At 42.2% G+C, this 57,671-nt stretch carries 59 protein-coding genes and 1 pseudogene (1 of these 60 running past the window's edge); 22 read left to right on the top strand and 38 right to left on the bottom strand.

What is annotated here, in order from left to right; all coding sequences use genetic code 11:
• A protein-coding gene (locus NT178_01560) for a thiamine pyrophosphate-dependent enzyme (protein MCX5811222.1) crosses the window boundary here: on the top strand, nucleotides 1-583 show its end. It extends 1,244 nt beyond the left edge of the window; only the last 583 of its 1,827 coding nucleotides appear in the window; the start codon falls outside the window, past its left edge; it ends in the stop codon at nucleotides 581-583.
• 15 nt (nucleotides 584-598) lie between these two features.
• Entirely contained in the window at nucleotides 599-1,564 is a 966-nt protein-coding gene (locus NT178_01555; protein MCX5811221.1) for a glycosyltransferase family 2 protein, read from the top strand.
• 142 nt (nucleotides 1,565-1,706) lie between these two features.
• On the opposite strand, the gene NT178_01550 is transcribed toward NT178_01555, so the two are convergent.
• The 21 genes from NT178_01550 to proC all read right to left on the bottom strand — a co-directional run bounded on the left by NT178_01550 (nucleotide 1,707) and on the right by proC (nucleotide 18,608).
• Nucleotides 1,707-1,922 (bottom strand): dodecin family protein, encoded by a 216-nt coding sequence (locus NT178_01550; GenBank protein ID MCX5811220.1) that lies wholly within the window; start codon nucleotides 1,920-1,922, stop codon nucleotides 1,707-1,709.
• Between the two features lie 171 nt (nucleotides 1,923-2,093).
• Nucleotides 2,094-2,639, bottom strand: a complete 546-nt coding sequence (tsaB, locus tag NT178_01545; protein ID MCX5811219.1) for a tRNA (adenosine(37)-N6)-threonylcarbamoyltransferase complex dimerization subunit type 1 TsaB — start codon at nucleotides 2,637-2,639, stop codon at nucleotides 2,094-2,096.
• On the bottom strand, nucleotides 2,612-2,776 hold the full coding sequence (locus NT178_01540; GenBank protein MCX5811218.1) for a hypothetical protein: 165 nt from the start codon (nucleotides 2,774-2,776) through the stop codon (nucleotides 2,612-2,614). The genes tsaB and NT178_01540 overlap by 28 nt, the downstream gene beginning before the upstream one ends.
• Nucleotides 2,766-3,833, bottom strand: coding sequence for an RIP metalloprotease RseP (gene rseP, locus NT178_01535; GenBank protein ID MCX5811217.1), 1,068 nt, complete (start codon nucleotides 3,831-3,833; stop codon nucleotides 2,766-2,768). The genes NT178_01540 and rseP overlap by 11 nt, the downstream gene beginning before the upstream one ends.
• 69 nt (nucleotides 3,834-3,902) lie before the next feature.
• Entirely contained in the window at nucleotides 3,903-5,072 is a 1,170-nt protein-coding gene (dxr, locus tag NT178_01530) for a 1-deoxy-D-xylulose-5-phosphate reductoisomerase (protein MCX5811216.1), read from the bottom strand.
• A gap of 6 nt (nucleotides 5,073-5,078) precedes the next feature.
• The gene (locus tag NT178_01525; GenBank protein MCX5811215.1) at nucleotides 5,079-5,873 is read right to left on the bottom strand and encodes a phosphatidate cytidylyltransferase; all 795 of its coding nucleotides are present in this window, start codon (nucleotides 5,871-5,873) and stop codon (nucleotides 5,079-5,081) included.
• 70 nt (nucleotides 5,874-5,943) lie between these two features.
• On the bottom strand, nucleotides 5,944-6,657 hold the full coding sequence (locus NT178_01520) for an isoprenyl transferase (protein MCX5811214.1): 714 nt from the start codon (nucleotides 6,655-6,657) through the stop codon (nucleotides 5,944-5,946).
• Nucleotides 6,658-6,665: 8 nt separating this feature from the next.
• Nucleotides 6,666-7,223 carry a ribosome recycling factor gene (gene frr, locus NT178_01515; protein ID MCX5811213.1) on the bottom strand — a complete coding sequence of 186 codons (558 nt, stop codon included), beginning with the start codon at nucleotides 7,221-7,223 and terminating at the stop codon, nucleotides 6,666-6,668.
• Entirely contained in the window at nucleotides 7,220-7,933 is a 714-nt protein-coding gene (pyrH, locus tag NT178_01510) for a UMP kinase (protein MCX5811212.1), read from the bottom strand. The genes frr and pyrH overlap by 4 nt, the downstream gene beginning before the upstream one ends.
• 1 nt (nucleotide 7,934) lies before the next feature.
• The gene (gene tsf, locus NT178_01505; GenBank protein MCX5811211.1) at nucleotides 7,935-8,540 is read right to left on the bottom strand and encodes a translation elongation factor Ts; all 606 of its coding nucleotides are present in this window, start codon (nucleotides 8,538-8,540) and stop codon (nucleotides 7,935-7,937) included.
• An 11-nt stretch (nucleotides 8,541-8,551) separates the two neighbouring features.
• Complete coding sequence (rpsB, locus tag NT178_01500) at nucleotides 8,552-9,346, bottom strand: 30S ribosomal protein S2 (GenBank protein MCX5811210.1); 795 nt, start codon at nucleotides 9,344-9,346, stop codon at nucleotides 8,552-8,554.
• Between the two features lie 232 nt (nucleotides 9,347-9,578).
• Nucleotides 9,579-10,463 carry a 1,4-dihydroxy-2-naphthoate octaprenyltransferase gene (gene menA / locus NT178_01495; GenBank protein MCX5811209.1) on the bottom strand — a complete coding sequence of 295 codons (885 nt, stop codon included), beginning with the start codon at nucleotides 10,461-10,463 and terminating at the stop codon, nucleotides 9,579-9,581.
• Nucleotides 10,460-11,224, bottom strand: coding sequence for a bifunctional demethylmenaquinone methyltransferase/2-methoxy-6-polyprenyl-1,4-benzoquinol methylase UbiE (ubiE, locus tag NT178_01490; protein ID MCX5811208.1), 765 nt, complete (start codon nucleotides 11,222-11,224; stop codon nucleotides 10,460-10,462). Before ubiE ends, menA begins: the two co-directional genes overlap by 4 nt.
• Complete coding sequence (locus NT178_01485; protein ID MCX5811207.1) at nucleotides 11,209-11,955, bottom strand: ABC transporter permease; 747 nt, start codon at nucleotides 11,953-11,955, stop codon at nucleotides 11,209-11,211. Before NT178_01485 ends, ubiE begins: the two co-directional genes overlap by 16 nt.
• A complete protein-coding gene (locus NT178_01480; protein MCX5811206.1) occupies nucleotides 11,952-12,710 on the bottom strand; it encodes an ATP-binding cassette domain-containing protein in 759 nt (252 codons plus the stop codon). Before NT178_01480 ends, NT178_01485 begins: the two co-directional genes overlap by 4 nt.
• On the bottom strand, nucleotides 12,694-13,656 hold the full coding sequence (locus tag NT178_01475; GenBank protein ID MCX5811205.1) for a MetQ/NlpA family ABC transporter substrate-binding protein: 963 nt from the start codon (nucleotides 13,654-13,656) through the stop codon (nucleotides 12,694-12,696). The genes NT178_01480 and NT178_01475 overlap by 17 nt, the downstream gene beginning before the upstream one ends.
• Nucleotides 13,657-13,840: 184 nt before the next feature.
• Nucleotides 13,841-14,689, bottom strand: a complete 849-nt coding sequence (locus NT178_01470) for a hypothetical protein (protein ID MCX5811204.1) — start codon at nucleotides 14,687-14,689, stop codon at nucleotides 13,841-13,843.
• Nucleotides 14,690-14,781: 92 nt separating this feature from the next.
• The gene (murJ, locus tag NT178_01465; GenBank protein ID MCX5811203.1) at nucleotides 14,782-16,314 is read right to left on the bottom strand and encodes a murein biosynthesis integral membrane protein MurJ; all 1,533 of its coding nucleotides are present in this window, start codon (nucleotides 16,312-16,314) and stop codon (nucleotides 14,782-14,784) included.
• Complete coding sequence (locus tag NT178_01460) at nucleotides 16,295-17,161, bottom strand: RNA polymerase sigma factor RpoD/SigA (GenBank protein ID MCX5811202.1); 867 nt, start codon at nucleotides 17,159-17,161, stop codon at nucleotides 16,295-16,297. The genes murJ and NT178_01460 overlap by 20 nt, the downstream gene beginning before the upstream one ends.
• Nucleotides 17,158-17,811, bottom strand: a complete 654-nt coding sequence (locus NT178_01455; GenBank protein ID MCX5811201.1) for a protein-L-isoaspartate(D-aspartate) O-methyltransferase — start codon at nucleotides 17,809-17,811, stop codon at nucleotides 17,158-17,160. Before NT178_01455 ends, NT178_01460 begins: the two co-directional genes overlap by 4 nt.
• Nucleotides 17,808-18,608, bottom strand: coding sequence for a pyrroline-5-carboxylate reductase (proC, locus tag NT178_01450; GenBank protein MCX5811200.1), 801 nt, complete (start codon nucleotides 18,606-18,608; stop codon nucleotides 17,808-17,810). Before proC ends, NT178_01455 begins: the two co-directional genes overlap by 4 nt.
• A 453-nt stretch (nucleotides 18,609-19,061) precedes the next feature.
• Here proC and NT178_01445 point away from each other — a divergent pair, with 453 nt between their 5' ends.
• The 4 genes from NT178_01445 (at nucleotide 19,062) to NT178_01430 (ending at nucleotide 22,753) form a co-directional block, all read left to right on the top strand.
• A complete protein-coding gene (locus tag NT178_01445) occupies nucleotides 19,062-19,766 on the top strand; it encodes a methyltransferase domain-containing protein (GenBank protein MCX5811199.1) in 705 nt (234 codons plus the stop codon).
• Nucleotides 19,756-21,627: a PAS domain S-box protein gene (locus NT178_01440; GenBank protein MCX5811198.1), complete on the top strand. Its 1,872-nt coding sequence runs from the start codon at nucleotides 19,756-19,758 to the stop codon at nucleotides 21,625-21,627. The genes NT178_01445 and NT178_01440 overlap by 11 nt, the downstream gene beginning before the upstream one ends.
• Nucleotides 21,624-22,274, top strand: a complete 651-nt coding sequence (locus NT178_01435; protein ID MCX5811197.1) for a response regulator transcription factor — start codon at nucleotides 21,624-21,626, stop codon at nucleotides 22,272-22,274. The genes NT178_01440 and NT178_01435 overlap by 4 nt, the downstream gene beginning before the upstream one ends.
• A gap of 89 nt (nucleotides 22,275-22,363) precedes the next feature.
• Complete coding sequence (locus NT178_01430) at nucleotides 22,364-22,753, top strand: response regulator transcription factor (GenBank protein MCX5811196.1); 390 nt, start codon at nucleotides 22,364-22,366, stop codon at nucleotides 22,751-22,753.
• A 296-nt stretch (nucleotides 22,754-23,049) separates the two neighbouring features.
• Here NT178_01430 and NT178_01425 read toward each other — a convergent pair whose 3' ends face one another.
• Together NT178_01425 and NT178_01420 are read right to left on the bottom strand one after the other, a co-directional pair.
• Nucleotides 23,050-24,369: a hypothetical protein gene (locus tag NT178_01425; GenBank protein ID MCX5811195.1), complete on the bottom strand. Its 1,320-nt coding sequence runs from the start codon at nucleotides 24,367-24,369 to the stop codon at nucleotides 23,050-23,052.
• A complete protein-coding gene (locus tag NT178_01420) occupies nucleotides 24,366-25,160 on the bottom strand; it encodes an IclR family transcriptional regulator (protein MCX5811194.1) in 795 nt (264 codons plus the stop codon). Before NT178_01420 ends, NT178_01425 begins: the two co-directional genes overlap by 4 nt.
• A gap of 368 nt (nucleotides 25,161-25,528) precedes the next feature.
• On the opposite strand from NT178_01420, the gene NT178_01415 reads away from it, so the two are divergent.
• From NT178_01415 to NT178_01395, 5 genes are read left to right on the top strand one after another with little or no spacing between them, the layout of a single operon-like run.
• On the top strand, nucleotides 25,529-26,830 hold the full coding sequence (locus NT178_01415) for an LUD domain-containing protein (protein MCX5811193.1): 1,302 nt from the start codon (nucleotides 25,529-25,531) through the stop codon (nucleotides 26,828-26,830).
• Nucleotides 26,823-27,563 (top strand): heterodisulfide reductase-related iron-sulfur binding cluster, encoded by a 741-nt coding sequence (locus NT178_01410; protein MCX5811192.1) that lies wholly within the window; start codon nucleotides 26,823-26,825, stop codon nucleotides 27,561-27,563. Before NT178_01415 ends, NT178_01410 begins: the two co-directional genes overlap by 8 nt.
• 57 nt (nucleotides 27,564-27,620) lie before the next feature.
• Nucleotides 27,621-27,914: a hypothetical protein gene (locus NT178_01405; protein MCX5811191.1), complete on the top strand. Its 294-nt coding sequence runs from the start codon at nucleotides 27,621-27,623 to the stop codon at nucleotides 27,912-27,914.
• Between the two features lies 1 nt (nucleotide 27,915).
• On the top strand, nucleotides 27,916-29,883 hold the full coding sequence (locus NT178_01400) for an aldehyde ferredoxin oxidoreductase (GenBank protein ID MCX5811190.1): 1,968 nt from the start codon (nucleotides 27,916-27,918) through the stop codon (nucleotides 29,881-29,883).
• 31 nt (nucleotides 29,884-29,914) lie between these two features.
• Nucleotides 29,915-30,415: a 4Fe-4S dicluster domain-containing protein gene (locus NT178_01395; protein MCX5811189.1), complete on the top strand. Its 501-nt coding sequence runs from the start codon at nucleotides 29,915-29,917 to the stop codon at nucleotides 30,413-30,415.
• A gap of 139 nt (nucleotides 30,416-30,554) precedes the next feature.
• Here the strand turns inward: NT178_01395 and NT178_01390 are convergent, their stop codons facing one another.
• Both NT178_01390 and nifU read right to left on the bottom strand, forming a co-directional pair.
• A complete protein-coding gene (locus tag NT178_01390; protein ID MCX5811188.1) occupies nucleotides 30,555-31,718 on the bottom strand; it encodes a cysteine desulfurase family protein in 1,164 nt (387 codons plus the stop codon).
• Nucleotides 31,719-31,749: 31 nt separating this feature from the next.
• Nucleotides 31,750-32,256, bottom strand: a complete 507-nt coding sequence (nifU, locus tag NT178_01385) for a Fe-S cluster assembly scaffold protein NifU (GenBank protein MCX5811187.1) — start codon at nucleotides 32,254-32,256, stop codon at nucleotides 31,750-31,752.
• A 321-nt stretch (nucleotides 32,257-32,577) separates the two neighbouring features.
• Here nifU and NT178_01380 point away from each other — a divergent pair, with 321 nt between their 5' ends.
• The 5 genes from NT178_01380 (at nucleotide 32,578) to NT178_01360 (ending at nucleotide 40,777) form a co-directional block, all read left to right on the top strand.
• The gene (locus NT178_01380; protein ID MCX5811186.1) at nucleotides 32,578-34,110 is read left to right on the top strand and encodes a putative sulfate exporter family transporter; all 1,533 of its coding nucleotides are present in this window, start codon (nucleotides 32,578-32,580) and stop codon (nucleotides 34,108-34,110) included.
• Between the two features lie 212 nt (nucleotides 34,111-34,322).
• Entirely contained in the window at nucleotides 34,323-35,195 is an 873-nt protein-coding gene (locus tag NT178_01375; protein ID MCX5811185.1) for a glycine--tRNA ligase subunit alpha, read from the top strand.
• An 80-nt stretch (nucleotides 35,196-35,275) separates the two neighbouring features.
• Nucleotides 35,276-37,348, top strand: a complete 2,073-nt coding sequence (gene glyS, locus NT178_01370) for a glycine--tRNA ligase subunit beta (GenBank protein ID MCX5811184.1) — start codon at nucleotides 35,276-35,278, stop codon at nucleotides 37,346-37,348.
• Nucleotides 37,349-37,357: 9 nt separating this feature from the next.
• Entirely contained in the window at nucleotides 37,358-40,111 is a 2,754-nt protein-coding gene (ppdK, locus tag NT178_01365) for a pyruvate, phosphate dikinase (GenBank protein ID MCX5811183.1), read from the top strand.
• A gap of 123 nt (nucleotides 40,112-40,234) precedes the next feature.
• Nucleotides 40,235-40,777: an epoxyqueuosine reductase QueH gene (locus NT178_01360; GenBank protein MCX5811182.1), complete on the top strand. Its 543-nt coding sequence runs from the start codon at nucleotides 40,235-40,237 to the stop codon at nucleotides 40,775-40,777.
• A 111-nt stretch (nucleotides 40,778-40,888) separates the two neighbouring features.
• On the opposite strand, the gene NT178_01355 is transcribed toward NT178_01360, so the two are convergent.
• The 3 genes from NT178_01355 to NT178_01345 form a co-directional block, all read right to left on the bottom strand.
• Entirely contained in the window at nucleotides 40,889-42,643 is a 1,755-nt protein-coding gene (locus NT178_01355; protein ID MCX5811181.1) for a DUF362 domain-containing protein, read from the bottom strand.
• 127 nt (nucleotides 42,644-42,770) lie between these two features.
• Nucleotides 42,771-43,187 (bottom strand): secondary thiamine-phosphate synthase enzyme YjbQ, encoded by a 417-nt coding sequence (locus NT178_01350; GenBank protein ID MCX5811180.1) that lies wholly within the window; start codon nucleotides 43,185-43,187, stop codon nucleotides 42,771-42,773.
• A gap of 19 nt (nucleotides 43,188-43,206) precedes the next feature.
• Nucleotides 43,207-44,274: a DUF763 domain-containing protein gene (locus tag NT178_01345; GenBank protein ID MCX5811179.1), complete on the bottom strand. Its 1,068-nt coding sequence runs from the start codon at nucleotides 44,272-44,274 to the stop codon at nucleotides 43,207-43,209.
• Between the two features lie 275 nt (nucleotides 44,275-44,549).
• Between NT178_01345 and NT178_01340 the strand changes: the two genes are divergently transcribed.
• A complete protein-coding gene (locus NT178_01340; protein MCX5811178.1) occupies nucleotides 44,550-44,744 on the top strand; it encodes a hypothetical protein in 195 nt (64 codons plus the stop codon).
• A 30-nt stretch (nucleotides 44,745-44,774) separates the two neighbouring features.
• Nucleotides 44,775-45,740, top strand: a complete 966-nt coding sequence (locus NT178_01335; GenBank protein ID MCX5811177.1) for a DUF2860 family protein — start codon at nucleotides 44,775-44,777, stop codon at nucleotides 45,738-45,740.
• Between the two features lie 100 nt (nucleotides 45,741-45,840).
• On the opposite strand, the gene NT178_01330 is transcribed toward NT178_01335, so the two are convergent.
• The 4 genes from NT178_01330 to NT178_01315 form a co-directional block, all read right to left on the bottom strand.
• A complete protein-coding gene (locus NT178_01330) occupies nucleotides 45,841-46,119 on the bottom strand; it encodes a hypothetical protein (protein MCX5811176.1) in 279 nt (92 codons plus the stop codon).
• 110 nt (nucleotides 46,120-46,229) lie between these two features.
• Nucleotides 46,230-47,237 carry a radical SAM protein gene (locus tag NT178_01325; GenBank protein ID MCX5811175.1) on the bottom strand — a complete coding sequence of 336 codons (1,008 nt, stop codon included), beginning with the start codon at nucleotides 47,235-47,237 and terminating at the stop codon, nucleotides 46,230-46,232.
• Nucleotides 47,238-47,333: 96 nt separating this feature from the next.
• Complete coding sequence (gene rnc / locus NT178_01320; protein ID MCX5811174.1) at nucleotides 47,334-48,008, bottom strand: ribonuclease III; 675 nt, start codon at nucleotides 48,006-48,008, stop codon at nucleotides 47,334-47,336.
• 66 nt (nucleotides 48,009-48,074) lie between these two features.
• Nucleotides 48,075-49,655, bottom strand: coding sequence for an AMP-binding protein (locus NT178_01315; GenBank protein MCX5811173.1), 1,581 nt, complete (start codon nucleotides 49,653-49,655; stop codon nucleotides 48,075-48,077).
• A 117-nt stretch (nucleotides 49,656-49,772) separates the two neighbouring features.
• Here NT178_01315 and NT178_01310 point away from each other — a divergent pair, with 117 nt between their 5' ends.
• Together NT178_01310 and NT178_01305 are read left to right on the top strand one after the other, a co-directional pair.
• The gene (locus tag NT178_01310) at nucleotides 49,773-51,371 is read left to right on the top strand and encodes a class I adenylate-forming enzyme family protein (GenBank protein MCX5811172.1); all 1,599 of its coding nucleotides are present in this window, start codon (nucleotides 49,773-49,775) and stop codon (nucleotides 51,369-51,371) included.
• A gap of 119 nt (nucleotides 51,372-51,490) precedes the next feature.
• Nucleotides 51,491-51,769, top strand: coding sequence for a hypothetical protein (locus tag NT178_01305; protein ID MCX5811171.1), 279 nt, complete (start codon nucleotides 51,491-51,493; stop codon nucleotides 51,767-51,769).
• Between the two features lie 68 nt (nucleotides 51,770-51,837).
• Here the strand turns inward: NT178_01305 and NT178_01300 are convergent, their stop codons facing one another.
• Complete coding sequence (locus NT178_01300; GenBank protein MCX5811170.1) at nucleotides 51,838-52,515, bottom strand: energy transducer TonB; 678 nt, start codon at nucleotides 52,513-52,515, stop codon at nucleotides 51,838-51,840.
• Between the two features lie 320 nt (nucleotides 52,516-52,835).
• Nucleotides 52,836-53,039: a hypothetical protein gene (locus NT178_01295; protein MCX5811169.1), complete on the bottom strand. Its 204-nt coding sequence runs from the start codon at nucleotides 53,037-53,039 to the stop codon at nucleotides 52,836-52,838.
• A 654-nt stretch (nucleotides 53,040-53,693) separates the two neighbouring features.
• Between NT178_01295 and NT178_01290 the strand changes: the two genes are divergently transcribed.
• Complete coding sequence (locus tag NT178_01290; protein MCX5811168.1) at nucleotides 53,694-54,107, top strand: pentapeptide repeat-containing protein; 414 nt, start codon at nucleotides 53,694-53,696, stop codon at nucleotides 54,105-54,107.
• Nucleotides 54,108-54,256: 149 nt separating this feature from the next.
• Nucleotides 54,257-54,829 (top strand): hypothetical protein, encoded by a 573-nt coding sequence (locus NT178_01285; protein MCX5811167.1) that lies wholly within the window; start codon nucleotides 54,257-54,259, stop codon nucleotides 54,827-54,829.
• 318 nt (nucleotides 54,830-55,147) lie between these two features.
• Here NT178_01285 and NT178_01280 read toward each other — a convergent pair whose 3' ends face one another.
• The 4 genes and pseudogenes from NT178_01280 to NT178_01265 all read right to left on the bottom strand — a co-directional run.
• A complete protein-coding gene (locus NT178_01280; protein ID MCX5811166.1) occupies nucleotides 55,148-55,303 on the bottom strand; it encodes a hypothetical protein in 156 nt (51 codons plus the stop codon).
• Nucleotides 55,300-55,630: pseudogene (locus NT178_01275) on the bottom strand (type II toxin-antitoxin system PemK/MazF family toxin). Before NT178_01275 ends, NT178_01280 begins: the two are co-directional and overlap by 4 nt.
• 267 nt (nucleotides 55,631-55,897) lie before the next feature.
• Nucleotides 55,898-56,779 (bottom strand): GNAT family N-acetyltransferase, encoded by an 882-nt coding sequence (locus NT178_01270; GenBank protein MCX5811165.1) that lies wholly within the window; start codon nucleotides 56,777-56,779, stop codon nucleotides 55,898-55,900.
• A 219-nt stretch (nucleotides 56,780-56,998) separates the two neighbouring features.
• Nucleotides 56,999-57,671 (bottom strand): hypothetical protein (locus tag NT178_01265; GenBank protein MCX5811164.1); only part of this gene is annotated, 673 nt, incomplete at its 5' end.

Genomic DNA, 57,671 nt, shown 5'->3' with positions numbered 1-57,671 from the left:
CATTAATCAGGATGGAGAAATTATACCCATCCTTGCCTCTGTCGGGGATTCGACATTTTTTCACGCCTGTCTGTCCCCCCTCTACGATGCGGTAAAAAAACAAAAGCGGTTTATACTTGTTATCATGGACAATGGCACCACAGCAATGACAGGCATGCAGCCGACTCCACAAACAGGCATTATGGCAGACGGTACTCAGGGACGCCGGGTGCTGATAGAAAATATCATAGAAGGTTTTGGTGTTGAGTTTTTGAAAATTCTCGATCCCTATGACATACCCCATATGATAAACACAATAAAGGAGGCAAAGACCTATCTCAGTAAAAATGGTAATGGCCCTGCGGTGATCATTGCGAGAAGGGAATGCCTGCTTCATACAAAAGTGAAATATACAGGCACATTTGACAGGATAGCCCTGGAAGAGGATTGTATCGGATGTAAGCGCTGTATTAAACTTCTTGATTGTCCCGCCATGTTGTTCAACGATGAAAAACATAAGGTTGTTATTGATGAAGGCCTGTGTGCTGAATGCGGGATGTGTCTTGTCGCCTGCAGCATAATAAGGCCGAAAAAAAAGGAATAAGTTAAGGCAAACCCGGTGCTTTCCATTATTATAACAACCAGGGATACAGAAGCACTTCTCAAAAATCTTTTATCCTCAATCAAAAAAGATAAAATGCTGGAGCCGCTCTTAAAAGAGGTAATTGTCGTGGACAATGCGTCTGCCGACAGAACCGGCGACATGGTAAAGAAGGATTTCCCCGGTTATTTATATATCAAAAACGAGAGGAATGAAGGGTTTGCTGCTGCTGTCAACAAGGGTTTTTTTCATTCTGTTGGAGAATATATACTTTTTTTGAATTCCGATACACTTCTCATCGAGGGTGAAATATTAAAGATACTTGACTTAATGAAGGAGAACCCGGATATCGGGATATGTGGCCCCCAGCTTGTTTATCCTGATATGAGTCCTCAGCGCTCGTTTGCATTTGCCCCCTCTTTGGTTTCTGAGATATTTCCACGAGCGCTTATTGAATTTCTATCTCCTGAAACAATTTCTGCCAGACCTTCTGCGTTACGCGCCCCGTCCTCTGCGCTTGACGTTCCTTCCCTCATCGGCGCTGCTGTTTTGATAAGAAGAAACGTGCTGGAATCTCTTGGGGCTTTTGATGACAGGTTCTTCTTCTTCCTTGAAGAAACAGATCTTTGTTTAAGGACAAGGAAGATAAAGTTTGGAACAGAGGGCAAAACGTTCAGGGTTGTTTTTTATCCTCATGCAAAGGTTATTCACTTGCAGGGGAAAACAGTCGCAAAAAACTGGGTCAAGGGCAGAATAGAATACAATATATCTCTTTATAAATTTATCAGAAAGCACCACACTTGCTTATATTACATGACTTTTAAAGCTGTCAGGTTCACAAAGTGTTGCATATTCCTCATAATATTCTCAACTCTGCCCTTTTTCCCGGTTAAAGATAAATTAAAGAGGTCATATACTTACTATACAAAGCTATTCCTCTGGCATATAAAAGGCTGCCCGGATAACGGCGGCCTGCGCGGTTAATATATATGCCGCGTGATACCAATTTGCCTTCAATCATATAACTTCGTTGCCTCCTCCTCGCACTCCTCGACGTACTGGTAGTACGCCTGCGTCGGCTCGTCGTCGTTGCCTCGTTCTATGCATGAAACCGAATTGGTATGAGTTAGCTTTCCAATATAAAGAGCACTTCAAGAGTAACCCTGTATTCAATAATTTTCCCGTCTTCCACCTTGCAGCGTTGGTCTTTTACTTTTAAGCCGGTTATACCTCTCAGCGTCTTAGAAGCCCTTTTGAAACCGACCATAATTGCATCGTCGAAGCTTTTAGGTGAACTGGAAACCACCTCTGTTATTCTTGCTACTTTGCCGTCAGACCTCATATTCAGTACCCTCCTGGTTTTTTATAAAATAAATAAAACTAATTTAAAAGGCTAACAAGAAGAGCAAGTTGTGTCAACACTAAAACGTCTTATTTAAAGGCTTATTGCAAAGCCGCAGAACTTTCCCATTCGGGAACCAATAGTTTCTCGTATGGAGTTTCCGGATGGAAACTATTTAACCGTTACATTAAACTTTATTTCTGCTTCAGATTTTCTGCAGTAGATGGGGTCAAGGGAGCCTTTGCCTGATATTTCCTCTCTTTTTAACCCTTCTTTGACAAGCGCTTCGCCCGAAATCTGTAAAAAGCCTTCTCTGATTGTCAGAACATCATGCATGCCGGAAAGAAAGGGCTCACAGAGGGCTGTACCGGTACCGAAGCATATACAGGGTGTTTTAATGATGTCCGCCAAGTGTTCGGGCTTAATTGAACAATAATCGGTAAGCCTTTGCACGCACCCGCCGGACATATGATACAGGGAAGCAAAAACCTCGCCCTTTTTTGCATCTATAAGCGGACAAATATAGTACCCCTCCATAAACGAAAAAGGCGATGCAAGCACATCAAGGGTCGGCACGCCGACTATGGGGATGTTACCGCCTGCATTGAGCCCTTTGCAGAAAGCCAGGCCGACCCGTATACCGGTGAATGAACCGGGCCCCAGTGTTACAGCCACAAGATGTACATCATTTATCGTATAGCCATTATTGGAAAGTATATGGGATATTTCAACAGGCAGTATCTCTGACGGCGTTTTTTTGTTTGTCTTTCTTCGATGAGCCTCTCTTCAATAGACAGGGCAATGCTCAGAAAATCCATGGAATTATCTATCCCGAGGACAATCCTATTTTCCAAAAAACATCCTCGTAATATCGTTAAAGAAGGCAAGTGACATAATAGCAATTAGAATTCCCATACCGACCTTCTGAGAAATTTCAATAAACTTTTGTGACACCCTTCTTCTTATAACAAGCTCTATGACGTGGAACAGGATATGACCCCCGTCAAGAATGGGAATAGGGAGGAGATTAATAACCGCAAGGTTGATACTGATTATTGCAATAAAGTATATGAGATTTTTTTTACCTTCCTTTGCCTGTTTGCCGGCCACCTCAAGAATAAGCAGGGGCCCGCCGACTTGCTTCGGAGAGATACTTCCCTCTATCAATTTGACAATTCCCACTATAGTTATCTTTGTAAGGTTGTACGTCTGATAAACAGCCTTTACTGCTGCGCCTGAAACCGTCTCCTTTTTTACAAAAAATTCATTCGATGCTGCGACGCCTATGACCTTTCTCTTGATCGTGTCTCCGAAGATGTTTTTACTTTCCATCTCCTTCGGGGTCAGTGATATATCAAATAAATTTCCGTCTCTTTTCACAGTCACCTTTATAGGTTGCGAACCGGTTTGCGCCATGGCATCCATGAGGTCCGACCATTCGGCAATGCTTTTACCGTCGATGGCCAAAAGGGTGTCCCCTTCCCTGATGCCTGCTGCATAAGCAGGATAATTCTTGTCTACGCTTCCTACCTTTGTTGAAAGGACGGAGTATCCGCTCAGGAATACAAAGTAGAAAAGGACAAGGGCAAAGAGTATGTTGAAAAAGGGACCCATAAAGGCTATGAGCATCTTCACAAGAGGCGGCTTGTTCGAATATGACCGGGATATTTCTTCTTCCGGCACCTCTTCTCCCGGCGCTTCACCGAGCATCTTTACATATCCGCCAAGAGGGATGGCAGATAAGGCATATTCTGTCTCGCCCTTTTTAAAACTCAGGAGTTTTTTCCCGAAACCCAGCGAAAACGACAGAACCTTTACATTTGCCCATCTTGCAACAAGAAAATGACCGAGCTCATGTACAAGTATCAGGAGGCTCAGTGCGATAAAACCATAAATTATGTTAATAACCATATTATTGACCTCTCATATTTAGATAATCGGGCATCAAGTATTTGTAATCCGGTATTGAAGGCAGAAAAATTATGCCGACCCCTGACCCCTGACCCCTGACCCCTTTATTATTTCTTCCGTATATTTCTTTGCCCAATTATGTATCTCCCATATGGTTTCAATATCTTCAATCACCGGTAATGCCGGATGACGTTCAAGAGCCTGTTCTATAAAAACAGGGATATCAGTAAACCGGATTCTGTTGTTTATGAATGCTTCGGAGGCGACCTCGTTTGAAGCATTCAGTGTAACAAGGGCACTATCTCCTGCGCGAAGCGCATCAAAGGCAAGCCTGAGTGATGGAAATCTATCCATATCAGGCGGATAAAATGTCAATTTGTGCAAATCTTCAAGGTTTAACCGGACAGAAGGAAGGCTGCGAATCTTCCCCTCATTGATGGCAAAAGAAATCGGGATTTTCATGTCAGGATGCGCCATATATGCAATCATGGCGCCGTCAGTACACTCAATCATCCCATGGATGATGCTTTCAGGATGGACGAGAACCCTGATAAATTCAGGCTTAATATTAAACAACCAGCGTGCCTCTATCACCTCAAGGCCTTTATTCATCAATGTTGCCGAATCGAGTGTCACCTTTTTCCCCATTTTCCAGGTAGGATGATTAAGCGCTTCTTCCGGCTTCACATCTGCCAGAGCGGTTTTTCCGTGCTCCCTGAAAGGGCCTCCTGAAGCCGTGATGATTATGGTTTTCAACTCATGTCTTCTTATCTTTTTCATGACTTGAAAAAGAGCAGAGTGCTCACTGTCAACGGGGATGAGTTTTGATCCATGCGTTTTGAGCAGGTTTGAAACAATTCTGCCTGCCATAACAAGGCTCTCCTTATTTGCCAGAGCAAGGATCTTCTTTGCCTTTAAAGCGCTGATTGTAGGTTCAAGACCGATACTGCCGGGCATGGCATTTACTACTATATCTTCCTCCATGTTGATTATCTCATTTATCCCGTTAATACCGGTAAAAAGCCTCTTCCGATCAAAACGCACCTTTCCTTTTAAAGATTCTTCGTAGATACATACATATTTCGGTTTAAATCTTTCTATCTGTTTATTAAATAACTCTGTATTCCCCTTGCAGACAAGGCTGAATACCTCGAAGGTATCTCTCTGGTTATCTATGACCTCAAGTGTTGCCCGCCCGATAGAGCCTGTTGAACCGAGTATTGCGATCTTCTTTTTCATATCTCCTTAGATACCTGTCAGATATATATTGTAAAGAAACGGTGCGGTAAAAATAAAGCTGTCCATTCTGTCAAGTATGCCTCCGTGCCCGGGGATCAGGGATGATGAGTCTTTTACGCCAGACACTCTCTTGCCGATGGACTCAAATATATCACCGAGCTGACCAAGCAGACCAATTAAAGCTCCGATAATAAGCGACTTTGTTAAACTTAAACCCGACAAACAACTTGTCAAAACAATGATGAGCATGCTGCCGAATATGGCGCCCAGCAGCCCCTCGAATGTTTTTTTCGGACTGATTTGAGGTACAAGGGGGATCTTCCCGAATGTTTTTCCTGCAAAGTAGGCGCATGTATCGCTTGACCACAACGTAAAAAGGAGGATTAAGGGTAAATAGTTGTTCAACTCTTTTAACAGGTAGATATAAAAAAGGGGAAGGATGATAAATATTTCGCTAAACAGAACAACTGTGACTGTCTGTATGATTTCCTTGTTTATGTCTTCTTTTTCCCCTCTTCCGGCTGCAAGTCCGGCAAAAAGATAAATCATAGGTGACACAATAAGCCACATGAAATATACCTGATAGCATTTATAATAGAGAGGGACAAGACTGACGATAATAATGAATAACGGCAGAAGTTTACCCGGTATTTTCACCATTGTGATACATTCAAAAGCTGCAAGAACAGCAATTATGGCTAAAAACGCAAAAAACCATTTAAGTGGTAAAATATAAAATAAAAATGCAGTAATGGGAGCAAGAAGAATGCCTGCAATTACCCTTTTTTTTAATTCTCCCACTTTCTAATTTTCCTTTAAGCTGCAATTATTTAATTTCAAAGACATGCGAGGCTCCAAAACAACCTGGGGATTATTTTGTACTCCCGAATCTTCGCTCTCTCCGGGTATACGCTTTCAATGCCTCAATATATGCTTCTTTTCCAAAATCAGGCCATAACGTGTCCGTCACATAAAGCTCTGTATATGCAATCTGCCAGAGCAGAAAATTGCTTATCCTCATCTCTCCGCTTGTCCTTATAAGAAGATCAGGGTCGGGCATATTCCTGGTATATAGATATCTGGAAAAGACATTTTCATTGATTCTTTTAACAGCGCCTTTTTTTGCATCTTCCAGAATCAATTTAACGGCATTTACTATCTCTTCCCTTCCACTGTAGCTTAAGGCGATGCTGAGGGTAAGCGATGTATTACCGGCTGTTTTATCCATTACATCTTTTATATGATGCTGTAACCTCTTCGGAAAATCTTTTAAGTTTCCGACTACATTAAACCTTATGTTTTTATCCATCATAAGAGGCAATTCATTTTGAAGATAAACGCCCAGAATCTCAAGCAGCCTCTTTACTTCATCTTCGGATCTTGTCCAATTCTCTTTGGAAAAGGCATAAAGCGTCAGATATGGGATCTTGAGGTTCCTCGTTGTAGTTACCACATCCCTGACAGATTCCATACCCTGAAGATGTCCTTCCACCCTTGGAAGGTTGCGGAGCTTTGCCCATCTACCGTTTCCATCCATTATAATGGCTACGTGGGTTGGAAGTTTATTGATCTCGATATTTTGCATTGGAGATATTAGATTTCCAGGATTTCTTTTTCTTTATCAGTATAGATTTTCTCTGCCATCTGGATATATTTATCTGTAATTTTTTGTATATCATCCTGATGTTTGTGGAGATCGTCCTGTGACAGGAGTTTGTCTTTTTCCATCTTCTTCAACTTTTCATTCATGTCTCTTCTGACATTCCTTATGGCAACCTTTGTGCTTTCAAGCATCTTCCCGCCAAATTTTACCAACTCGCGCCTGCGCTCTTCTGTCAACTTGGGAAACGAAAGACGTATCATCTTTCCATCAGACATAGGATTGACTCCGATATCCGATTTTTGGATTGCCTTTTCTATTTCACCTATGATAGACACCTCCCAGGGCTGTATTGTTATAGTTCTGCTGTCAGGTACGCCTATTGCTGCCACTTGATTTAAAGGAGTAGGCTGGTTATAGTAACTAACCCGGATATCTTCGAGAAGAGATACAGATGCCACACCTGTTCTGAGTTTAGACAGGTCCTTGTTAAACGTGGCAAGTGATTTATCCAGTTTATCTTCAAGCTCGCTCATAATCTCACTCTTCATAATACCCCCTTGACAATTGTTCCGATATTTTCTCCCAGAACCACCTTCTTTAAATTATCCTTTTTCTTTATGTTGAACACAATAATAGGCAGGTTATTCTCCCTGCAAATGGTTATGGCTGTTGCATCCATTACCTTTAGACCTTTGTTCAACACATCGGAATAGGTAATTTCCTTAAAAAACAATGCATCTTCATATACTTCAGGGTCTTTATCGTATACGCCGTCAACCCTTGTTGCTTTAAAAATCACCTGAGCTTCAACCTCCAGTGCCCGTAAGGCAGCGGCAGTATCTGTAGTAAAAAAAGGGTTCCCCGTACCGCAGGCAAAAATCACAACCCTGTCCTTTTCAAGATGCTCTAATGCCTTTCTTTGTGCATAGGGCTCTACAATCCCTCTCATCTCCAGGGCACTCTGGACCCGTGTGGGGACATGCATTTTTTCAAGCGCTTCCTGTAGCGCAAGGGCATTTATCAGAGTTGCAATCATGCCCATGTAATCGCCGGTTACCCTGTCAACACCCTGTTTTTCAGCCTTGCCTCCCCGATATATATTCCCGCCGCCTACTACAATAGCAATCTCAATCCCGAGGTCTGCAATATCTCTAATCTGGGAACTTATCTCTCTGACTATATCAGCGTCTATACCGAAGCCCTCTCCACCCATAAGGACTTCTCCGCTTAATTTTAAAAGAATTCTGCTATAGGTCATGTTATTCTTCGACGGTCTCGCCGAGCTGGAATCTCACAAATCTCCTGATAACAATATTCTCTCCCAGCTTTATAACAAGTTCTTCAAGAAGCCCTTTTACCGTTATATCGGGATTTTTAATAAAGGACTGATCAAGGAGGCATACCTCCTGATAATATTTTTCCATCTTCCCTTCGGCGATCTTATCAACAATCTTCTCCGGCTTGCCCGAGTCAAGGGCCTGTCTGCGGTAAAGTGCCTTCTCTTTTTCCTTTACTTCCTCCGGAACATCCTCCCTTTTTATATAAATCGGGGTAGCGGCCGTAATCTGCATTGCAATATCTCTTGCAAAGTCCTGAAATTCATCTGTTTTTGCAACAAAGTCCGTTTCAGAGTTCACCTCTGCCATAACACCGACTTTTGCACCGGTATGTATATAAGAGGCTATTACGCCTTCTGATGCAGCCCTTCCTGAACGTTTCTGTAGCTTTGCAAGACCCTTTTCTCTTAAATATTCAATGGACTTTTCCATATCGCCATCTGAGTGTTTTAATGCCTCTTTACAATCCATCAGGCCTACGCCCGTTTTCTCTCTCAACTTTTTAACATGTTCTGCTGTTATCTCCATCAGCTTCCTCCTTACTGGTTTTCCTCGAGGTCATCATCGTCATATTTTTCTATAAGTATGCTTTCGTCTATAAAAGGTTTCGGTTCTTCTCCTGTCTCATCTTTACCCTGGAACTCTTCCACATACAGCGCCTTTCCCTCGAGAACTGCATCTGCAATTTTCATGGTGATGAGTTTGATAGCCCTGATTGCATCGTCATTTCCGGGTATAATATAATCTATATCATCGGGATCGCAGTTTGTATCAACGATGCCAATCGTTGGAATGCCAAGTTTCCTTGCCTCTTTTACTGCAATGTACTCTTTTTTCGGGTCTACGACGTAAACAGCGCCAGGCAGCCGATCCATACCTTTTATGCCGCCGATATTCCTTTCAAGTTTCGCAATTTCTCTGTCTATGCCTATCGCCTCTTTTTTGGAAAGGGCCTTTATGATGTCACTCCCTTTTATTTCTTCATACTTTCTTAGTCTTTCGAGGCTTTTTTTCATGGTTTGAAAGTTTGTCATTGTTCCGCCAAGCCACCTGGAGTTGACATAAAATGTGTCGCATCTTTTTGCTTCTTCCTTGATTCCTTCCTGTGCTTGTTTCTTGGTGCCCACGAAAAGGATATACTCATTCCGGGAAGCTACTTCCCTTGCAAAATTGTATGCTTCTTTGAACATTTTTAATGTCCGCTGAAGATCAATAATGTATATGCCATTTCTCGCACCGAAAATATAAGGTTTCATCTTCGGATTCCACCTTTTTGTCTGATGTCCGAAATGGACGCCTGCTTCGAGTAACTGTTTGATGGTTAAATTAGACATGTATCCTCCTAGTTTATACTTCCGCTTTTCGCACTTTGGAAATAGACAGATTTACCCGCACCCTATTCCCAATTGAAAGGCGTGCTAATTTGAAATCATGTATTAAATATCATATGATTTCAAATATTTCAACATAAATGTTCACAAGAAATGCCCGTCAAAAGCAGTGAAAAATATCTGTGCAAACCGGAATTCGTGCCCTAAAGTAGAAATGAAGAAGATATTGGAACAATTATTTAAACAGCCCTGAAATTATGGCAATGCTATTGAGGCCGTAGAGTATCCTTACATACCTGCCATACTGGTCGAGAAGTACCCAATCTTCTGTATTCTTGACCGTCCGGATCATTTTTACGCATACAGGGATGCTTGCAAGGCATATCAGGGCATACCATGAGAGTGCATTTGTAAGTATCAGGGCTATAACAGCCAGATAAATCAAAACCCAGAAAACAATAAGGCCGACAAATGCACCTCTTTTACCGAGTCTTACAGCCAGGGTATATTTACCCGCAGCAAGGTCGGTTTTCATATCAGGGAGGCTTTGATAATACAGGATCGAGGCGACCATCAGCCCGACAGGCAAGGACAGATAAAAGGGCGCCCAGTCAAACCGGCCTGCAATAACCCAATAAGTTCCTACCACAATGATCGGCCCCATGTTTATCCCGACAAAAAGTTCACCCAGTCCGTAGTATCCATACCGGATCGGTGGCGCTACATAAAAGAAACTGCTAAAAGCGGCAAAAAGAACCAAAGGAAGGATCGCAAAGAGGTTAAAGCTGAACATGATGGTAAAGGCAATCAGGAAGGCAATGCAGTATAAAATGATGATCGCCTTCAATAATACATCAGGCAAGATTTTGCCCTCCTGTATGACACGGGAGCCGCCTATTGATTCACCTGAATCAGCGCCTTTTATATAATCGAAATAGTCATTTGCAAGATTGGTAACAAGATGGACAATAAACGATCCAAAAATAACCAGGAAAAACTTGTCAAGATGCAGGCCATAAGCCTTTGCAGACATCCACCCGATCAAAAGCGGGGCGAGGGTGGCGATGAAAAAAGGCGGACGGCTCGCCTGGATCCAGGCCTTCAGTGTTTCATTGCTCACGACTTGCCGTTCCCCGGTTTGATCCCAGTATAAAGATAGGTGATACCGAATGTAAGTTTATATTTTTTTACCTCTGTCAGCCCTGCCTCTCCCATTAAGCCTGCAAACCGTTCCGGTGAAGGGAAATTCATGATCGAGTCGGCAAGATACAGGTAGGCAGCAGGATTAAAAGACAGCAAACCTGCAATACCAGGCAATATAAAATTTAGATACAGGTGGTAGAGTCTTTTAAATAAACGGTTCCGGATATATGTCATTTCAAGAACCATTACCTGTCCATCCGGCACTATTACACGTATCATCTCTCCCAAAGCCGCCGTTCTATCGGGGATATTCCTTATGCCGAAGGCGATGGCTGCAACATCAAAGGTATTGTCTTTAAAAGGAAGGCTGAGGGCATCTGCATTGGCTAAGTTGATATCCTGCCCAAGTCCTTTACGGTAAATTTTTTTCCGGCCGGCAACGAGCATGGCCTGGACAAAATCTACACCTGTTGATTGTACATCATGAAATCTCTTTGCAGTCATAATGGCAAGATCGGATGTGCCGCAGGCCACATCCAGAAAACGGCCAGTGAGAAAAAATCTCATTTTTTTTACGGTAAAACGCCGCCAGGCAACATCACGCCTCATGCTGAGAAAATGGTTCAAAAAATCGTATCGCTTTGTTATGGTGGAAAAGATTTCTTTAACCATGCCGGCGTGTTCCGTCCCGGTAACCATAGATACTGAAGGATATTGTTTATTCAGACGTTTTTCCATCTGCACACTTTTCTCTCAAGGAGGTCAAATATCTCATAGATTACAATGCCGATAGAAGATAATGCAATAATACCGACAAACATAGTTGTATAATCCGCTCTTCCCCAGGCATCTATTATATAAAATCCAAGCCCCATATTTGTCCCGATAGATTCGACAAAAAAGAGCACTGCAATGGACGTGCCTGTAACTATACGCAGTGAAGTAAAGATACCTGGAAGGCTGATCGGCCATACCACATGGCGGTAAAAATCCCATTGCCGGCTGCCGAGCGACCGGAGCGAGTAGATTACCTCCTTATCTATTGTACGTGCAGCATCGCGGGTTGTTATTAGAAGCTGGAAGAAGATAATCATGGTGATAAGAACAATTTTGGCTGCATCTCCAAGCCCGAAAACAACGAAGATAATAGGCATAAGGACAATCTTCGGCACCGGGTATCCAAGATATATTAACGGCGAAAACAGGCGGTCGAGCTTATCGTTACTCCCAAGGAGAAGCCCCAGGGGGGTTGCTGTGAAAAAGGCAATAAGAAGCCCGGTAATAATGCGAAAAGCGCTTGCCAGCACATGTTCCCAGAAGCTGTGTTCCCCGATCTCCCGAAAACCTTGAATAAATACCGATATCGGGTCAGGGAGTATTGTACTGCCGAGTATTAAAGAAAGAACGTACCAGAATGCATAAACAAGGACTACCGTTATGCCATATGTAATGATCTGCCTTTTTTTCATGCAAATTTCTCAAGTATTTTACGTAATTCAAGACATCGTTCAAAAAATGAAGGTTTGTTCCGGTATTCAAGGCTTCCCATTTCTGGGTTCTCAATAACGGTCTTTATGCCGGCCCCCTGATTATCAAGCACCATAATTTTGCGCCCGAGAAAAACCGCCTCTTCAATATTGTGAGTTACTATGATGAAGCTGAACTTCCTTTGGGTAAATATTGTAAGAAGTCTATTTTGCAAGCGTTCACGGGTAATCGTATCGATTGCGGCAAAGGGCTCGTCAAGAAGCAAAAGTGACGGGTGAAGAATAATTGCCCTTGCAAGGGCAACGCGTTGGCGCTGCCCTCCGCTTAACTGTCCGGGGTAAAGGTGGTCAATATCTTCAATGCCCAGCTTTTGTTTTATAGTAATCAACTCCTCCTCAGCAATTTTAATCTTTTGCAGGTGAGCCCCCAGCATAATATTGGCTGCTACAGTTTTCCAGGGGAATAGTCCGTAATGCTGCAGTACAAGCGCGATCTTTCTGTTTGGTGCATTTACCGGACTGTCATCCATCCATACGCTGCCTTCTGTTGGAGGGAGAAGTCCTGCCGTAATCAGCAGAAGTGTTGTCTTGCCGCACCCTGAGGGGCCGACAATAGAAAAGGAATCACTCTTTGAAAGCCTGAGATTGATTCCCTCCAATACGGTTTTTGACTCATCAGCATTAAGAAATGTTTTTTTTATATTATCGAGTCTTAAAAGGTCATGGGAGGTAGCCATTACCCACCATTTGCTTGAATGTCATTTCTGTTTTTATAATCTTTTTCCCTCTCAACCACTGATATACGTCCATAACTTGATTATAATCAGGTGTAGTGAGTTTCCGGAATTCGGGGATGGGAAATGTTTTTTGAAGAGGATCCGGAACCCTGCATTCACGGTTCATGATCGAGCGGACTTCATCTTGATGCCTGTTTATATATTGTGAAGCTTTTTCTACCGCTGTTAGGAACCTTCTTGCAACATCAGGATAATCTGCAAGAAACTTTTCGTTAAATACAAGTACGGTAGCGGACGCATCAGCTCCTGCATCGTCAATCAAGACCTTGCAGCCTTTCTGCTCGGCAAGGGTTACAAGGGGCTCGGGAAGCATTGCTGCCGGTATCTGGCCTGAGAGCAGCATTTGCAGGCGGATTGGTATGCTTTTTATCTCTATCTGTTTTACGCTTTCTGTTTGATTAGATTTTGATTTTAAAAGCTTTGTCATAAGGTAATCTAAAATGGTGTTAGAGCTTACTGCAATCCCCTCCCTGGATATCTCGGAAATTGATTTATTTGAGTGCTTTGGCGAGGCAATAATTGCAAACATGCGTTGTGTTTTTGATGTGTTAAATATTGTGGCAATCATTTTTGCAGGTGTCTTATTGGCATTCAATACCATAGGAGTCATCATATCGCCGAAATACCCGGAGATCTGTCCTGCAGAGAGTGCCACATCTTTTTCCATAGCAGAATTAAATCTGACAAGGTTTACGGATAACCCCTGTTCTTTAAAAAAATCCTTTTCCACTGCAACGAAAAGCGGCAGTGCCTGCAAAACGGGAAGTGTCCCGAAATTTACGACAGGCAAAGGCTTACTGTCTTTATTTTCTCCGGCATTAAGCGAGAGGCTTGTCAACGCATAAATTGACACAAAAGCTACGATGAATATAGCAATCTTTTTCATTTGTATGTCCTTTCGTTCATTTTAACCGGGAATATCCAGTTATTTCTTATAACATAGTATAGAAAAGAATGGACTGGATGTCAAACTTCCGCGCACCAACGGACAGTTGTTGTTTACCCTGATTGTGGTTTTAAACATCCTTGCTGAATTGAGTATTACAATGTAATGATACGGTATATTTGAATTATGGAAATAAGGCTTGTATCTTTCTGATATTTTCCTCGATTGCTTCTATATATGGGTTGTTTAAAGTTCCAAAATGGTAAGTCAGGTATTTATACATGGAACCCATTTTTAAAAAACGGTTCATTGCAACTTTTTTGTAAAAATATTGAGTATTTTTTACCAATTCATCGGCATTATTAAATAATTTTATACCTATGCCAAGCAGCTTTTCCGTGTTTTCAAAACGATATGCCTCCTCAAACTCCTTAAATAGCAAAGGGAGTTTCCGGGGATAATCGGGCGACGCCATCTGTCCCAGTAAATCTGCCGTTCCGAGCGTATACCCTATTACCTGTTCTTCCTCTGAGCTGAAACGGATATCTACAGGAGAATAATTTACACCGGTACACGCGATTGCATGCTTGATGTGTAAAATACTATATTCATCAAAACCTGCCTGGTGCAGATATTGATCTGTAAAATCAATGCTTCTCTGTATATGGGTAAACGTATATTTTGCACCTGTACCGGCATTGTCGTCCTCTGTCTTTATATAACCCGTATCATGCAGTAAAACGGCAACAATCCCCAGATCAAAGTATTCCTTTGAAATTCTCAAGGGATTTCCGCTCTTGTTCCATCCGTCTATGATCTCCACAAAAGGGGGAATTGTCTGTAAAGTATGGTAAATATTATGATATTTAACGTCACATTTTTGGAACCCTTTTCTTTTGCCTTTAAAGAGGTCTACAACGTCCTTCAATACCATATTAACAGTCTTTGTATCATCGTTTTCGTAGTTGTCATGATAGACCGTCTTGATTCCGGCTATGATATTTCTACTTTTTAAGTCTCTGTCGGCGAGCATTACACTATTTTCCCCTAATAATAAAATATGATTATACAAAATAAAAATATAGATAATTATATCATTTTACTATCTAAATAAATATTAATTTATTATATCTTTCTGCGAATAAGCATCAGGTAGTAATCTCTAAAAAAAACGTAATAGGTGACAATCGTCAGGACAACACTCAAGGATAATGTCAGATATGCCCTGTCCTGCCATATGCATTTCACCGCAAAAATCGATAATAGCAGTATAATTCCGGACAGCAAGGATTTAGTTATCTGCCGGAAGGTGTTTCTCGTCATTCTGTATTTAATTTTTTTCTTTAAAAAAATATAGAGAACTGAAAAATTGTAAAGCGAAACAATGGACGTGGCAAGAGCGATGCCAAGATTTTTAAATTGTTTCATCAACAGGGCAGCAAGTATTGCATTAATAACAATTGAGGTGATGCCTATAACTGCGGGCGTTTTCATATCATGTAAGGCATTGAATACTCTTACAAGGGAGAGTGAAAGTGCATAAAAGAGTATCCCTATTCCATAACCGAAAAGAGCCCTGCTGGTCATTAACGTTTCTTTTGAGGTAAAAGCACCGCGTTCGTAAAGTATCTTTATGATTGAATCCCCTGTGGAGCACAACAGTATTGTAGAGGGAATCAGGGTTATACACAAGAGGATGAAGGAGCTGTCAATGTGCGAATAGATGCCCCCCATGTCTTTTTCATGGTACAGTTTTGAAATCTTTGAAAACATTACCGTATAAACAGGGACAGCGAAAAGGCTGAAAGGGAGGATGAAGATTCTAAAAGCATAAGACAGGGAAGCTACCTCTCCATGAGGAAGATAAGAAGCTATGATTCTACCAACAAAGCTATTAATAGGTACGATTGATGTGGCAATAAGGGCGCCTGTAAAAAGTCTCCTTGCCTCTGTAATAGACGGGTGGTTCAGGGAAAGTGCAATCCTGTATCTGATATTGAATTTTCTTAAATATGGAAATTGTACAATAATCTGGGAGACAGAGCCGAGAGTAACCCCTACGGCGAGGCTGTATATACCAAACTTTTTACTGAAAATAATTGCAGCAAGTATAAAGATGATGTTCCACATGATCCCCGACATCTCCGGTGCTGCAAAATGCTCCTTTGCGTTAAGAAACGCCTTTATAACCGACAGAATTGCGTGAAGAGCGATAACGGGTATCATAATGATGAATAAGATTCTTGTAATCCTTTTTGATTCAGCATCAAATCCCGGCGCTATTAATTGGATGATCTCGCTACTGAAAATAAAGAATATTGTTGATAAAAAAAGTGTAATAATTATAGTAAGATTTATAAATGTTGCATATATATTGGAGTATTCTTCATCATTTTTCATGTATTTTGTGCATACAGGTATAAGGAAGGCACTTGTTGCACCAGAAAAGAAAAGGGTTTGAATTAATTCAGGAAAGTTAAAAGCCACAACAAATGCGTCAACCAACAGCGTAGCGCCGAAGAGATACGCCTGGATTGCCTCTCTTACATAACCGAGAGGCCTGCTTATTAATGTAATTATGGTAATTATTGAACCTTTTCTTATTATATCGGTTGTAGAATTATTTAAAGCGTCCTGATCAGATATTATCTCTTTCAATATTCTTTCTCTTAGCGGTTTTGCGTAGTTTGATTAATGCCTTTTGCTCTATCTGTCTGATTCTTTCCCTTGTAACCCCAGAGATCTTACCAATGGATTCGAGGGTCTTGGGTTCCTCTCCGTCAAGGCCATACCTTAATATAATTACCTTTTTTTCATCATTATTTAATGCGTCAACCCATGAAGCAACCTCTTCGACCCTTTTTGCCTGTTCAAGGGCTGCTAAAGGTTCTTCGTACAGGGTATCCGGTAAAATATCTTCGAGCCTGAGCTTGCCGTCCTCATCAATAATAGTTTCAAGTGAGCATGTTTTTATTATCATGGAGAACAAATTATTTACAAAATCAATGGGGAATCCCGTTTCACGTGATATGTCTTCAGGTGTGGGCTCTCTCCCCTCCTTGTCCATATAATCGTTCACTATCCTTGAAATTTTATAAATCCTTGAGGAAATATGTATAGGCAGACGGATGGTTCTTGAGAAATTTGCTATCGCCCTCTCTATTGATTGTTTTATCCACCATGTTGCATATGTGGAAAACCTGCATTTTCTTAACAGATCAAACTTTTCTACAGCCTTTATCAAACCGATGTTTCCCTCCTCGATAAGGTCAAGGTTCGATAAGCCCTGGTTTACATACCTCCTTGATATCTTTACAACAAGTCTCAAATTGGCCTCTACAAGTCTTTTCTTTGCTTCAAGGTCTCCATTCGTCATTTGTTCTGCATATGTTATTTCCTCTGCTGCCGACATAACAGGAAGTTTCCTCAGCTCTTTCATATAGAGCTTTTCAACCTGAAATTCTTCGTATTCCGAGGACTTTGCCTGTGGTTTTTCTTCTATCAACTTTCCCAACCCTGATTACCGATAAGTTTCACAAACCTGCATCCCCCATAGCTTTCCTTGCTGTACTCGTCATTATCTTCTTTAGTGTAGACTATTAAATCCTGTATATATTCTTCGCCTATAGGGATAACAAGTTTACAACCTGTTTTTAATTGCCCGAGAAGAGTCTTTGGCATGTAAGGTGCTGCCGCAGTGACAATAATTCCATCATAAGGACTGTGTTCTCTCCATCCGAGTGTGCCGTCGTCTATTGTTATTACTATGTTTGTATATTTTAGCTCATCAAGTAGTTTTCTTGACCTTTTTGCTAATGTCGGGATTCTTTCGATTGAATATATCTGATCAACAAGTTCGGCAAGCACGGCTGTTTGATATCCCGATCCCGTACCTATTTCGAGGATCTTTTCATTGCCTTTTAATTGGAGTAATTCTGTCATCAAGGCTACAATATAGGGCTGGGAGATTGTCTGCTTTTCTCCAATAGGGGATGGATAATCTTCATATGCCTGAGACCGCAGTGCTTCATCAAGGAAGAGGTGTCGAGGGACCTTTTTCATGGCATTTATAATCCTGATATCCTTTATCCCTCTCGGCACTATCTGTGAATCCACCATCTGTTGTCTTTTACTGGCATATTCATTCAATATCATAATGAAAGTTCTTTTGCCCTTTTCGTGGATATTTCAACTGCTTTCATGATGTTTCCCTTAAAAGCGCTTTCCTCCAAAATTGCAAGGCCGGATATGGTAGTTCCGGCAGGAGATGTGATCATCTCTTTCATCAGGGTAGGGTGAATCCCTTCCTCTTCCAGCATCTTTAAGGTGCCCTTAACTACCTGGGTACATATGGTCTTTGATTTATCCCTTGCAATACCCATTTTTACACCTGCATCAATCATGGCTTCAAGGAAAAGCAGGAAAAAAGCAGGCCCGCTTCCCCCAAGGGCGGTAATGGCATCCATCAGTTCTTCCCCTACTTCTACTGTTTTCCCCATAGGCAAAATGATGGTTTTAACTGCTTCCAGTTCGTCCTTCTTGATATCAGGTCCTGGCGCAATGCCGATTGCGCCTTCCCCTACTTTCACACAAATATTAGGCATCATTCTGATTGCTTTTATCGGTTTACCTATGGCCGACAACAAATTCGAAAGGGTAATGCCGGCCATAATGGATATGATGATTTTTTTATCATCAATAAGAGGGGCGATGTCATTTAACAGCTTTTTAGAATCCTGTGGTTTTATTGATAGAATGATATACTTTACTTTTTTTATCAGCTCTTCGACGCTGCCAATAAATTTTACTTTATATCTGTCTTCTATAAACATTGCCCTTTCCGGCTTTATCTCAAAACATAGTACCGATTCTTTTTTAGCACCGCTTTTTAAAAGAGTTTTTACAATAGCTTCTCCCATGTTGCCAAGTCCTATGATTCCAATTTTATCCATAATTATCCTCCCTCTCCGTATCTAAATGTTTATATCTAAATGTTTATATCAAATGAGTAAGATATTTTAAAGCTAAATTTGTCCACACCCCAGAGTTTACGATTTTAGCAGATAGCGTTTATAAACTCTATGAATGTCCGTGGGCACAAGCCCGTGGCATTTAAAATGAGCACAGCATCCCTGGTACCCGCGCTGGCGTTCCAATCAAACTGTTTGGAGGAAAGGCTATCTGTCTTCTGACAGGCAGGCGTAAGTCATGTCAATGGCCATGGATATAACAAAAATGTAATTTTATTTACAAGTTACATGGTTTATTATAGATTAACAATAAAAACGGTTGCCTTGTAAAGGTTTATGCGTGTAACCGGAAAATGGGTGAGCATGAAGACAATAGCTGAAAACGACTTAATTTTGATTATATATAAAGATAAAAGATATTTGAAAAAGTTGCAAATGGATAAATCTTTTCATGGAAAAGGCGGCATGATAAATTTTGCAGATCTGGCAGGTATGCCATTTGGAATACGATACGGTCAATATGAGATTTACGAGCCTACGATGGAAGATATCGTAATGTACGGTATAAAAAGGGAGACTCAAATAGTTTTTCCTAAGGATGCGGCATTTATCTGCTTGAGGTTAGGACTGATGCATGGCTCCAGGATGTTAGAGATTGGCACCGGCAGTGGCGCTCTTACATTTATATTTTCGTGTGTTGTTGGACCCGGGGGCTCGGTTGTTTCATTTGAGAAAGAAGAGAGGCATTATAAGAATGCGAAAAAAAACATTGAACGTTTTGCCAAATGGGATAATACAAGGCTTTACTGCGGCGATGTTGTGGAGTATGAGGATGGCGGTTTTGATGCTGCATTCATTGATGTGAGAGAACCCTGGATGTACTTCGATAAAGCAAGTGAGCTTTTAAAAGGCAGCGGGTTGCTCGGGATGATAGTGCCAACTGCAAATCAGATAACAGACATCTTAAAAGAACTGAACAAACGTTTTGGGGATATTGAAGTGCTGGAAATTATGCTGCGGAGATACAAGACTGTTGCCGAGAGGGTCAGACCTGTTGACAGGATGGTTGCCCATACCGGTTACCTTGTATTTGCAAGAAAAATTGAAGATATTGCAGACAGTGCCTGTTATGGAGAATAAAGACCGTCTCAAAAAACAAGATAAAAAATACAAAAATGCCGATTCTTTTTACAATGGTGAAAAAAGGTTTAGACTTCTCGTTGAGCAGATCCCTCTGGGGTATCAGTCGTTGAATGCAGACGGTTATATCGTTGACGTTAATCAGGAGTGGCTCAATATAATGGAATATTCACGAGGCGAAATCCTGGGGCGCTGGCTTGGCGATTTTCTTACCCCGGAATATGTGGAAAGCTTTATGAAGGGTTTTAGCCTCTACAAAAAATCAGGTGAGATCCACGGTATAGAATTAGAAATGGTAAAGAAAGACGGTTCGATAATAATCGTATCGTTTGATGGAAAAATAGAATACGACAACGAAGGTAGCTTCAGCCAAACTCATTGCATTATGAGCAATATTACCGAGCGTAAGAAGATGGAAAGGTTGTTGACAGAGTCGGAAGAAAAATATCGCGCACTGGTAGAAGGCGCAAGCGATGCCATGGTGCTTGTTGATATTCACGGCAATGTGCTTGAAGTAAATAGACAGGCAGAGAAACTTACCGGCTATTCAAAGAATGAACTCTTAGGTCTGCATATCGGCCGTATACACCCGAAGGAAGAAATCGAAAGGACACTTAAGTGTTTCGAGGAAATAGTCCGGCAAGGGTCGGGGCTGTTCTGTAATGGTATAATATTGAGAAAAAACGGGGATACGGTCCCGGTAGATATAACAGGGAGTGTAATCAGATTCTCGGATAAAATTATAGTTCAGGGAATCTTCAGAGACGTTACCGAACAGAATAAGCACGAGAAGGCACTAAAAGAGGCAGAAGAAAAATACCGGAATATCTACGAAAATGCTATGGTCGGTATCTTCCAAAGCACGCCTGAAGGACGTTTATTGAATGTCAATCCGTCCCTGGCGAGGATACATGCCTATGAAAGTCCGGAAGATATGATACAAGACATCGCCGATATCAGCTTGAAGATTTATCCGAACCCTGATGACCGGAAAAGATGGAGGAAACAGGTTGAAGGGCAGGGTGTTGCGCAGGGATTTGAAATGCAGCTCTATAGAAAGGATAAGAAAAAAATCTGGGTTTCTATGAATGTTTGCGCTGTTCGGGATACAGATGGTAAAGTGCTTTATTATGAAGGTATCGTGGAAGATATTACGGTGCGAAAGCAAGCAGAAAAGCGGTTAAAAAAATCACAGGAAAAGCTTAAGTCCCTTGCTGCAAAGCTGGCAGAAACCGAAGAGGACAAAAGACAGAGACTTGCACAGGAGCTGCATGATAAACTCGGACAGAACCTGACCGCCATAGGCATAAACCTTAATATAATAAAATCTAAACTTCCCGATGAAGTAAAAGAATCGATCAAGTCTCATATAGATGATTCGATAGCGCTCGTTGGTCAAACGGCTGAGTGTGTCCGTGACTTGATGGCAGAGCTCAGGACGCCTGTACTTGATGATTATGGTCTCGTTGTGGCGCTGAAGTGGTACGGAGAACAATATGCTGGAAGAACCGGCATTCAGGTAATAGTTCAGGGGCTGGAGCCGGAGCCCAGACTCGAAAGACGTATTGAACAGGCAATGTTTCATATTTTTCAGGAAGCATTGACCAACACGGCAAAACATGCTAAGGCAACAAAAATAGCGGTCAGGATAGAAGAAAGAAACAGGACGGTAAAGCTAATAATAAAAGACAACGGTATTGGATTTGACTATCATCGCCTCATAGTATCTGGCAGGAGAAACGCCTACCGCGGTTGGGGATTAATGATTATGACCGAGCGCGCTGAAACGATAGGCGGACACCTGCACATCGAATCCGCCCCCGGCAAGGGGACAATGGTAGTAATTGAGATAATAAGGTGAATATTACAGTCTTTCTTGTTGATGATCATTCTGTTGTTCGTGACGGTCTTAAACTGCTCCTCGAAACGCAGCCTGATATAAAAGTGGTTGGTGATGCTGCAAACGGACGTGATGCAGTGCGTAAAATCGCAAAACTCAGTCCTGATGTGGTAATTATGGACATTTTCATGCCTGAGTTGAATGGAATTGAAGCAACGAGAAAAATTCTTGAACTGTGTCCATCTACAAAGATAGTTATTCTTTCAATGTATTCCACTCCAGAGCATATATTTCAAGGCCTCCATGCAGGCGCATCCGGTTATATACTGAAAGAATCGGCAGGCTCGGAGGTGATTAATGCAGCGCGTTCCGTCTATATGGGCAAGCGGTATCTAAGTGAAAAGATCTCAGGTATAGTAATAGATGAGTACGTAAAACATCGCCAGGTAGACGAATTAAAAAGCCCTCTTGCACGTCTGAGCCAACGTGAGAGGGAAATACTCCAGTTGCTTGCCGATGGAAAAACAAATGCGGAAATTGCCGGCATCCTTTTCGTTTCTCCAAAGACAATTGAAACCTATCGGAGTCGTTTAATGCATAAACTTGGCATTAATGATCTCCCAAGTCTTGTAAAATTTGCCATTCTGCACGGCCTAACCTTGCTTTAAAGTTTATCAAACTTTCCTGACAACAAATATCAAACTTTCCTGACAGACAATCTGAGGAAATACTGCGATAGATATATCAACAGATAGTTATGTCAGATAAAATATTGATTGTTGAAGATCATATAGCTGTTCGTAAGTCTTTAAGAAACTGGCTGGAATCTGAGTTCCCGCATATTCTGGTTAGAGAAGCAGGGAGTGGCGAAGAAGCGGTTTCTATTGTAAAAAAAGATTTACATGATATAATTATTATGGATATTGGACTGCCGAATATGAACGGAATTGAAGCAGTACGACAGATAAAATCGTATAATGATGATGCAAGGATTGTAATGCTGACTATACACGAAGATGAGGTGCACCGGAGAGATGCTGAAGCGTCGGGTGCGGATGCATACGTGCCAAAAAGAATGTTGCAAACAGAGCTTCTTCCTGTATTGGAAATATTATTTCCAAGGAATGGAAGGAAATATGATATATAAACATAATACCCCTCCCCATTATCCTACCACGCCCTCTACCTACTCCCCCCCGTAAAAAAGTAGAGGGCAACATTTGGGGAGGGGATCTTTTCAATCTAAAAAATCCCCGGGGCTTACTATACGGCAAAAATCATAAAAGGTTTTATTGTAAAAAAGATGCTTGACATTTTGCGGTTCTGCTACGACGGCTTCGCCGGTGGAGGGGACGACCGGGTACCCGTTTACGGGTGTTCCTGAAATAGAGGAGTGCGACGACGAGTTAACGAAGTCATATGATTGAAGGCAAATTGGTATAATTAAGCATTAGATACCGGTGAACTCCACCACTCAATCCATGAACCATCTCTTTTAAATGCTACATTTAACTCGGATTCAATCTGTCTTATCCAATCGCCAAGGTAAGAAGAGTGGTGAATTATCAGCGGGACGCTATGGGTCGGTAATATATCGTCAAAAAGGCGATACATTAAAATGTTCATATTGTTTTCAGATATTGTTTCGCTGTCGTCCCATGGGGTTGGATGAATAAAACCATGATTTGCGCCTTCATCACTTCTGTAAAGTAAGGAATCACCGAATCTGTCTTTTAATTGCCGCAGAATCCCGACGCACTTTACAATATCATCGACCGTTATCCCCTTATTAAGAAATCGGAGAATCTTGTCATTAAAGGACTCAAAGCCTATAGACGAAAACATGATTGTTAGCTGCCTTTCTTTTGCAGTTTTTAAAATATCAGCAAGAAGTTCTTTGTGTGCGTTTATATCATCAATTCTACATACAAGGTCAATTCGGGAAAGTTCAATGTCTGCCCCGGCAGCATCATCAATTATCTGCTTCAAAGAGTTAATCGGATACTCGTCTATAATCTCAAAAGGGATTTTTCTCCCGTTTTCTTCGGGTAATGCCTTTATTTGGGCCAATACCATGTCCCTGTCAATGCGCCCGTGAAAGCCTTTATCCCTTGCTACGTCGCAAAATATACAGCCGTAAGACTCAACATCAATGAATAATGATCTTTCTTTGATAGTATCCGGTAGCGGTAAACTCACCGTGTTTTTCTTCTTTGCATATGGGCAACCGATTGAATTCAACACCTGTGCTGTTTTTACTTCGAGTCTTTTCAGTGCATCCGTAAAGGTATACATGTTTGCCCAGTCAACATTAAGGGCAATATTCTTTCCCCATGGGAAGCTGAGACAACCGGTTTTTGAATGGAAATCCTCCTGCTTAAGGTAGTCAACAGGACCTTGAATTGCAAGGTCTATTTCCTTATGCAGCCCCTTGAATCTCGTTGTGTAGTTTACTGAATCTATCTCCCCGTAATAATCCTTTTCAGCCTGCGGGCCCCCGAGTATAGTGAAAAAGCTCCTTTCTTTCACAGCACCGATTAATTCCACAAGGTCTTTTCTCCCGCAAAGATGTGAGAATCCAATGATTTTTTCCTTACCTTCATAATAATCGTCAAGAAATTTCAACAGGAGTTCTTTTGAAAATTGTCTCTCAATGCCCACTACAATTGAAGGCATATTCAAATTCGTTGTCATATATGTACATGCAGTTTGAGCACCCAGGATGCCGTGGGGTTCGCCGGTATGATGTGTAATCAGAATCATGATTCCTTTGCCTTCCTGCCTTCATCCATATGTGTACTGAATGAAATCCTTTTGTTTATCCGTTCCGCAGTGATTTTTAATTGTTTGATGATAAATTGAAGTTTTTCATCAATTATCGAATTTGAAAAACCTACAACCCAGATAGCGCCCAAGGGATGATTGTCCTGATAAATAAGGCTTGCCACAGCCCTGACGCCTTTCAGATATTCCTCAAGATCAACCCCGTATCCCAATTCCCTTGTCTTCTCGATTTCCCTGATAAAGTCATCCAAGTCTGTGATAGTGTTCTCAGTGTATTTCGGCAGGCCTTTTTCATTTAAAATCGAAATTATCTCATCATTTTTCAAAGCAGAAAAAAATACCTTTCCGGCAGCTCCGGCAGTTAAGGGCATCTTTGTCCCTACCGGAGCAGACAACTTAAGACTTTTTTTAGCTTCGACAACACTGAGTATTTTTAATGCATCATTTTCATTTACCCCGAAGAAAACTGTTTCATCTATCAATTCAGCAAGGTTTTCTAAAAATGGTCTTATGATAAAAAGAATATCCTGATTTTTATAAATAATCTTTGAAAGTCTCAGCAATTTTTTTCCGATTGAGTATTTCTTTGTTTCGGAATCCTTATATAGAAAACCCACTTCGCTAAGTGCCTTTAAAACTCCATATGTTGTGCTTTTACTATAGATGAGAGTCTTGGAAATTTCCGAAACGCCGAGCGGCCGGTTCTCTTTTCCGATTAACACAATAATATCGATTGCCTTTTTTATAATTGGCGCGCTGTAGTCGTTCATTATCCTGAGAAAATATAATGTAATAATAAATTCTTTGTAAATACGTTCATTATATTGAACGATATTAACCCGTGAAAAACAATATTGTCAAGATTTATTTAAGGCTGATAGCTTAAAAAGCTATTTATTATTAATAATTATAAATATTCCTTGACATAAAATACGATATATTATAAAAAATATTAGTTTATGATATTGAACGATGCAATGAAAATAAAGATTGCATACAGAATTTCAAATGCAAAAACCATGAGAACACAAATCTGTTCACTTTTATTAATGCGTATGTTTGTGAAATATTTATCAAAATCATATCCTCGGTATATGGTAGCGCTATAAGTCCTTATCGAAAGGGAGGGTAAAAAATAATGGCTAATATTCCAGGTTTAATAGTTGTTGAACCCTCACCCGAACAGAGCAAACATCGAGCAGCAGGCATATTTGTCAGAAAAGAGAAGAGGATTGAAGGCGAATCTGTAAAGGAACATCTCAGGAAAATACGTGAAGATGCGAGAAGTAATAATGCATCGTTGATTGAACAACTTCAAAAAACCCTCGGTAAATATGATGGCGTGAAAATTACTTCTGCCAAGGATGCAAAAGAAGCGGTATCGTATATTAAACAAATTGCCGATAATACGACCCTTGCATCAATAAATAAATCAAATATAGTTGTAAATGAATTAAGACCTGGGCTTCAAGCTGCCGGTTTTAAGACATATTTACGATACTATGGAGAGTTTAATAATTTTGAGGAAGGGAAATTTCAAAAAAAGGTAGAAGATTACTGGTCTCTTCCCGGTATGCATGGAAGGAATCTTGTAGAATCCTTTGATAAACGGCACAGCATAACAAGGTTATCTTCATCCGGAATAAAAGATTATGTTGCAATTATGGGAGTTAATGCCATATCCGCAGAGGATGGCACCGTATATTTTTTACAACATATGTCTAATATAACCAAAGATTTGCAGCAGGCAAAGAAGATTATCCTGGTAGTAGGTATTGAAAAAATATTAAAGAACAAAGAGGATGCCCTTTTTCATACAAAATCAATGGGAATTTACGGTCTTGAAAGCATTCTTCTCGACCTTATACCTCATGATATTGAAAAATATGACTTCGAAAGCCTTCCCGAACTTTCCGGCGAAAATGGCCAGGAACTCCATGTTATCTTTTATGATAATGGAAGGAGTGAACTTTTAAAAAACGGATATAGCGATCTCTTTTTATGCATCGACTGCAGAGCATGCGCACGTCAGTGCCCTGTGGGACAGCACATCTTTCTTGACAAGGGTATGGTGTATAGTCCGAAAAATTATCTTCTCGGTTCCCTCCAGGGGTGGCTCCCTCCAGTTGAGGTCTGTCTCCACTGTGGACGCTGTCAGGTGGAATGTCCTGTTGATATCGATATACCGACATTAATCTGGAAGGCGCAGTTTGAACATTATGCAGAAGATGGCCGGAGCCTGAAAAAGAAGATGCTTGACGACCCTGAACTACTTGCAAAACTTGGCGGGATGACGGCTCCCCTGTCTAACTGGATGGTAAAACTGTGGATCGTAAAAATGATGACACAGTTTTTTACGGGTGTCCATAAAGATTCCACCTTGCCTGAATTTCATCGCCAGACTTTCAGAGACTGGTTCAAGGGAGGCTCTCATGAGTAATAAGGTAGTGTATTATCACGGTTGTTTTGCAAACTACTACAACCCTGATTCAGGAAAAGCCCTTGTATCAATCTTGAAAAGGAATGACATTGAAATAATTGTACCTGAGCAGAAATGCTGCGGAATGCCTATGATGGCAAACGGGAACCCGGCCGGGGCCAAAAAGAATTTTGATTTTAATGCCCGTATGCTTGCTGAAGCTGCAGCTCCCGGATATGATATTATAACAAGCTGTCCAAGTTGCAACATGATGCTGAAGAGAGAGGGATTGCCCTTTTTTGACAGTAAGGATGCACGGTTTATATCTGAACGCATTTATGATGCAAGCGAATATATTTACAAGCTGTACCTTGAGGGGAAACTCAATACGAACTTTGGTGAGATACCACTTAAGGTATTCTACCATAACCCTTGCCATTTAAGGGTGCAGAACATTACAGACGTGCCGGTTGCACTTCTCAGACTTATTCCCGGCCTGGAAGTTGTAAAGGTCAATACGAACTGCTGCGGCATGGGCGGTTCTTACGGCATGAAAAAGATAAATCACGAACGTTCTGTGGAGATTGCACAGAAATTATGGAATGAGATAAAGGCGGCTAATGTGGATGCTGCCGTAACGGAATGCGGCGGTTGTGGATTGCAGATGGCCGCAGGGACAGGAATACGTGTAATCCATCCCCTCGTTCTGTTAAATGACGCATATGTAAAAGGTGATGCCCGCAAAGCAGCTTAATAAATAGGATATTGAGCTGTTTGTTTCAATAAAACATTTTTGGAAAGGAGGATTAAGATGGCAGATGACAAATTATCAACTGCAGAAAGTCTGAGAAGCACAAGAAGCTATGGCCAGGTAAGGTGCATGAACCCGAGTTGCGCAGGCAGAATTACCCCTGCACCGGGACAGACACAGGCAAAATGTCCGAAGTGTGGTTCCGAATGGCGTATTTTCTGGATCAACGCCGGTCTCCCCCGTGTAAAAGGTCCGGTATGGGAGACAAGCCAGAGACTGGCCAATGAGAGATTAGACCAGATAGCAGCAGAAGCAGGCAAGAATGAAGAACTAGCAAAGAAGGAGGTAAAATAATATGTCTCTAGATAGAAAAGTTGCAATAGTCGATCTTACAACAGGTAAGATCGACATAAAAGCTATTCCTTTAGCAGTCAGGAAACAGTTTCTTGGCGGCAGAGGGCTTGCAGCATATTTGCTTTACAATTACTCAAAACCGGGTTGTGATCCTTTGGGGCCTGATAACGCAGTTATTTTCAGCGCCGGTATTCTCGGTGGTATGCTTGCATCAGCATCCGCCAGAACAGATGTTATGACGAAAAATCCCCTTACAGGCCTTCTGGGAAGCGGCAACTTTGGCGGTTTCTTTGCCCCCGAACTCAGGTATGCAGGTTTTGATCACATTGTCGTAATAGGCAAAGCTGCAAAACCAGTATATATATTTGTTCATGACGGCGAAGTGGAAATAAAGGATGCAAAGAACCTCTGGGGAAAAACAGTTACAGAAGCTCAGTGGGCAGTAAGGGAAGAGCTTGGAGACCCTGATGTAAAGTGCGCAGTTTGCGGCCCTGCTGCTGAGAAGTTGGTAAGATATGCCAACGTTATGACAGGCATAAAGAATGCCAACGGAAGAGGCGGCGGCGGATGTACAATGGGCTCCAAGAACCTGAAAATGGTTGCAGCACGCGGAACCATGGATATCAAGATTGCCCATCCACATGAGGCACTTGAATTCGACAAGAGGTTTATTGAACAGATCACCAGCGCAAAAGTCAACCAGACCATGGGTGTGCTGGGAACACCTTTTATCTGGGGTGCAACTAACTCCTGGGGGGGCATAAGAACAAACAACTTCCAGTTTAATCAGCTTCTCAATGCCGATCCGATAGAGCCTGAAGAAATCGATGAATGGTCAAAAGAAAGTATGGGCAGTGAATACAACATGTCGGCATGTTTCGGCTGCCAGGTACACTGCCGCGCCAAATACAAAATTCCTGATACACCCCTTGCACGGAAATACGGCCTTGTCGGCAAATACGATGAAGGTCCGGAATATACATCTCAGGGCGCTTTCAACGGCGAACCGGGATGTACAGGACTTGATACGCTGCTCATGGGCAACCACCTCGTTGATCAGTACGGTGTTGACAACCTTGAAATCGGAAGCACTATCTCCTGGGCAATGGAACTCTATGAGAAGGGAATATTAACAACCAAAGAGACTGATGGTCTTGATTTGAGATTCGGAAATGATGATGCTGTTATTGCAATGATTCACCATATATGCAAGAGAGACACCTGGCTTGGTGACGTTCTTGCCGAGGGAGGCATCAGGGCATCTGAGAAGATCGGTAAAGATTCATTTAAATTACTCATTCACATGAAGGGTATGCAGAACCTTCACTCTGACGAAAGGGCAACCCCGGCTCTTGCACTAAATCTCGCACTTGCCTCAAGAGGTTCCGACCACTTGAGAAGCAGGCCGGCTATCGACCTGTACCATCTGCCGGTTGATGTTATGAGAAGGATATACAGCAGCCCTGTTGCATATGATGGGCCCTTGAGCTCCGACCATACGGAATATATCGGAAAACCATGGCAGGTTGCATGGCATGAAAACTGCTACATGGCCGTTGACTGCCTCGGCATATGCAAGTATCATACAACATTCCTTGGGGCAACATTGCCGAACTTTGAAGACTGGGCAAAGGTCCTTTATTATAATGTAGGACTTGAGATGACTCCGAAGGATATATGGGATGTTGCAGAAAGATCTAATATGGTTGAGAGACTGTTCAACATAAGAGAAGGTATGAAGAAAGACGATCCCTTCAAAGGCGAAATTCTGGCAGAACGTTACTTTACTGAACCTTGTAAGCGTGGAGCACCGGATGTTATCGGCAAAAAAATTGACAAACCAAAGTTTCTGGAAATGAGGGCTCTGTTCTATAAATATAAAGGTCTTGATGAGAATGGCGTACCCACACCGGAATCACTGAAGAAGTACGGACTTGAAAATCTCGATAAAGAACCATTACGTATATAGTTGGGATATAGAACATAAAGGAGGAAACTAAATGGAAGCAAAAGTGCTCATGATAAATCATGAAAAATGCACGGGTTGCAGAAGATGCGAACTCGTATGCTCAGTATTTCACGAAAATGTAGCAAATCCGAGCAAGGCAAGGATAAAAGTAGAAAAATGGGAATGGGAAGGGCTTTATATCCCTATGTCATGCAAACAGTGTGTGGATGCACCTTGCATGAACGTATGTCCTGTAAAGGCAATTACAAGGGATGATGCCCAGGGCCTGGTATCTGTTGACAACGATATGTGCATCGGCTGCCGTTCCTGTGTGGCTGTATGCCCCTTTGGCGCAATGAACTTTAACCCCATGATGAAAAAGGTTTTTAAATGCGACCTCTGTGACGGCGATCCACAGTGCGTAAGATTTTGCGACATGAAGGCAGTTGACTTTGTTGATGTCAGAAAAGAAAGTCTTTCCAAGAAGAGAGATGCTGCATTCAAGATTTCAGAAGCAAAGAAACTTGGCGCAACAATTCAGTACGAAGGTTGAACAATAGCTGTTGATTAATAAAAACCCCTCCAGTCCAAAAGGGCTGGAGGGGTTTTTATTCCATTAAGCTAATAAAAAACTTATTTTTCTTTGTCGAGACCTTTGCGAAAGTCCCCTGATCGCTATTTTCTGTCATTCATTATTTCTTTTTATAGAGGGGCGACATACTTCTCAGAAAGGCGATACTTTTTTTGAGAACTTCTACTGCCTTGCCCACCTGTTCAAGCGTATTATCAATACCAAAAGAAAAACAAAGCGTACCCTGGGCCGTAGTATAGTCCCTTCCTGTTGCGATTAGGACATGGGACGCCCGAAGCGACCCGGACGCACAGGCAGAACGAGTGGAAACACAAATGCCTTCTTCGTCAAGCATGATTGTCATGGATTCGCCTTCAACATAATCAACTGAAAAAGAAACAAGGCCGGGGAGGCTTATATCAGGATGGCCGTTTATATAAATTTCATCAATTGTTTTTAAATGCTCGATAAGGAACTTTTTTAATGTTAACAGGTGTGCGTTGCGCTCTTCCATTTCTATAACAGCAAGCTCTGCAGCCTTTCCCATGCCGACTATGCCGAGCATATTCTGGGTTCCTGCACGTCTGCCGTCTTCCTGTGTCCCTCCGTCTATAATCGGTACAATCTCTGTATTCTGGCGGATATAAAGAACGCCTACGCCTGATGGTCCATAAAACTGGTTGGCAGCGATGCTCAAAAGATCAACACCCATGTTATCCACATCAACAGGAATATTGCCACAGGATATGACTGCATCGGAATGGAAAACCACATTCCTTTCCCTGGTAATTTTACCGATCTCGGCAATGGGCTCGATAGTTCCTATCTCATTGTTTGCGTGCATAATTGTGACAAGGATGGTATCGTTCCTGATTGCTTTTTCCACGTCTTTCGGATCAACAAGGCCATACTTGTCCACTGGAATTGCCGTTACCTGATATCCCATCCTCATGAGTACCCGTAAAGTTCTTGCAACGGATTGGTGTTCGATGCTGGTAGTTACAATATGCTTCCCCTTTTTTGCTTTTGCAAAGGCTATCCCTTTTATGGCATTGTTATTCGATTCTGTCCCGCCTGAAGTAAACACTATTTCATGAGTTCCGGCATGAATGAGCTGTGCCACTTTGCCCCTGGCATCTTCAAGCATCTCGATCGCCGAATCACCTATATGGTGCTGACTTAAAGGGTTTCCAAATCCGTCATGTTGTAAATATGCGATTATCGCCTCTTTTACCAGAGGGTGAATCGGGGTTGCAGAAATATGGTCAAAATATATGGTATTCATCGTATGCGCTCCCATAAAATAACATAATGAATTAGTGATTCAAAGCAGGTTTTCCGCACTTGTTACAATAAGGAGTGGTTTTGGGAATCTCGGTATCACAATATGGACAGTAACATTTTCCCTTACGTTCTCCAATATATTCAACTTTTTTATCTTTAACTCCTTTACCCTTTTTTCGGGAATAGTAGTCCATAATTGCCTTGTGAAGTGCATCTGCCCCCAAATGTGAGCAGTGAAGTTCATTTTTCGGCAATCCGCCAAGGTTTTTTGCCACAGACTCATTAGTGATTTTCATTGCTTCTTTGAGGGTCTTACCCTTAGCCATTTCAGTTACCATGCTTGATACGGCAATTGCAGCGCCACAGCCGAAGGTGCTGAACTTTATATCTTCAATACGATTGGCCTTGACTCTTATGACGATGGTCATCATATCTCCGCATATCGGATTACCTACTTCTCCGACCCCATCAGGATTCTCAATCTTGCCAATGTTTCGTGGATTTTTAAAGTGATCCATTACTACTTCGGAATATTGCATGTTTTCCTCCTTGGCAGATTCCCACGTGGGCTTACCAGTGGGAACCAATATTTTCTTAATATAACGCATCTAACCGATTTTGCAAGAAGAATAATTACTGGACTATACTGCTGCAAGTAACGGGATATCCACACGGTCTGAAACAGAAAAGACCTCGCAGCAATGCTTGTATTATTAGACTCTGCAAGAATAAATCAGATAACTATTTATACTCTCAAAGCAAGGGTTGACAATTTAGAAAATCTACGCTAATAAGGTATTTAAGGTTTTCCATACAACTATGTCGGTACAGCATATCTTCTAAGGAAGGAGGCACAAATCATGGCAGAAAAAAAAGCTATTGACTGGACAACGCTCTGGAAAAAAGACGATTGGATGTCTGTATGGATCGGATTTATTATTCTGATATTTTTTATGGCAGGTGCTACATTCAAACTTCCGGGATGGAAATGGATGAGCGATGGTGCATTTATAGAAAATATTGCAGGTTGGTCAATCAAGGCCGAATCTCTCGCGAAGGATGCCGGGCAAAAGGGTGATACCGATATTCAGAAACAGGCTATGGTTCTTAAAAACTCCCTTGATGCAAAAGACAGAAAGTCTATTGGAAATGAGGCCTCAAAACTCGAGAAGGTGGGGAAGGACGCAAAAGACAAGGGTGTCGGAAAGAATGCTGACAAACTTGCTAAAGCTATAAAAGGCGATGCCGGTGCTACAATCGGGAAGGCACTCTCCGGCGATAACATTTTAAGGGCTCTCTATCTGTTGATCGGTTTATGGATACTCGGTGCAGTCGGGATGGCGTGTATGGGGATGTCTGTCGGTAAATTTACCCTTGGTTTTCCCATAATTTACATACTTTCTGCCCTTTCATTTCTGGTAGCAGGCAACACTACCATTTCTTTTTACGGCCTCGAGGTGGTTTTCTGGTCCCTTATATTCGGACTCCTTATAAGCAATACCGTTGGCGTGCCTGAATGGCTTAAAACAGCAGTCAAAACTGAATTTTTTATTAAAATAGGTTTAGTTCTATTAGGGGCAGAGGTACTCTTTACCACTATCGCAAAGGTTGGGATCTATGGAATGATTCAGGCTGTCATTGTCATTTTTGCTGTTTTCTATGTCTGTTTATGGGTTGGGCGGAAGTTCGGTCTTGATGATGAATTTTGCTCCATACTTGGCTCAGCGGTTTCGATCTGCGGTGTCTCCGCAGCAATCGCTGCAGGGGGCGCAATAAATGGTGACCAGAAAAAAGTAAGTCATACCATATCGCTTGTTTTACTCTGTGCTATACCAATGCTGATATTTGAGCCCCTCATTGCAAAAGCGGTAGGAATGGCGCCGGCAATTGCAGGCGCCTGGATTGGAGGCACTATTGACACGACAGGCGCAGTTGTCGCTGCCGGAGCCATTGCCGGAGAGGAGGCAATGGCTGTTGCTGTTGTGGTAAAGATGGCGCAAAATGTACTTATCGGTGTTGCCGCATTTCTGCTTGCCATATGGTTTACCTTTAAAGGTCGGGGAGCAGGCGAAAAACCGAGTGCAATGGAGATTTGGTTCAGATTCCCGAAATTTGTGGTGGGCTTTATTGTTGCCTCGATAATCTTTTCTTTCTTCCTGTCTGATGCTTCAGCCAAAGCCGTAACCGGTATTACTGCCGGCTTAAGGGGTTGGTGGTTTACACTCGCCTTCCTGTGTATCGGCCTTGATACAAAGTTCAAGGAACTTGTAGCAATGGGCGGTGGAAAACCTGCGGCAGTATTCCTCATTGCCCAGGCATTCAATGTCGTCTGGACACTTATTTTTGCATATCTCATTTTTGGCGGGGTATTATTCCCTGTGCCGAAGTTCTAAAAACATATTAACCACAGAAGCCGGGCAATCGCTCCTGACTGCCCGGCTTCGTTAACAATTACATATCGGTTTTATCTATGACACGCCGTCCGCTTGCGGCGGTGTAATTTATACGCCAAACCCATAATCTTATGTTCAGTTTTCAAGCCTGAAGGTCTAAATTTGATAGCAATGAATGTATATTTATGTTATAAAAAAAACGGAAATTAAGCGTGTATTTTCAAGAACTCATATTTGCCTTGCAGAAATTCTGGGCTGACAAGGGATGCATAATCCAGCAACCGTATGATATGGAGGTTGGCGCCGGCACATTCCACCCCTCCACTTTCTTGAGATCGCTTGGTCCTGAGCCATGGAATACTGCATACGTTCAACCTTCACGGAGACCGACGGACGGCAGGTATGGTGAGAATCCAAACAGGCTTCAACACTATTACCAGTTCCAGGTTATTATGAAACCCTCCCCTAAGGATATACAGAATATATATATAGACAGCCTGAAGAGCTTCGGTATAGATACGTCCTACCATGATATACGTTTTGTCGAGGATGATTGGGAATCTCCCACTCTTGGAGCGTGGGGACTTGGATGGGAAGTTTGGCTTGACGGGATGGAAATTACCCAGTTTACCTATTTCCAGCAGGTCGGCGGCATAAACCTTTCACCAATTTCCGTGGAGATTACTTACGGTACAGAAAGAATAGCCATGTATCTTCAGGATATAGACAACGTATTTGACATTAAATGGAATAAGGACATTCTGTATGGCGATGTATTTCTTGAACCGGAAAGAGAGTTTTCGATTTTTAATTTTGAGGAATCTGATCCGGCTATGCTCAAAGGATTTTTCGATAGTTGTGAACGCGAAGGGGAAAGGCTTGTAAAAGGCAGGGGGCTCATTTTCCCAGCCTATGATTTTTGTCTTAAATGCTCGCATATATTCAACCTGCTCGACGCACGGGGCGCTATAAGCGTCACCGAGCGGGCAAACTATATAGGAAGGGTAAGAAGCCTCGCAAAGATGTGTGCAGAACTTTATGTAAAGAAGAGAGAAGAAATGGGGTTTCCGCTTTTAAAAAAATAGTTTTATGTTTCAGGTTAGGATTAAGGTTTATAACTCGTGAGCTATGATACTATAATAATAAAAAAAAGGGGTTTGTTAAGTTGAAAACGTTACTGCTTGAAATCGGTACCGAAGAAATTCCTGCACGGTTTATTGAATTGGCAAAAGAAGGTTTTTTTAATCTTTTAAAAGAAGGTCTTAATGTTTCCAGAATTTCCTTTAGCAATATAAAGATCCAGACAACCCCCAGAAGGATGGTTGCTTTTATCTATGATGTGTATGAAAAGCAGAGCGATAGCATTATTGTAAAATATGGTCCACCCGTAAACAGGGCCTTTGATGAATCCGGCGCTCCTACGAAGGCTGCACAGGGCTTTGCAAAGTCTCAGGGTGTTGCTGTTGAAGAATTAATAAGGGCAGTGAAAGATGGTGTGGAATTTATCGCAGTTGAAAAGATGGAAAAAGGGATATCGTCAAAAGATGTGCTTTCCGGCCTCTTTAGAGATATAATCCCCCGCATTCCCTTTCAGAAGAAGATGCGGTGGGGCAATGAAAGTTTTGAATTTGCGCGACCTCTTCAATGGATACTTGCACTATTCGATGAAGAACCGATAGACTTTACCATTGCAGATGTGAAGAGTGGAAATTTTACATATGGCCACAGGTTCCTGTCGTCAGGCAGGATTGAGATTGCCCGACCTTCAGAGTATGCTGAAAAGATGAGGGCAAACTATATAGTCTTAAGCGAAGAAGAGAGGATGGGGACAATCCTGCAAGGGATAAGTCGAATTGAGGGAGAGGTCCACGGTCATGCCATAGGAGATAATGATCTGATAAAAGAAATCACGAATATTACAGAATATCCATACCCGCTTCGGGGGGAATTTGATGCAAAGTTCCTTGGTATTCCTAAAGAAGTGCTTATTAATGTGATGAAAAGTCACCAGCGGTATATTCCAATAATGGATGAGCGGGGCGAGCTAATGCCCTATTTTATCTTTTTTGCAAATACGGTGCCTGTTGAAGACAAAAATGTTATCAGGGGCAACGAAAAGGTTTTGCGTGCGAGACTTGCAGATGCGGAGTTCTTTTTTGAAGAGGATGGAAAAATCCCGCTATCTGGCCTTTATGAGCGCCTTTCCTCGATTGTATTCCATGTGAAGCTCGGGACGTTGAAACAGAAAACCGACAGGGTAATAAAGATAGCGCACTCCCTTTCCTCGATTCTCGGATTTGCAGATATAGAAAAGGTGGATCGGTCAGTCAGTATGATGAAGGCAGATCTGCTGACCCACATGGTAGGCGAGTTTCCCGAACTTCAGGGGGTTATGGGCAGGATATATGCAGGCCATCAGGGTGAAGCCGGCGATGTTGCCCGTGCTATAGAAGAACACTATCTGCCCTCCGGAGGCAACAGCAGCTTACCGGAGACAACTCTCGGTACGATTATCAGTATTGCCGATAAGATTGATTCGTTAACGTCTTTCTTTTCCGTGGGTATAACGCCTACCGGTAATCTTGATCCCTTTGCCTTACGGAGACAGGCGCTTGGCATCATAAAGATTGCAGTCGATAAAAAATTACATATACCAATTGAAGGACTCATAGAGACTGCTTATGTGAGCGGGGATGCCATTAATGGAAGAGTTCCGCCTGAGGAGACAAGAGCCTCGCTTATTGATTTTATCGTGACGCGGTTTAAATTTTCCATGATTGAAGAGGGCAGGAATCAGGAATTTGTTGAGAGTGTTATGCCTTTTGTTGCAAAGGATATATACGATGGGTACGTAAGACTCATAACTCTTGAAACACAGAAATCCATAGAGGATTTTAAAAAACTCATGGTAGGCTTTAAACGGGCTTTTAATATTACAAAGATGATAACTGAAGATCGTGAGATTAAAACTTCTCTGTTTACTGAAACAGAAGAACAGATGCTCTTTGAACTCTATGAATCGAGTAAGGGGAAATTTTTTGATTTTATGCGTGAAAGAAAGTATGATTATGCCTTGTCTATTCTTGTCGGCTTCAAAGAAACGATAGACAGTTATTTTGACAAGGTCTTTGTGATGGACAAAGATCAAGCCATAAAAAACAACAGGCTTGCCCTGTTAAAGAAGATAAAAGATATGTTTTTAACGTTTGGTGATTTTTCAAAAATTCATATTGAATAAGGGGTTATTATGAAAAAATTTGTGTATTTCTTTGGTGGAAATAAGGCGGAAGGCGGGGATGACTTTAAGAATCTGCTGGGCGGAAAAGGCGCAGGGCTTGCAGGGATGGTTAATCTTGGGATACCTGTCCCTCCTGGTTTTACTATAACCACCGAGGCATGTGTTTACTTTTACAAGCACGATGAGACATTCCCCGAAGGTTTAAAAGAGCAGGTGCTTAAAAACCTGAAGAAGGTTGAGGATTTAATGGGTAAGAAATTCGGCGATCCCAAGAATCCACTCCTTTTCTCTGTCCGGTCAGGGGCACGGGTAAGTATGCCGGGTATGATGGACACTATCCTGAACCTCGGCCTGAATGAGAAAACCATGGCAGGGCTTGCAAAACTGACGGGAAATGAGTGGTTTGCCTATGACTGTTACAGAAGATTTGTCCAGATGTATGGTGATGTTGTGCTGGGACTTAAACCCCAGACTAAAGAAGAGAACGATCCCTTCGAAGAGATTATTGAAGCTAAGAAAAGGGAAAAGAAGATAAAGCTGGATGTGGAACTAACCGTTGATGACCTGAAAGATCTAGTGGCCAGCTTTAAGACTATTATCAAAAAGAAGGTGGGCATTTCCTTCCCGGAGGATCCCTTTGAGCAATTATGGGGAGCAATAGGTGCAGTATTCAAGTCCTGGAATAACGAAAGAGCCATTGCTTACCGGGAGATGAATAATATTCCGGATGATTGGGGTACGGCAGTTAATGTTCAGTGCATGGTCTTCGGCAATATGGGTACAGATAGCGGAACAGGTGTTGCCTTTACAAGAGGCCCATCAACAGGCGCAAATGCCTTCTATGGAGAATACCTCCTTAATGCCCAGGGTGAAGATGTAGTTGCCGGCACCAGAACACCGATTCCTATAAACAGAAACCAGAAGATAGCTGATAAATCTGTGCAGCCTTTGGAAGAGGTAATGCCTGAAATATATACGCAATTGATAAAGATCGGGGATATCCTTGAGAAACATTACCGGGATATGCAGGACGTGGAATTTACAATTCAGAATAAAAAACTCTGGATGCTTCAGACAAGGAACGGGAAAAGGACTGCCTTTTCAGCATTTAAAATCGCTGTGGACATGGTGAAAGAGAAGCTGATAACAAAAGAAGAGGCCTTGATGAGGGTGGAGCCGGAACAATTAAGCCAGATATTGAGACCCCTTTTTGACCCGAAAGAGAAGGAAAAATCCCTTAAATCCGGGAACATGGTTGTAATAGGCTTAAATGCCGGGCCAGGAGCTGCTACTGGAAAAGTCGTGTTTAATGCAGAAGATGCGGAAGCCTGGGCCGCCCGCGGGGAACATGTAATACTTGTGAGGATAGAGACCTCCCCGGAGGATATACGCGGGATGAATGCCGCACAGGGTATTCTTACAGCAAGAGGCGGCATGACAAGCCATGCTGCGCTTGTTGCACGACAGATGGGCAAGGTCTGTGTTGCAGGTTGCGGTGAACTCGATATTGATTACAAAAAGAAGACTATTACAGTACAAAACAAGACCATAAAAGAGGGCGACTATATCTCTATAGACGGAACAACGGGAGAAGTTTTCATCGGAGCGATGAAGACAATACCTTCTGAGGTATTAAGGGTTATCATAGATAAGACGTTGAAACCTAAGGACTCGGAAATATATAAAGATTTTGCGCTTTTAATGACATGGGCAGACGAGACGAGAACCCTTGGGGTAAGGACAAATGCAGATGAACCCGGGCAGGCAAGTATTGCCGTTGCTTTCGGGGCAGAGGGTATAGGGCTTTGCAGGACCGAACATATGTTCTTCGAAGGCGACAGAATTGATGCAGTACGGGAAATGATTGTGGCCGATGATACGGCTGGCAGGGTGAAGGCATTGAAAAAAATTCTTCCGATGCAAAAGAAGGATTTTACAGATATTTTTAAGGTTATGAACGGATTGCCTGTAACAATAAGGACACTGGATCCGCCGCTTCACGAGTTTCTGCCACATGATAAAAAAGACATTAAAGCGCTTGCAGAAAAGCTGAATATTCCTGTTAAGTTATTAACCGGGAAGATTCAGAGCCTTCATGAGGCAAACCCCATGCTCGGGCACCGTGGATGTAGACTCGGCATAGTTTATCCTGAAATCACCAGGATGCAGGCAAGGGCTATTTTTGAGGCTGCCTGTGAGGTGAAAAAGAAAGGAATTGATGTAAAGCCCGAGGTGATGATCCCCCTTGTGGGAAATGTAAATGAACTATCCATCCAGAAAGAGATCGTGGAGAATACGGCAAAAGATGTCATGAAGGAATATGGCGTTAAGATAGATTATAAGATCGGGACAATGATAGAAATACCGAGGGCAGCCATAACTGCTGATGAGATAGCGAAAGTAGCCGAGTTCTTCTCTTTCGGCACAAATGACCTGACCCAGACAACGCTTGGTATGAGCAGGGACGATGCAGGGAAGTTCCTGCGGTTTTATGTAGATCACGACATATATCCCTATGACCCGTTCCAGAGAATAGACGAAGGCGGTGTGGGCAAGCTTATGGAGATAGGCATCGAACTTGGCAGGAAGACGAGAAAAGATCTGAAAATCGGTATCTGCGGAGAGCATGGAGGAGAACCCAATTCCGTTGAATTCTGCCACAGGATCGGACTTAATTATGTGAGTTGCTCACCTTACAGGGTAACCCTTGCAAAACTTGCAGCCGCAAGGGCAGCCGTAAAGGAAAAAAGGCTTAAAAAATAATAAGTTCAGAAAATATGAATGCAGAATGATTAAGAGACCCCGGAGAAAACTTTCCGGGGTCTTTAGTTTTTGTTTATTTACAGGTAGTGTAGAAAAAAGCCCTTATAGATGGTAAAATCGGGAATGACAACAATAAAAAAAGTGCTTCTTCACATATGTTGCGCCCCATGCAGCATTTATCCTTTAAAGCAATTGAAAAGCGAGAATGCAGAGGTATATGGATTTTTTTATAATCCCAACATTCACCCCTATACGGAATTCTTAAAAAGATTAAAGACGCTTGAAAATTATGCAAAAATATCTCTGCTGCCGTTAGAAACAGATGGTTCCTATGAGATTGAAGACTTTTTGAAGGGCGCCCTTGAATATGGGAAAGACAGATGTCTTTTCTGTTACAGGATAAGGCTGGAAAAAGCATTTCAAAAAGGCAGGGAAACAGGTGCGGAGGCCGTGACAACAACGCTCCTCTATAGCAAATACCAGAGGCATGATGATATAAAGACAATAGGCGGGGAATTGTCCGACCAATATGGAATAGATTTTCTTTATAGGGATTTCAGGATTGGGTGGAAAGAAGGGGTGGAGGAGTCAAAGAAACTGAATATGTACAGACAAAGCTATTGTGGGTGCATATTCAGCGAAAGAGAGAGATTCAAGGGGAAATAATCCCATATTTTCCATTAGGCTAAGTATCGGTGTCGGGGACAGGCGCAAGCCACAGAAATAGCGGAGCCGATGACGAAGCCAACGATGATAGCACTTTGATTTGAAGAGGGATTAAATATTTGCCAGAACCTCATTGAGCATCTCTTCCAGCCTTTCCTCCTCTGTTTTATCCGCGTATTTGGGTCTTTCCACATCCGGGAACAGACTGAATATCCCCTTCATGATGACCTCTGCATGGGGAGGACAGCCCGGCAGATGGGTACCTGTTTCAGCGTAATGCTGCTGGCAGATGCCCATAAATATATTTGTTTCTTCAGGATTGATTTTGGTTTCAGTGACAGGGCCAAGAAAGATGTTCACTTTTTTGTCGAAGGGACGGTCTATTAGAAGTCTTCCCGGGTCCTTAGGATCGGGTTTTCTTAGTTTGCTTACCACAAAGTGGAGATATCCCCTGCAGCCCGGACAGGCTTGGCCTGCATGGATTATAAAGTCCTTACCGCTGTTTATATTGATTTCAGGGAGTTTGAATGGGCTCTTCACTTCATCGATGGAAGAACCGATAATATTTATTTTCTCCGATTCAATAGGCCCAAGTCCCTGCATATAAGCAAGGTATACAGGTGGGGATAGCGCAGGTTCAAGGCCCATGATTCTCATGGTAGCAGCATCTGTAGCCACCGGGTTGGTCCCTCCGATAAGGAGGTTCATTGTCTTCGGAATACCGGATACGGGCCCGAAATCCTCCTGCCCGACAATTCCGTCAATGATAATGAGATCCGGTTTTACAAGATGGTGGATATTAACAAGATTCTGCCAGAGCCCGAAAAAATGGGTCATGTATTTTTCAAGTGGCGGGATAGCTCCTTGCAGGCTTTTTACACTCAGGGAAACATAGGCGGCAAAGTGTATCTTCATTACCGGGATGTTGATGATCACATCTGCCTTTTCCAGGGTAAGGGGTATCTTCCGGGAAAGCATCCTTTTACCTCGCGGTACCTGCTTTTCCACCAGTTCGTCGGTATTTAAGTCTACGAGACTTACCTTAGAGGGATCGAGATCAATAAGTTTGTCATACCCGTAATGGGAAAACTGCTTTGCTGTCTGGCTTCTGTTGATGGACGAACCTTCGGCAATGATTATCTTTCCTGCTATCGGGAGAAGCAGTTCTATCAAAGCTTTGATGACCCGTATGTCCGTGACAATGCCCCCTATGTAGACGCCATCCTTATTAATTCCGTGATCTGCAACAAGGTTAGGTTTTATCACCACTGTTTGGCCCGGGTTGACATATCTCTTCAGTCCTCCGAGTTTGTCGATAAGCGCCTTCATGGCAGACTTAACGCCATCATACGTAGCAGCATCGGAAACCTTTTGAATGGCCACTGTTTCGGTTTTCCGGTAAATTCTGGCAGGCTTGTGGCCTGCAAGTTTTTTAAAAAGCACCGCAATGCTAAGGTCCATCCTGAGAAATGATAATCCATCCACAGCAAAAGATCGGGTGGGGCGGAAACCGTATTCTATCATCCATTTGTACTTCTCCTGGTCTGTCTTCAGGATTTCCGCTGTAACAAGATTTTCCCTGAGAACAAGTGCATCAATCATGCCTGTCACAATATGCTCACCTTCCCCCTTTTTGCTTACCAGTATCTCAACAATGGTGCTCTTTTCCGGATCATATATTATCCAGCCCACTTTTATGGCATCCATTTCTGCCAGGTATTTAATAATGCCCGGGCTGTCCTTCCACTGCTGCCACTTCTTGCTTGTATAATTATTGTCAGCGCCTACGGATTTGTAATAGTCATTAAAGCTGTTCCACAGGGCCTTCGACAGCTTTCCTTTTCTTAGTATTATATCTGATGCCATTATGTAACCTCCTGCTGTGCCGTTTTATAAAGGCCGTTATGCAATAAAAGATAGTAAAAAAAATACTCACAGATATGTCAATAAATATTTCACCGGAATTATAAGCAGGGCGTTGATGTACGTGCGATTATTCCCCGATTGCCTGAACAATGACAGTTCTGTTTCTTCCCCTGTTATCAAAATCTATAAAGACTATTTGCTGCCATGTGCCGAGAGCAAGTTCTCCGTTTACCAGAGGGATCGAAAGGGAGGGCTTCATCAAAGCAGCCCGGACATGGGAAAATCCGTTCCCGTCACCCCAGCGCAGGTTATGTTCGTAATCCGTGTTTGAAGGAGCAATCTTTTCCAGCGCCTTTTGCAGATCCCCTATAACACCTGACTCATATTCTATTGTGGTAATTGTGCCTGTGGAACCGGGGCAAAAAACAGTCACAAGACCGTTCTTAACCTTTGAATTGCCGGTTATCGTTATGGTTTTACCGGTAATATCTATCGTATCCCCGAACCCCTTTGTTTTTAATTGAAATTGTTCGGTATGTACCATAATCTATCCTCCTTTTTAATTAACCTGATAATGCGGAAAGCTTTCTGAATGCATCGATCTTGTCCCTATCCCCTACCTTTGCCTTTTCAATACAAATTTTCAGGAATTCTATGGAATTTTCATAGGTATTTTTGTCAACAGGAAATGGGTAACCGTCTTTGCCACCGTGGGCAAAACTGAACCGTGCAGGATCTTTAAAGCTCGGAGGCTTTTCATACACAAGCTCGGATATTAAAGAAAGAGCCGATACGGTTCTCGGGCCGACGCCATGAATCCCTATAAGGTCTTTGAATGTTTCAGGGTGTGATTCATGAATTGTTCTGAACATCTTGAAAAGGCGTGTTTGATTTATGTCAGCAGGTGATATGTAATGTCTTTTTGGCATAGCCAAAGCAATCTCTTTCCATGTCTTGATCATTTCATCAGGATTTTCTTTGACAAAATCAACTGTTGATTTTCGTGTCCCTTCACTCTCACCAGCTACAAGGTTCAATACGTTCCCCCTCTCGTTGCAGGTAATACCGGTGTGAGGTTCATTTGTTATATCAAGACTTTCCCTTGAGAGCCATTGATAACGTCTTGCGTTTTTGAGATTTTCGGTCATGCCCTGCTGAATGATTGCCCAATCACCATCTTTTGTGAATATAAAAGTATGATGGTAAAGATTATAACCATCCTGGACGGCAGTATTGTCAACTTTTGCGCATAGGCGGCTCATGGCAATATGATCCGTAACGTCAACACCCCACTTTTCTCCATAGGCTTCAATATCTCCGGGGGTTTGGATTGCCCTTTTTGCCTTGCCGCCGCATATTGCTATCGGTATCTCATCACCTATAGATGCAAGACCTTCTTTTAATGCCCCGCAGACTGTTGTAGTAACACCGCTGCTGTGCCAGTCAAAGCCAACGGCACATCCCAGGGCCTGAAACCATACAGGATCGGCAAGACGGACAAGGAGCTCTTTTGTCCCGAACTCCAGAACTATGACTTCGATAAGCGCGGCAGAGAGCCTTTTCATCTTCTGAAAAAGCCATGCAGGCGCCTTTCCATAATGTAATGGCAGAGTAGTAACTGTCCTTTTCATAATGCGTTGCCTTAAATGTTTTCTCGATAGTCTATCATGTTTTGATGTCCGCAGGAAGGAAGATATGGCTTGATAAAAATCATATAAATGCTTATGCTATATCGATAAGTTTATTGCTCAAGAAGCAATAGCAAATTCAAGAAAAGGAGCAAGTTATGTTTGAGGTATCGGATAAGGCTGGAGAAATAATAAAGCAGTTTCTTGAAGGGAATAAAGGCCCGACTTCAGTGCGGATTATGAAGATGGAAGGCGGGTGATCAGGGCCCTCATTGGGTATGGCTCTGGATGAGTCACAGGAAAATGATGAGGTCTTCAAGGAAAAAGGTATAACATTTATTATCGAAAAGGAATTGTTTAAAGAAGTACAACCCATAAATGTTGAATTCATTGAATCTGCTACCGGTGCAGGTTTTATGATCAAATCTGAACTCTCGAAAAACTCAAGCTGTGGGAGTTCATGTAGTTGTTAATAAACGATATCACAACAATCAGGTCATGATATGACGAAAGAGCATATATTTGGAGAGTTAAGCACCATCTTCTTTTGTATGCTCTTTCTTTTTCTCTCTGTCATCCCCGATGCCCGGGCCGGCAAATATGAGATAACTGTCGGAGGCTGGGCAATGGCAGTGGAAAGGGCGGATAACCTCTGGGGAAAGGGCAACAGGAGAATTGACAGTCTTGGTTCGAAAGCCGCCGCAAGCACGTCCTCTTTGGCGCTCCCGTACTTTGATGCAAAGTATATCCCGGATTATCAGGAAGGACAAAAAGGCATTACCACCTTATATTTCAACACCATTGCCGAGCCGGGGAGTATCAACGTCGGTGTAAGGCATGTTTTCCAGAGTGGTGCTATCGATGTCTCAGGTTTTTACTCTCTGGTGGCAAAAAATTGGCAAAATCCTTATGTGTTATACAGAACAGCAACAAATACCATGTATTTCGGCAGCAGGATTACTTATGCAAAAATAATGGGCACCAATCTTTCTCTTTCTTATAAGATTGCCAGAACTGATGTCGACAATGATGTCATCGGGGGTCTCCATTCAACACTCAGACAGGATGGATTTACCCATAGGGCAATCATCGATTATAAATACGATTTCAATAAAATGTTCAGTATCATACCTGAATTTTCATTTGAAAGGGGTCAGTTTGACGGCGGCAGCAACAGCTACAACAGTTATGGAGGCGGGCTCGGATTTGCAATGAGAACTCCATTTTTCGACCTTAATACGCGGTTTTATGGCAGTACGGCAAAATTTGACAGACTCCATCCGATATTTGCAAAGACAAGGAATGAAAACACATATGGAACAAGCGTTGTGGCCACATTCCCGGAGCCCTTCGGATGGAAGAAGTATACAATAGTGGCTGGCATAAACGGGTATCAAACGGAATCAAATATAAGATTTTTTGACAGATATACCATGATGTCTCTTGTGGGGCTTTCATACAAATTTTGACGAAAGACCTTTATCGTGCGATAGTTTTTAAAAAATCATCGGAAATATGCATTTAAAGACCTTTGCAAAGGTCTCAAAATGATCTTACGGGGAGGGGTGTTTATATATCTCTATCAAACTGGCGCAGCATTTCGTCTATTTCTTCCTGGGACATTGATTCTTCTCCTGCACTTGTGTCTTCAGCAGGCATATCGGGAAATGTCATTTGATTTGAAACTGCTATTGTTTTTTCAGGCATTCCGCCCAGCAGTGCATTAAGGTCGTCCTGTGACAACAGGTCTTCTATTCCATTTATTTCTTTTTTAGAAACTACTGTTGTGCTTTCAGACAGTCCGCCCAGCAGTGCGTTAAGGTCGTTCTGTAATAACTGATTGTCCATTACCCTTCCAAAGGTCGAAATAATACTCCGTTAAGATGTTATCGGCAGAAGATTCTATTTTGTAAGTTTTTTATGCATTTTTTTTGAAATTGAAGATAAATTAGTATGATTTATGATGTTGAAAGTGCATCAAAGATAATGCCTTTTATTACTGTTGGGCCGCTGCACAATATAAAGCTTCCCTTTTCAATATCCTGCTTTTCCCAGGTCACGTATATACCCTGTTCTTTAAACCTTTCAATATTCACTCGCTTATGCCCTATAAGGTGCGGGATGTCTGCGCTGTTTAACTTCACAGTTACATCACCTTTTATTGCTGCAACATCAATATTTGTCTTAATTGCAAGATAGAATGCCTGCGATTTGACCATATATCCAAAGGCGGGGTGAAATTGGCCTGCAACTATACTGTCTTTTATCAATTCGTTAGCCGTAAGCCCCATCTTAACCGTCTTTATGCTGTGCCTCAAAGCATTAAGATATATATGGGTTGCGCGTTCAATTGCCTCTTCAAATTGAATGGGTACAAAAAGACCTTCTTTATGCATCCTGTGAAGGGGGGTATCTTTTAATACAACAAGCGGGTAAATCCTTATATAATGAGGAGATAAACGGATAATTTGCCTCGTCGTTTCCTTTATATCGTTCATAGTTTCGTCAGGTAAGCCCACCATAACCTGAAGGGCAACATGAAATCCCTCGTTTTTCAAAAGATAGAAGGCCCTGTAAAAATCCTCAATAGTATGCCCCCTATTGAGTTTTTTAAGCATAATATCGTTAAAGACCGGCATACCGAGTTCAACGACAGTCACCCTGTTCTCTTTCAGTATACGGATTGTCTCGTCATTGAGAGGGGTAGGCTTTGTGGAGATCTTGAAGTTTAAAATCCTCTCTGAAAAGTTATCAAAATATTGAAAAAGCATCTTAAGCGTTGAGGGTTCCACATTGAAGATATTTCCTCCGAATAAACCTACTTCAAACTTCCCTGTCATTTTTTCGAGCGATTTTTTAATCTGGGAAGGCAAATCATGACTGTGCACATCGGTAATACACCCCTGGTCGCAATAGATGCATCGATCTGTGCAGCCAAGGTGTGGAAGGAAAATAGGCACAATCATGCATATAGAATACAAAACTTGGGGGCAAGAATCCAGCTTGTTATGGGGTTTTTGGCTTCCGCCGGAATGACAAATTAAATAAAGTTACTGGAGAATTTAAAGCGTATATGTGCCAATCAAACTATTAAGAAGCGATTTAGCAGCATACTGCTCCGCCTCTTTCTTGTTCTTACCCATGCCTTTTGCTTTAAACTCTTTTCCAATACATACAATTACAGTGAAACCATCCTTTGTTTTTCTTGAAAATTTGTATTTCGGAAGCATACCCCATTTTTTCTGGGAATATTCCTGGAGCACATTTTTCGGACTTTTTTCTGTGAGTTTTTCTTCCTTGAAATGCGGGTTAAACAGTTTTTTAATAACCTGCGCTGTCTTTCTCATTCCACCGTCCAGATAGATGGCGCCTATAAGTGCTTCAAGCATATTTGATAAGACTTTGGATTCTTCCGGTACATTGTTTTCACCATTTCCGTAATTCATATGTTGTTTCAGATCTATGCTTCGCGCAATCTCGGTTAAAGTCTCTCTCTTTACGAGACTTGAGCGTGCATTGCTTAAGAACCCTTCATCTCTGTCACGGAATTTTTTATACAGTAGTATACTGACAATGCTGTTCAAAACTGCATCACCAAGGTATTCGAGCTTTTCGTTATCTGACCGTCTTACTTCCTTTTTTTCGTTAAAACAGGAACTGTGTGTAATGGCCTGGTTTAACAGCTCTCTGTTTTTGAAAACATAACAAATCGTTATTTCTAAAGGAGTAAGATCCATAATTCAAGCCGGAGGCACAGAGAAAAGGGCATAATGCCTTTGACTCTGTGCCTGTATTTAAACATGTTATATCTTAAATGCTTCTTTCATTCCATTAAATTTTTTCCTCAGTTTCGGCTTTTCTATCTTTCCGGTAGGATTACGGGGCACTTCGTCAAAGATGATTTTTCTCGGTCTTTTGTATTTGGGCAACCCCTCACAGAATTTTGCTACCTCATCTTCAGTCAACGTTTTGCCCGGCACCACGTCAATAATAACGGCAATTATCTCACCGAGACGGTCATCGGGCAGTCCGATAGCCGCTACATCTTTTACCTTGGGATTTGTGTGGAGGAAATCTTCAACCTCAACAGGGAATACGTTCTCGCCTCCTGTTATGATAATATCCTTCTTGCGGTCAACGAGCCAGATGAAGCCGTCTTCGTCCTGCCTTGCCATGTCGCCGGTAAAGAGCCAGCCATCAATAAGCGACTTTGCTGTTGCCTCCTGGTTTTTGTAATATTCTCTCATCACACCATCGCCGCGGACACAGAGTTCTCCGGGTTCACCGCTTTTCACAAGATTGCCGTTTTCATCAACAATCTTTGTTTCCCAATTAAAACCGGGTATACCGATGGCGCCTATCTTATGTTCATTCCCCATACCGAGGTGAACACACCCGGGGCCTGTAGACTCACTCAAACCATAGTTTGTATCATAATCCATTGTCGGGAAGTATTCTTTCCAGTGCTTTATAAGCGCTGGCGGTACAGGCTGGGCGCCTATATGCATCAGCCTCCACTGGCTCAAGTTATAATCGGTTGGCTTAAGCTCTCCGCTGTCAAACTTTAGAAGGATATCCTGAGCCCAGGGTACAAGCAGCCATACAATGGTTCCACCCTCCTCGTTTACTGCCTCGAGAACCCACTCCGGCGTTACGCCCTTCAGAATAACGGCCTTACTGCCTACAATAAAGCTCCCGAACCAGTGCATCTTTGCCCCTGTGTGGTAAAGAGGCGGGATCAGGATAAAACAATCCTTTTTTGTCTGCCTGTGATGCGCATTCTCAGTGATACATGCGCTGAGCATATTCTTATGGGTAAGCAATATCGGTTTTGGCTGACCTGTGGTACCGGAGGTAAAGTAGAGGCCGCATGGGTCATCATAGGTTATCATGGTATCCAGGGCGTTTGAAGGAGAAGCATAAACAAGCGATGCAAAAGATTCGGCATAAGAAGGAACGGTTTTCCCTGCACAGATATAATTTTTAACCGTGGGGAGTTTATCCTTTATCGCATCTATCCTACCGGTAAACTCTTCATCAAATATAACCATCTTGGGCTCGGCAACATCACTGCAATATTTAACATCATCGGCAGTAAAACGGAAATTGAGAGGTACAACCCATGCACCTGTCCGTACTATACCGAAATATGCCACCAGCCAGTCAACAGAGTTCATCATAAAATGTACAACCTTGTCGCCTTTCTTTATGCCCTTCTTTGCAAGGACATTTGAAAATTGATTTGCCCTGTCATCAAACTGTTTCCATGTTATCTCCTGTCTTGCCTTCGGAACCGCTGTCCGTTCGATGAGCGCCACATCATCGGGGTACATACGTGCATTTCTTGCTAATATTTCACCAATATGTGTGTATACATCTCCCATATAAAATCCTCCACATGTACTTGATAAATTTAGTATTGACAAATACTACCGTTCAATTTATCATGCTAAATAATACAATTGCAATACAAAAATAGTATACAAAAAAAGGAGGGCAACATGAATTTTGCTGTTTTTTCAGGACTTAACGCAAGCAAATTTCCAAAGAGAGAATTTATCATCGAGAGCTATCCTTCAAAGGGGCTCAGGAGGAGCCTGACCTGGGAACAGTTTGATAATCAGGCAAATAAGCTTGCAAACTATTTGAAGCAGGAATGCGGAATAAAAAAAGGCGATATCGTTGTGCACCTCGTGATGAACTGTATGGAGTGGTACGCAAGTTATATAGCTGTTTTGAAAATAGGCGCCACAGTAACGCCGCTAAACTTCCGTTTCGCAAGCTCGGATATCAAATATGCTGCTGATGTTACAAAATGTAAGGCATTTATTTTCGGTGAAGCCTTCAACCAACGAGTCGAACCGATCATGAAGGAGATGGATTACTGTAAACATTTTATCTGCCTCGGTGATAATTTATTGCCTGGTGTAAAATCGTATAATGAGATCATGGAAAAAGGCAATGGGACAAGCGTCTGCGTCGAAGCAGATGATGACGAAATGGCCGAGCTTATGTTTACATCCGGTACTACGGGGGCGCCCAAACCGGTTTCCCATACTCATAAAACACTGTTTTTCATAGGGATAGGCAATGCCCTTACGTATAATGAGGGTTACAACAGTATCTACCTCTCGCCGCATCCTTTCTATCACAGCGGTACACTTTTCCTCTCTTTCCCTTGCTATATTGCAGCAGGCAAGGTACTTATGCCGATGGAGATACAGCCGGAATTTTATCTAAGATCGATTGCCGATGAAAAATGCACCGGCGGCTGGAACACGGTTCCTACATGGTCAGATGTAATAAATGCAATCAAAACCGGCAAGGTTGACCTTTCTAAATACGACCTCTCTGCATTGAAACATATCGAGATCGGCGCCCAGCCGGTTCCATATATACTTCTGGAGGATTCGAAGAAATTCTTCCCGAATCTGCCCATTGCAAATATATACGGCATAACCGAAGGCGGAGGCGGCGGGCTTACAAACTGTTATGACGAAGACATCATGCGGAAACCTGGTTCAATAGGCCAGGCAACAGCATTTATGGAAGCAAAGGTGATTGATGCTGATAACAATGAACTTCCGGCCGGTCAGATTGGCGAACTCATCCTTAAAGGCCCCCGTCTCATGAAGGAATATGCCTTTAACGCTGAAATGACAGCCAAAACAATCACGGATGGGTGGTTACATACCGGAGACCTTGCCTATGTAGATGAAGAGGGTTTTATCTTTTTTGCAGACAGGGCAAAAGACCTGATCATCAGAGGCGGTGAAAATATCTTTCCTGCCGAAATAGAGGATGCATTACGGAAACACCCGAAGATACAGGATGTGGCGGTCCTTGGCTATCCGCATCCGAGGCTTGTAGAGATCGTTATGGCTTTTGTTCAGGCAAAAGAAGGTGAGACATTGACAGACGATGAAATAATAAATTTCTGCAAGGAAAAGGGTCTTGCAAAATTTAAATGGCCTGAAAAATTCGTCTATACCACTATCCCGCGCAACCCTGCAGGGAAGATCGAAAAACCGAAGCTTAGAGACATTTATGTAAAACCTGCAAAAGATGAAATGGAGAAGGAATTCAAGAAAGGTGGTTGATAGATAAAATATCCGAACAATAAATAAGCATACACAAAAACGCCCGTTGTATTCGACGGGCGTTTTTGTGTTAAACTGATAAAGTATCTGAAAAAACATTTTTATGGAAAGGTAAATAAATGGCAAGAAATCATAAAATAGGGATTACCTTAATTGCTATCGGCGTTTGTTTTCCACTTGCCCTGCTGCTTTTTGTATCGGGTTATAAGGAAAGCGCCGGTTTTATTGTTAATCTTCTCAGCTTGAAGATCATGGTCGGTATATCTGAAAAATTAAAAATAGGCATACCTTACCGTTTTTTCCTTGCCTTCGGGGTATTGCTTGTTTTTTTTGGTATAAGGTGTTGTTTTGACAAGGTAATAAAGAATATCCCGCCAGAGAATAACGATAAGGATTGAAGTTCTCTGCAAATATTGGGTTTATGGGGTTGTACCGGCTGCAAGCGTGGCCGGTAAATAAAGTTGGATTATTGCTTCAATTTGAATTCTATCGGCAATTGAACTACAACTAATCTTTTGTATTTATTGTTGAATGCGGCAACCCTTGTTAATGCATCTTTCGCTGCCTCATCGAGCATTTGAATGCCTGAGCTCTTGACAATCTTTACATCTCGAACCAATCCTGTTTCATTTATAATAAAATAAAGGATAACCCTTCCTTCCCAGCCAAACCTTCTTGCTTTTTCAGGATATTTCAAATTCTTCATAACCGCTTCCCGGACATATCCATAATCGTAAAGCTTCCCTTCTCCTCCCTGTCCGGGTAACCCCACGCCTCCTCCATCTATTCCTTCAGAAGAGCCGGAAACACCGCTTCCAATTTTTCCGCCTTTATGGACTCCCGCACCGGTCCGACTGCCATGTTCATTGTGATTTGATATGAATGCATTCAAGGATACCGTATCTGTTGGTATGCTGCTCTTATCCTTGTCCTCTGAGTCTATAGCGTTGTTTGCCGCAAACTGCTTATTGCCAGTGAGATTATCCACATTTCGAACTTTATTGCTGCCTGCTTTTGCCCCTTCCACTTTTGGGGATATTTTCTCCCCTTTGCCCTTCGCCCTTTGCCCTTCGCCCTTTATATTTGCCTCCCCCGATCTTTCTGCATACTCAATCATGGCAAAATCTACTGTAATGCTTTCCATGTTCAAGGGTTGAGCTGAAGGTATAGCAAATAAACAATACATTGCAAACACATGGATTATGATCGAAATTGAGATAGCAATATAAAAGTCTTTTGTCAGCCCTGAAAGACCTTTTAAAAAATTGCCTGAGAAAGTTCTTAAACGGGTCATGTTGTTAGTTATTATAACTCAGGAAGCATGCAAAGTATATGAAGAATGGGCTGATTATAACGGCACCCGTATCTCGTAAAATCCATATTTTGTTTTTCCCGTTTTATGGTCTTTATCTTTTAGCGCTTCACGTCAGTTTCTTTTGCGCCTGTACTCGCTTGGCGGGGGCTTCACGGGTTTTCATGCCCCCGAGAAACAGGGAGATTTCCTGACCTGATTTCGCCCTGAATTTCAGGAGAAAGTTTTAAAAGTGATATTGTGCGAAGCACCGTCCGTGTTGACTTTCCGGAGATTTCCGAAGCTGTTGACAATGTGTCAACGGTTTCTTTTGTCAAGGTTTCAGACCTCATCTCAAATTTTACCAACTCACTCATAACCCCGTTTACAGTATACCCCTTGTCACAGGATGTTTCGCCTGAATAAAAGCAAGTATTCCTTTGGCCTGATCCATAGGACTCAAGTCTCCACGCTGGAGGTTCTCATACCAATTCGGATTCAGAGATAGCCCGGGCAACGAGGAACACCCGCAAGCGGGTACCAGGACGTAGGAATATTTTCCGGTACGTCGAGGAGCGTGACGACGAGTTAACAAAGTTATATAATTGAAGGCGAATTGGTATCAGTCAGTTGAAGGGCTTTGGTATCACCTAATTCTTTGCCTGCTTATATTACTCGCACCGGTGCGGTTTCAAGTCCGAGTTGATGGGCTGCCACAAGACACCTCTCCCCACGGATGTTAACATTTCAGGAATGTCCACTTTCACCCCTCAAGTTAGTTATTTTATTTATAGTTGTATACAAAATTATCTCCTGTTTCTTAAAAAAAACTTGACTTCCTTATCAAGAAGACTATATAAATATTTTATGATATAGAGAAAACAAACAACTGAATATCTGAACGGGTTCAGAGATGATTTATATCTCTGGAGGTAAATATACAGGATAGTCGGGCCGCTACCTGAAGATTAAATTCTTCAGGTAGCGGCTTTTTTTATTAGTATTTTTTAAATAAATTAAAGGAGGTTTTTATGTACAAACTAAAAGGAATGTTGACTATTGTCATGGTTGTTTTTTGTTTTTTTGTTTCATTAACGACTCTTTACGGGTTTGATGAAAAGCAGGTTCAGACACTGAAAAAAACAAACAAATGCCCGAAGTGTGACCTTTCAGGGGCAAAATTGAATAATATTGATATGGAATACGTTGATCTTTCCTCTGCAAATCTCTCCGGAGCAGACCTATCTAATTCAATGATGGGTAACGCAAATCTTTCAAAAGCTAATCTATCAGGCGCTAATCTATCAGGTACCAATCTCGGTTTTGCCGCTCTATCAGGTGCCGACGTGTCTAAGGCAAACCTTACGAATGTTTTTCTTGATCAGGCAATCTGGATCAATGGCAAGATGTGCAAAATAGGTTCAGTCGGGAAGTGTAAACAGTGAATCATCGTATAAGCAGTTTATCAAAAGAGCCTGCCTGTTTTGTTGGGCCGGATATGTTGCGGTTTTATTTATGACAGGATACAGGAGGTAAAATTGATCTGTTAACCTCTCAAATATCAATATTTCACCAACTAAACAGGAGGAAGGTAATGAAACAGTATTTGTTTGTATCAGGGTTCGTGCTCCTATTCGTAATAACAATGCTTTCAAATGTGTTTGCAATCGATATTACGGCAGACATGGTTACAAAAGAAGGGAAAGTAATAAGAAATGGCAAGTTTTATTCAAAAGATAACAAGTGCCGCGTGGAAAGAGGCAGTACCCCTATGTACACGATCATAAGGGGAGATAAAGGTCTATTATGGCAGATTAATGCCGCTGAAAATACATATATTGAGGCAAAATTAACACCAGCCTTGAAGCCATGGACGGAGGAAAAAATATTCGGTGAAGTAAGCAGGAAGGAAATCGGTGCAGAAGCTATAGACGGACATCCGACTAAGAAATATGAAGTTATCGTTAAACAGGATAATAAGAGTGACACATATCATCAGTGGTTTGCGACGGACATACGTTTTCCCGTTAGAATAGTGAATACTAATGGAAAATGGAGTAGGGAATATAAGAATATCAAAAAAGTGTCTCCTGATAACATCTTCAACTTACCGGTTAACGCGACCCTCGACACAATGACAATTCCTGATGTATTGGGTGGCCACTAACAGTCCTTATTTGTGATTTAATTGCCCACTTGAACACAAGAGTGGGCAATTAAATTGACCTTTGACAACCATTACCGGTTGAAACATGGCATAGATTGCTTAACCAGCAAACATTTGGTTATAGGAAGTTATGCTTTGTTGAAGGCAGCGACCGCGAAGCCTGATTTTAGGGTGTCTGTAAGCTTTAAAGCTTTATAGGGTCAGGTCTTGTTTTTTGCAGGCGCCTCAAATCTAAGCGCGTGTTCATCGCCCTCCATATAAAATCAATTGTGTTCCAATTCCCTTAAAGCTTCATGCAAAAACCACGCAGTATCAACTTCAAGAAGGAGTTCTTGTCTGCCCGTCAAGCCTGCCAATCGTGAGCTTTGCGGTTTCCTGAAAACAAAGCTTATGTATAGTAACGGTGAAGCCGCCTGCCGGTGCGAAGCACAGCGGAACAACGATCTGGAGAGCTGCCAGGCTGGGAAATTTCAAAATGCAAACAGCCTCTGCAAGACGGGAATAACCTTTAACTGGGTTTCTGTATCAAGAGTGCCGAGGTTTTTTATAAGTCGCGTTTTGTCTATTGTTCGTATCTGATCTAAAACGATATGCGCCTTTTTCTTCTTAAATTGGTATTCAATTCGTGTGGGATAGTCTTCCCCGGCTGTAGTCATCGGGGCAACTATATACTGTGCTGATGTGCCTGTTCATTTCGTCCGGTGAAATAATCAAACAAGACCTTGTTTTCTGAATTTCAGAACCAACAGTAGGATCAAGATTTGTCAGATACACATCGAATAGGTTCACTACCATTGCCATTCCTTTTCATCCCAGGAATGGGAAATATTTTCGTTTCCGTCTATTAATATGTGATGGCCGTTTTGGGCCAGCGTGTTCTTATTATTTTACCTCCTTGACTGAATGGTGTTCACATTGTAATTACATTTATCTTAAAGTCATGAGTTTGTATAAATCAAACAATGTAATTGATTGCCGATTATATTGTTGTACAACGGGTGTAGGTTTCAAAAACTCCATTGCAGGAAGAAGATCAGCATCTAAAGCCAAAACCACGCAGCCCCCCCCTTAGCCGAGTTCAAAACTTGTGATTCCGAATATCTTCCTTATGGGAACAGCGGGCATTTTTTTATTGTACATTCTGCCTGTTTCAAATACGGGCGTCATATTGTGGCCTTGTGCGAGCGCGAGGGCAGGGGGGTTTATTGCGGGGACATCGAGGAACACAGGTGCCTGCGCCGACACCTTTCCTGTCAATGCATCAAACAATCTTTCGGCAATATCAAAGGAATCGGCGAATAGAGGGCCTATTTTAAATCCTGTCCTGCAGGGGCGTATCACACCGTAGCCTTTCAGTTTCCCGTCTTCGAGAAAACCCAGGGATGCGCCATCCGGCTGTATAATCCATCGTTCAAGAAATGTGGCCCGTTTCGCCGGAAAAATACCGGCATCATAGAAAACAATCGTCTCAAAGGGAAGAGCTGCCAGTTCAACAACTCCGGTGGAGCCTGATCCTCCTCCTCTGCCTTCGTATCGAATATTCCTGTGGGCAAGGGTAAAACCGAACTTCTCATAATTCTTTATTTTCTTCACCACTCCGTCGATACCGATGTTTCGGGCGCCAAGATAGCTCATTGCTCTTTTTCCAAGCTCGACGCCATACCATTTCCCGCGCAGTTCTTCCCTGACGATATAGAAACCTATAAAACCAAAAGAGTCTCCATAAGAGACCGCAGAGATACACCCTATCGGTTCGCTGTTCAGTTCTCCGATAAAGAAACCCTGGGGGTCCGTATTATAGAAGCATGCTGCGTCATTCAACCCGGGGTTCCAGCCCTCCCGGGCTGCCCAATCAACAGCAAGTTCAACATCATCCTTTGTCATCTGTCGTATGACAAACCTATTTTCACCCATATTCGCACCTTTCCTGCTTTTTTCTTGCCGTTCCATTTTCTATCTGCGTTATGAGATTGTCAAGAAAATTTTGGTTTGAAGATTATAATGAATATCATCCCCATAAGGGATTGAAAATGAAATCGCCGGGGGAGCACAGGAGAGCATTAGATAAGTTAGAAGGGTGTCCGGTTTAATAGGGGCACCTCCAAGTGAATAGTCGTTAGTCAAAAGCCTATGTGTCATTCATCGCCTTTTTCACTATTCACTGTTTTTTTACACTTGTGGCGGCCTTTTCTTTCCGTATGGGATGTTAGGCATCTCCTGCTGGACATGATCACAGAAGACCTGCAAATCATAGAGGAATTTTTCAACATCTTCTCTTATATAAGTTCCAAGACCTTTATCAAAAACTGTTTTTATTAATGCAAGGCTTTTAACCTGTTTTTTCACGGATACGGGTTTTGTATTATTCGGATCAGGTTTTGCTTTTTTGTATGCTGTAAGCATTCTTTCAAGGGTAATATAAGTAACCGGAGTTTTCAAAATGTCGGTGAATATTTTCATGCGGTCGGGACATTCGAGGTTCGCGGCAAAGAGATAACCCTGAGAAACAGGGAGATTTCCTGATCTGATTTCAGCCTGAATTTCAGGAGAAAGTTTTAAAAGTGAAATTGTGCGATGCAGCGTCATTATTGACTTTCCGGAGATTTCAGAAATTGCTATCACATTGATAGCAATTTCTTCCGGCAGGTCTTCGGGCCTCCGATTATACATCACCAACTCACTCATCACCCCGTCTATATCGTACCCCTTCTCAGGATGTTTTGCCTGAATATATGCAAGAATCCCTTTTGCCTGGTCAATAGGATTTAAGTCTTCCCGCTGGAGGTTCTCTGTGAGTTGAAGGGCTATGGTGTCCCCCAATTCCTTACCTGCTTCAATAATT

Source organism: Pseudomonadota bacterium, from assembly GCA_026388255.1.
In the GTDB taxonomy this organism is placed as follows: Bacteria; Desulfobacterota; Syntrophorhabdia; order Syntrophorhabdales; family Syntrophorhabdaceae; genus JAPLKB01.
This window is presented reverse-complemented; position numbering and strand designations above follow the sequence as displayed.

What these genes read in the sequence shown, in the direction of transcription:
- NT178_01550 (MCX5811220.1), bottom strand. Translation starts at nt 1,922, where the DNA reads ATGAGGTCTGACGGCAAAGTAGCAAGAATAACAGAGGTGGTTTCCAGT.
- rseP (MCX5811217.1), bottom strand. Translation starts at nt 3,833, where the DNA reads ATGGTTATTAACATAATTTATGGTTTTATCGCACTGAGCCTCCTGATA.
- dxr (MCX5811216.1), bottom strand. Translation starts at nt 5,072, where the DNA reads ATGAAAAAGAAGATCGCAATACTCGGTTCAACAGGCTCTATCGGGCGG.
- NT178_01520 (MCX5811214.1), bottom strand. Translation starts at nt 6,657, where the DNA reads ATGCAAAATATCGAGATCAATAAACTTCCAACCCACGTAGCCATTATA.
- frr (MCX5811213.1), bottom strand. Translation starts at nt 7,223, where the DNA reads ATGAAGAGTGAGATTATGAGCGAGCTTGAAGATAAACTGGATAAATCA.
- pyrH (MCX5811212.1), bottom strand. Translation starts at nt 7,933, where the DNA reads ATGACCTATAGCAGAATTCTTTTAAAATTAAGCGGAGAAGTCCTTATG.
- tsf (MCX5811211.1), bottom strand. Translation starts at nt 8,540, where the DNA reads ATGGAGATAACAGCAGAACATGTTAAAAAGTTGAGAGAGAAAACGGGC.
- rpsB (MCX5811210.1), bottom strand. Translation starts at nt 9,346, where the DNA reads ATGTCTAATTTAACCATCAAACAGTTACTCGAAGCAGGCGTCCATTTC.
- ubiE (MCX5811208.1), bottom strand. Translation starts at nt 11,224, where the DNA reads ATGGAAAAACGTCTGAATAAACAATATCCTTCAGTATCTATGGTTACC.
- NT178_01485 (MCX5811207.1), bottom strand. Translation starts at nt 11,955, where the DNA reads ATGAAAAAAAGGCAGATCATTACATATGGCATAACGGTAGTCCTTGTT.
- NT178_01480 (MCX5811206.1), bottom strand. Translation starts at nt 12,710, where the DNA reads ATGGCTACCTCCCATGACCTTTTAAGACTCGATAATATAAAAAAAACA.
- NT178_01475 (MCX5811205.1), bottom strand. Translation starts at nt 13,656, where the DNA reads ATGAAAAAGATTGCTATATTCATCGTAGCTTTTGTGTCAATTTATGCG.
- NT178_01470 (MCX5811204.1), bottom strand. Translation starts at nt 14,689, where the DNA reads ATGCTCGCCGACAGAGACTTAAAAAGTAGAAATATCATAGCCGGAATC.
- NT178_01455 (MCX5811201.1), bottom strand. Translation starts at nt 17,811, where the DNA reads ATGATATTGAATGAATATGCCAGTAAAAGACAACAGATGGTGGATTCA.
- proC (MCX5811200.1), bottom strand. Translation starts at nt 18,608, where the DNA reads ATGGATAAAATTGGAATCATAGGACTTGGCAACATGGGAGAAGCTATT.
- NT178_01445 (MCX5811199.1), top strand. Translation starts at nt 19,062, where the DNA reads ATGGATAAATCTTTTCATGGAAAAGGCGGCATGATAAATTTTGCAGAT.
- NT178_01440 (MCX5811198.1), top strand. Translation starts at nt 19,756, where the DNA reads ATGGAGAATAAAGACCGTCTCAAAAAACAAGATAAAAAATACAAAAAT.
- NT178_01430 (MCX5811196.1), top strand. Translation starts at nt 22,364, where the DNA reads ATGTCAGATAAAATATTGATTGTTGAAGATCATATAGCTGTTCGTAAG.
- NT178_01425 (MCX5811195.1), bottom strand. Translation starts at nt 24,369, where the DNA reads ATGATTCTGATTACACATCATACCGGCGAACCCCACGGCATCCTGGGT.
- NT178_01420 (MCX5811194.1), bottom strand. Translation starts at nt 25,160, where the DNA reads ATGAACGACTACAGCGCGCCAATTATAAAAAAGGCAATCGATATTATT.
- NT178_01415 (MCX5811193.1), top strand. Translation starts at nt 25,529, where the DNA reads ATGGCTAATATTCCAGGTTTAATAGTTGTTGAACCCTCACCCGAACAG.
- NT178_01410 (MCX5811192.1), top strand. Translation starts at nt 26,823, where the DNA reads ATGAGTAATAAGGTAGTGTATTATCACGGTTGTTTTGCAAACTACTAC.
- NT178_01405 (MCX5811191.1), top strand. Translation starts at nt 27,621, where the DNA reads ATGGCAGATGACAAATTATCAACTGCAGAAAGTCTGAGAAGCACAAGA.
- NT178_01400 (MCX5811190.1), top strand. Translation starts at nt 27,916, where the DNA reads ATGTCTCTAGATAGAAAAGTTGCAATAGTCGATCTTACAACAGGTAAG.
- NT178_01395 (MCX5811189.1), top strand. Translation starts at nt 29,915, where the DNA reads ATGGAAGCAAAAGTGCTCATGATAAATCATGAAAAATGCACGGGTTGC.
- NT178_01390 (MCX5811188.1), bottom strand. Translation starts at nt 31,718, where the DNA reads ATGAATACCATATATTTTGACCATATTTCTGCAACCCCGATTCACCCT.
- nifU (MCX5811187.1), bottom strand. Translation starts at nt 32,256, where the DNA reads ATGCAATATTCCGAAGTAGTAATGGATCACTTTAAAAATCCACGAAAC.
- NT178_01380 (MCX5811186.1), top strand. Translation starts at nt 32,578, where the DNA reads ATGGCAGAAAAAAAAGCTATTGACTGGACAACGCTCTGGAAAAAAGAC.
- ppdK (MCX5811183.1), top strand. Translation starts at nt 37,358, where the DNA reads ATGAAAAAATTTGTGTATTTCTTTGGTGGAAATAAGGCGGAAGGCGGG.
- NT178_01360 (MCX5811182.1), top strand. Translation starts at nt 40,235, where the DNA reads ATGACAACAATAAAAAAAGTGCTTCTTCACATATGTTGCGCCCCATGC.
- NT178_01355 (MCX5811181.1), bottom strand. Translation starts at nt 42,643, where the DNA reads ATGGCATCAGATATAATACTAAGAAAAGGAAAGCTGTCGAAGGCCCTG.
- NT178_01350 (MCX5811180.1), bottom strand. Translation starts at nt 43,187, where the DNA reads ATGGTACATACCGAACAATTTCAATTAAAAACAAAGGGGTTCGGGGAT.
- NT178_01345 (MCX5811179.1), bottom strand. Translation starts at nt 44,274, where the DNA reads ATGAAAAGGACAGTTACTACTCTGCCATTACATTATGGAAAGGCGCCT.
- NT178_01340 (MCX5811178.1), top strand. Translation starts at nt 44,550, where the DNA reads ATGGCTCTGGATGAGTCACAGGAAAATGATGAGGTCTTCAAGGAAAAA.
- NT178_01335 (MCX5811177.1), top strand. Translation starts at nt 44,775, where the DNA reads ATGACGAAAGAGCATATATTTGGAGAGTTAAGCACCATCTTCTTTTGT.
- NT178_01330 (MCX5811176.1), bottom strand. Translation starts at nt 46,119, where the DNA reads ATGGACAATCAGTTATTACAGAACGACCTTAACGCACTGCTGGGCGGA.
- NT178_01325 (MCX5811175.1), bottom strand. Translation starts at nt 47,237, where the DNA reads ATGATTGTGCCTATTTTCCTTCCACACCTTGGCTGCACAGATCGATGC.
- rnc (MCX5811174.1), bottom strand. Translation starts at nt 48,008, where the DNA reads ATGGATCTTACTCCTTTAGAAATAACGATTTGTTATGTTTTCAAAAAC.
- NT178_01315 (MCX5811173.1), bottom strand. Translation starts at nt 49,655, where the DNA reads ATGGGAGATGTATACACACATATTGGTGAAATATTAGCAAGAAATGCA.
- NT178_01310 (MCX5811172.1), top strand. Translation starts at nt 49,773, where the DNA reads ATGAATTTTGCTGTTTTTTCAGGACTTAACGCAAGCAAATTTCCAAAG.
- NT178_01305 (MCX5811171.1), top strand. Translation starts at nt 51,491, where the DNA reads ATGGCAAGAAATCATAAAATAGGGATTACCTTAATTGCTATCGGCGTT.
- NT178_01300 (MCX5811170.1), bottom strand. Translation starts at nt 52,515, where the DNA reads ATGGAAAGCATTACAGTAGATTTTGCCATGATTGAGTATGCAGAAAGA.
- NT178_01295 (MCX5811169.1), bottom strand. Translation starts at nt 53,039, where the DNA reads ATGAGTGAGTTGGTAAAATTTGAGATGAGGTCTGAAACCTTGACAAAA.
- NT178_01290 (MCX5811168.1), top strand. Translation starts at nt 53,694, where the DNA reads ATGTACAAACTAAAAGGAATGTTGACTATTGTCATGGTTGTTTTTTGT.
- NT178_01285 (MCX5811167.1), top strand. Translation starts at nt 54,257, where the DNA reads ATGAAACAGTATTTGTTTGTATCAGGGTTCGTGCTCCTATTCGTAATA.
- NT178_01270 (MCX5811165.1), bottom strand. Translation starts at nt 56,779, where the DNA reads ATGGAACGGCAAGAAAAAAGCAGGAAAGGTGCGAATATGGGTGAAAAT.